Annotated in this window: 61 protein-coding genes and 1 tRNA gene (2 of these 62 only partly in view); 35 read left to right on the forward strand and 27 right to left on the reverse strand. The window is 39.3% G+C overall.

Annotation, left to right across the window (positions count from 1 at the left end; all coding sequences use genetic code 11):
- Positions 1-3907, reverse strand: the 5' portion of a protein-coding gene (locus tag ACX0HA_RS07640; RefSeq protein WP_458844672.1) for an Ig-like domain-containing protein. 743 nt of this gene lie to the left of the window's left edge; the window shows 3907 of its 4650 coding nt (coding positions 1-3907); it begins with the start codon at positions 3905-3907; the stop codon falls past the left edge of the window.
- 142 nt (positions 3908-4049) lie between these two features.
- On the opposite strand from ACX0HA_RS07640, the gene ACX0HA_RS07645 reads away from it, so the two are divergent.
- Positions 4050-5012 (forward strand): helix-turn-helix transcriptional regulator, encoded by a 963-nt coding sequence (locus ACX0HA_RS07645; protein WP_458844673.1) that lies wholly within the window; start codon positions 4050-4052, stop codon positions 5010-5012.
- A gap of 46 nt (positions 5013-5058) precedes the next feature.
- On the opposite strand, the gene ACX0HA_RS07650 is transcribed toward ACX0HA_RS07645, so the two are convergent.
- A complete protein-coding gene (locus ACX0HA_RS07650; RefSeq protein WP_458844674.1) occupies positions 5059-6693 on the reverse strand; it encodes an ABC-F family ATP-binding cassette domain-containing protein in 1635 nt (544 codons plus the stop codon).
- Positions 6694-6810: 117 nt separating this feature from the next.
- Here ACX0HA_RS07650 and ACX0HA_RS07655 point away from each other — a divergent pair, with 117 nt between their 5' ends.
- The 3 genes from ACX0HA_RS07655 to ACX0HA_RS07665 all read left to right on the forward strand — a co-directional run bounded on the left by ACX0HA_RS07655 (position 6811) and on the right by ACX0HA_RS07665 (position 7824).
- The gene (locus tag ACX0HA_RS07655) at positions 6811-7041 is read left to right on the forward strand and encodes a hypothetical protein (protein ID WP_458844675.1); all 231 of its coding nucleotides are present in this window, start codon (positions 6811-6813) and stop codon (positions 7039-7041) included.
- Positions 7034-7237, forward strand: a complete 204-nt coding sequence (locus ACX0HA_RS07660) for a hypothetical protein (RefSeq protein WP_458844676.1) — start codon at positions 7034-7036, stop codon at positions 7235-7237. The genes ACX0HA_RS07655 and ACX0HA_RS07660 overlap by 8 nt, the downstream gene beginning before the upstream one ends.
- Positions 7238-7635: 398 nt before the next feature.
- The gene (locus ACX0HA_RS07665; RefSeq protein ID WP_458844677.1) at positions 7636-7824 is read left to right on the forward strand and encodes a hypothetical protein; all 189 of its coding nucleotides are present in this window, start codon (positions 7636-7638) and stop codon (positions 7822-7824) included.
- Here the strand turns inward: ACX0HA_RS07665 and ACX0HA_RS07670 are convergent.
- The 9 genes from ACX0HA_RS07670 to ACX0HA_RS07710 all read right to left on the reverse strand — a co-directional run bounded on the left by ACX0HA_RS07670 (position 7819) and on the right by ACX0HA_RS07710 (position 15526).
- Positions 7819-8343: a GNAT family N-acetyltransferase gene (locus ACX0HA_RS07670; RefSeq protein ID WP_458844678.1), complete on the reverse strand. Its 525-nt coding sequence runs from the start codon at positions 8341-8343 to the stop codon at positions 7819-7821. The genes ACX0HA_RS07665 and ACX0HA_RS07670 overlap by 6 nt on opposite strands.
- A 50-nt stretch (positions 8344-8393) precedes the next feature.
- Positions 8394-9026 carry a hypothetical protein gene (locus ACX0HA_RS07675; protein WP_458844679.1) on the reverse strand — a complete coding sequence of 211 codons (633 nt, stop codon included), beginning with the start codon at positions 9024-9026 and terminating at the stop codon, positions 8394-8396.
- A 9-nt stretch (positions 9027-9035) separates the two neighbouring features.
- Positions 9036-9254 (reverse strand): putative signal transducing protein, encoded by a 219-nt coding sequence (locus tag ACX0HA_RS07680; RefSeq protein WP_458844680.1) that lies wholly within the window; start codon positions 9252-9254, stop codon positions 9036-9038.
- A 6-nt stretch (positions 9255-9260) separates the two neighbouring features.
- Positions 9261-9935: a DEAD/DEAH box helicase gene (locus ACX0HA_RS07685; protein ID WP_458844681.1), complete on the reverse strand. Its 675-nt coding sequence runs from the start codon at positions 9933-9935 to the stop codon at positions 9261-9263.
- Between the two features lie 177 nt (positions 9936-10112).
- Complete coding sequence (locus ACX0HA_RS07690) at positions 10113-11276, reverse strand: sigma-54-dependent transcriptional regulator (RefSeq protein ID WP_458844682.1); 1164 nt, start codon at positions 11274-11276, stop codon at positions 10113-10115.
- Positions 11277-11405: 129 nt separating this feature from the next.
- A complete protein-coding gene (locus ACX0HA_RS07695; RefSeq protein WP_458844738.1) occupies positions 11406-12704 on the reverse strand; it encodes an ABC transporter permease in 1299 nt (432 codons plus the stop codon).
- Complete coding sequence (locus ACX0HA_RS07700; RefSeq protein ID WP_458844683.1) at positions 12701-13627, reverse strand: ABC transporter ATP-binding protein; 927 nt, start codon at positions 13625-13627, stop codon at positions 12701-12703. The genes ACX0HA_RS07695 and ACX0HA_RS07700 overlap by 4 nt, the downstream gene beginning before the upstream one ends.
- Before the next feature lie 172 nt (positions 13628-13799).
- Positions 13800-14915, reverse strand: coding sequence for a molecular chaperone DnaJ (dnaJ, locus tag ACX0HA_RS07705; protein ID WP_458844684.1), 1116 nt, complete (start codon positions 14913-14915; stop codon positions 13800-13802).
- 26 nt (positions 14916-14941) lie between these two features.
- Positions 14942-15526 carry a nucleotide exchange factor GrpE gene (locus ACX0HA_RS07710; RefSeq protein ID WP_458844685.1) on the reverse strand — a complete coding sequence of 195 codons (585 nt, stop codon included), beginning with the start codon at positions 15524-15526 and terminating at the stop codon, positions 14942-14944.
- Between the two features lie 122 nt (positions 15527-15648).
- Here ACX0HA_RS07710 and ACX0HA_RS07715 point away from each other — a divergent pair, with 122 nt between their 5' ends.
- Entirely contained in the window at positions 15649-16329 is a 681-nt protein-coding gene (locus tag ACX0HA_RS07715; RefSeq protein WP_458844686.1) for a YceI family protein, read from the forward strand.
- 69 nt (positions 16330-16398) lie between these two features.
- Here the strand turns inward: ACX0HA_RS07715 and ACX0HA_RS07720 are convergent, their stop codons facing one another.
- Positions 16399-17304 (reverse strand): TIGR01777 family oxidoreductase, encoded by a 906-nt coding sequence (locus ACX0HA_RS07720; protein WP_458844687.1) that lies wholly within the window; start codon positions 17302-17304, stop codon positions 16399-16401.
- Between the two features lie 75 nt (positions 17305-17379).
- Complete coding sequence (locus ACX0HA_RS07725; protein WP_458844688.1) at positions 17380-17832, reverse strand: DUF4442 domain-containing protein; 453 nt, start codon at positions 17830-17832, stop codon at positions 17380-17382.
- Between the two features lie 145 nt (positions 17833-17977).
- Here ACX0HA_RS07725 and ACX0HA_RS07730 point away from each other — a divergent pair, with 145 nt between their 5' ends.
- The 8 genes from ACX0HA_RS07730 to ACX0HA_RS07765 all read left to right on the forward strand — a co-directional run bounded on the left by ACX0HA_RS07730 (position 17978) and on the right by ACX0HA_RS07765 (position 24067).
- Entirely contained in the window at positions 17978-18430 is a 453-nt protein-coding gene (locus tag ACX0HA_RS07730) for a DUF4870 domain-containing protein (RefSeq protein ID WP_458844689.1), read from the forward strand.
- Positions 18430-18819 (forward strand): hypothetical protein, encoded by a 390-nt coding sequence (locus ACX0HA_RS07735; RefSeq protein ID WP_458844690.1) that lies wholly within the window; start codon positions 18430-18432, stop codon positions 18817-18819. Before ACX0HA_RS07730 ends, ACX0HA_RS07735 begins: the two co-directional genes overlap by 1 nt.
- Positions 18820-18936: 117 nt before the next feature.
- Positions 18937-19701 carry a GIN domain-containing protein gene (locus tag ACX0HA_RS07740; protein ID WP_458844691.1) on the forward strand — a complete coding sequence of 255 codons (765 nt, stop codon included), beginning with the start codon at positions 18937-18939 and terminating at the stop codon, positions 19699-19701.
- 61 nt (positions 19702-19762) lie between these two features.
- A complete protein-coding gene (locus ACX0HA_RS07745) occupies positions 19763-20095 on the forward strand; it encodes a PadR family transcriptional regulator (protein WP_458844692.1) in 333 nt (110 codons plus the stop codon).
- 2 nt (positions 20096-20097) lie between these two features.
- Positions 20098-21864: a PspC domain-containing protein gene (locus ACX0HA_RS07750; protein ID WP_458844693.1), complete on the forward strand. Its 1767-nt coding sequence runs from the start codon at positions 20098-20100 to the stop codon at positions 21862-21864.
- A gap of 17 nt (positions 21865-21881) precedes the next feature.
- Positions 21882-22610: a head GIN domain-containing protein gene (locus tag ACX0HA_RS07755; RefSeq protein WP_458844694.1), complete on the forward strand. Its 729-nt coding sequence runs from the start codon at positions 21882-21884 to the stop codon at positions 22608-22610.
- A 50-nt stretch (positions 22611-22660) separates the two neighbouring features.
- Positions 22661-23146, forward strand: coding sequence for a nuclear transport factor 2 family protein (locus tag ACX0HA_RS07760; RefSeq protein WP_458844695.1), 486 nt, complete (start codon positions 22661-22663; stop codon positions 23144-23146).
- Positions 23147-23230: 84 nt separating this feature from the next.
- The gene (locus ACX0HA_RS07765; RefSeq protein WP_458844696.1) at positions 23231-24067 is read left to right on the forward strand and encodes a GIN domain-containing protein; all 837 of its coding nucleotides are present in this window, start codon (positions 23231-23233) and stop codon (positions 24065-24067) included.
- Positions 24068-24135: 68 nt separating this feature from the next.
- Here ACX0HA_RS07765 and ACX0HA_RS07770 read toward each other — a convergent pair whose 3' ends face one another.
- Both ACX0HA_RS07770 and ACX0HA_RS07775 read right to left on the reverse strand, forming a co-directional pair.
- Entirely contained in the window at positions 24136-24954 is an 819-nt protein-coding gene (locus ACX0HA_RS07770) for an alpha/beta fold hydrolase (RefSeq protein WP_458844697.1), read from the reverse strand.
- Between the two features lie 388 nt (positions 24955-25342).
- Positions 25343-25417, reverse strand: a tRNA-Pro gene (locus ACX0HA_RS07775).
- 166 nt (positions 25418-25583) lie between these two features.
- On the opposite strand from ACX0HA_RS07775, the gene trxB reads away from it, so the two are divergent.
- The 5 genes from trxB to ACX0HA_RS07800 all read left to right on the forward strand — a co-directional run bounded on the left by trxB (position 25584) and on the right by ACX0HA_RS07800 (position 29575).
- Positions 25584-26549 carry a thioredoxin-disulfide reductase gene (trxB, locus tag ACX0HA_RS07780; protein WP_458844698.1) on the forward strand — a complete coding sequence of 322 codons (966 nt, stop codon included), beginning with the start codon at positions 25584-25586 and terminating at the stop codon, positions 26547-26549.
- A gap of 84 nt (positions 26550-26633) precedes the next feature.
- The gene (locus tag ACX0HA_RS07785) at positions 26634-27389 is read left to right on the forward strand and encodes a helix-turn-helix domain-containing protein (protein ID WP_458844699.1); all 756 of its coding nucleotides are present in this window, start codon (positions 26634-26636) and stop codon (positions 27387-27389) included.
- Between the two features lie 30 nt (positions 27390-27419).
- Complete coding sequence (locus tag ACX0HA_RS07790; protein ID WP_458844700.1) at positions 27420-28580, forward strand: FAD-dependent oxidoreductase; 1161 nt, start codon at positions 27420-27422, stop codon at positions 28578-28580.
- A 62-nt stretch (positions 28581-28642) separates the two neighbouring features.
- Complete coding sequence (locus ACX0HA_RS07795; protein WP_458844701.1) at positions 28643-29158, forward strand: VOC family protein; 516 nt, start codon at positions 28643-28645, stop codon at positions 29156-29158.
- A 45-nt stretch (positions 29159-29203) separates the two neighbouring features.
- A complete protein-coding gene (locus tag ACX0HA_RS07800) occupies positions 29204-29575 on the forward strand; it encodes an iron chaperone (RefSeq protein WP_458844702.1) in 372 nt (123 codons plus the stop codon).
- 289 nt (positions 29576-29864) lie between these two features.
- Here ACX0HA_RS07800 and ribH read toward each other — a convergent pair whose 3' ends face one another.
- Together ribH and ACX0HA_RS07810 are read right to left on the reverse strand one after the other, a co-directional pair.
- Positions 29865-30356, reverse strand: coding sequence for a 6,7-dimethyl-8-ribityllumazine synthase (gene ribH, locus ACX0HA_RS07805; protein ID WP_458844703.1), 492 nt, complete (start codon positions 30354-30356; stop codon positions 29865-29867).
- 2 nt (positions 30357-30358) lie between these two features.
- A complete protein-coding gene (locus ACX0HA_RS07810; RefSeq protein ID WP_458844704.1) occupies positions 30359-31135 on the reverse strand; it encodes a tetratricopeptide repeat protein in 777 nt (258 codons plus the stop codon).
- A 145-nt stretch (positions 31136-31280) separates the two neighbouring features.
- Between ACX0HA_RS07810 and recF the strand changes: the two genes are divergently transcribed.
- The 6 genes from recF (at position 31281) to ACX0HA_RS07840 (ending at position 36907) form a co-directional block, all read left to right on the forward strand.
- The gene (gene recF / locus ACX0HA_RS07815) at positions 31281-32378 is read left to right on the forward strand and encodes a DNA replication/repair protein RecF (protein ID WP_458844705.1); all 1098 of its coding nucleotides are present in this window, start codon (positions 31281-31283) and stop codon (positions 32376-32378) included.
- A 36-nt stretch (positions 32379-32414) separates the two neighbouring features.
- The gene (locus ACX0HA_RS07820) at positions 32415-33080 is read left to right on the forward strand and encodes a DUF2461 domain-containing protein (RefSeq protein WP_458844706.1); all 666 of its coding nucleotides are present in this window, start codon (positions 32415-32417) and stop codon (positions 33078-33080) included.
- Positions 33081-33127: 47 nt separating this feature from the next.
- Positions 33128-34141: a UDP-N-acetylmuramate dehydrogenase gene (murB, locus tag ACX0HA_RS07825; protein WP_458844707.1), complete on the forward strand. Its 1014-nt coding sequence runs from the start codon at positions 33128-33130 to the stop codon at positions 34139-34141.
- A 70-nt stretch (positions 34142-34211) separates the two neighbouring features.
- Complete coding sequence (locus ACX0HA_RS07830) at positions 34212-35318, forward strand: glycosyltransferase (protein ID WP_458844708.1); 1107 nt, start codon at positions 34212-34214, stop codon at positions 35316-35318.
- Positions 35309-35875 carry an RNA polymerase sigma factor gene (locus ACX0HA_RS07835; RefSeq protein ID WP_458844709.1) on the forward strand — a complete coding sequence of 189 codons (567 nt, stop codon included), beginning with the start codon at positions 35309-35311 and terminating at the stop codon, positions 35873-35875. Before ACX0HA_RS07830 ends, ACX0HA_RS07835 begins: the two co-directional genes overlap by 10 nt.
- A gap of 201 nt (positions 35876-36076) precedes the next feature.
- Positions 36077-36907 carry an energy transducer TonB gene (locus ACX0HA_RS07840; RefSeq protein ID WP_458844710.1) on the forward strand — a complete coding sequence of 277 codons (831 nt, stop codon included), beginning with the start codon at positions 36077-36079 and terminating at the stop codon, positions 36905-36907.
- A gap of 29 nt (positions 36908-36936) precedes the next feature.
- Here the strand turns inward: ACX0HA_RS07840 and ACX0HA_RS07845 are convergent, their stop codons facing one another.
- A complete protein-coding gene (locus ACX0HA_RS07845) occupies positions 36937-37416 on the reverse strand; it encodes a protease complex subunit PrcB family protein (protein ID WP_458844711.1) in 480 nt (159 codons plus the stop codon).
- 144 nt (positions 37417-37560) lie between these two features.
- On the opposite strand from ACX0HA_RS07845, the gene lipA reads away from it, so the two are divergent.
- Together lipA and gap are read left to right on the forward strand one after the other, a co-directional pair.
- Positions 37561-38451, forward strand: a complete 891-nt coding sequence (gene lipA / locus ACX0HA_RS07850; RefSeq protein WP_458844712.1) for a lipoyl synthase — start codon at positions 37561-37563, stop codon at positions 38449-38451.
- A 40-nt stretch (positions 38452-38491) separates the two neighbouring features.
- Entirely contained in the window at positions 38492-39493 is a 1002-nt protein-coding gene (gene gap / locus ACX0HA_RS07855; protein WP_458844713.1) for a type I glyceraldehyde-3-phosphate dehydrogenase, read from the forward strand.
- Positions 39494-39520: 27 nt separating this feature from the next.
- Here the strand turns inward: gap and ACX0HA_RS07860 are convergent, their stop codons facing one another.
- The 5 genes from ACX0HA_RS07860 to ACX0HA_RS07880 all read right to left on the reverse strand — a co-directional run bounded on the left by ACX0HA_RS07860 (position 39521) and on the right by ACX0HA_RS07880 (position 42377).
- Complete coding sequence (locus tag ACX0HA_RS07860; protein WP_458844714.1) at positions 39521-39823, reverse strand: type II toxin-antitoxin system RelE/ParE family toxin; 303 nt, start codon at positions 39821-39823, stop codon at positions 39521-39523.
- Positions 39811-39993, reverse strand: a complete 183-nt coding sequence (locus ACX0HA_RS07865) for a hypothetical protein (protein ID WP_458844715.1) — start codon at positions 39991-39993, stop codon at positions 39811-39813. Before ACX0HA_RS07865 ends, ACX0HA_RS07860 begins: the two co-directional genes overlap by 13 nt.
- A gap of 32 nt (positions 39994-40025) precedes the next feature.
- Positions 40026-40838 carry a purine-nucleoside phosphorylase gene (locus ACX0HA_RS07870; RefSeq protein ID WP_458844716.1) on the reverse strand — a complete coding sequence of 271 codons (813 nt, stop codon included), beginning with the start codon at positions 40836-40838 and terminating at the stop codon, positions 40026-40028.
- Complete coding sequence (lpxK, locus tag ACX0HA_RS07875; protein WP_458844717.1) at positions 40810-41835, reverse strand: tetraacyldisaccharide 4'-kinase; 1026 nt, start codon at positions 41833-41835, stop codon at positions 40810-40812. Before lpxK ends, ACX0HA_RS07870 begins: the two co-directional genes overlap by 29 nt.
- A gap of 122 nt (positions 41836-41957) precedes the next feature.
- On the reverse strand, positions 41958-42377 hold the full coding sequence (locus ACX0HA_RS07880; RefSeq protein ID WP_458844718.1) for a lipocalin family protein: 420 nt from the start codon (positions 42375-42377) through the stop codon (positions 41958-41960).
- Positions 42378-42616: 239 nt separating this feature from the next.
- On the opposite strand from ACX0HA_RS07880, the gene ACX0HA_RS07885 reads away from it, so the two are divergent.
- The 6 genes from ACX0HA_RS07885 (at position 42617) to ACX0HA_RS07910 (ending at position 50178) form a co-directional block, all read left to right on the forward strand.
- Complete coding sequence (locus ACX0HA_RS07885; protein ID WP_458844719.1) at positions 42617-43711, forward strand: Nif3-like dinuclear metal center hexameric protein; 1095 nt, start codon at positions 42617-42619, stop codon at positions 43709-43711.
- Positions 43712-43713: 2 nt separating this feature from the next.
- Positions 43714-44493, forward strand: a complete 780-nt coding sequence (locus ACX0HA_RS07890; RefSeq protein WP_458844720.1) for a zinc ribbon domain-containing protein — start codon at positions 43714-43716, stop codon at positions 44491-44493.
- 49 nt (positions 44494-44542) lie between these two features.
- Positions 44543-45391, forward strand: coding sequence for an alpha/beta fold hydrolase (locus ACX0HA_RS07895; RefSeq protein WP_458844721.1), 849 nt, complete (start codon positions 44543-44545; stop codon positions 45389-45391).
- A 25-nt stretch (positions 45392-45416) separates the two neighbouring features.
- A complete protein-coding gene (gene rluF / locus ACX0HA_RS07900) occupies positions 45417-46280 on the forward strand; it encodes a 23S rRNA pseudouridine(2604) synthase RluF (protein WP_458844722.1) in 864 nt (287 codons plus the stop codon).
- A 347-nt stretch (positions 46281-46627) separates the two neighbouring features.
- Positions 46628-49201, forward strand: a complete 2574-nt coding sequence (locus ACX0HA_RS07905) for a fibronectin type III domain-containing protein (protein ID WP_458844723.1) — start codon at positions 46628-46630, stop codon at positions 49199-49201.
- A gap of 137 nt (positions 49202-49338) precedes the next feature.
- Positions 49339-50178, forward strand: coding sequence for an SDR family oxidoreductase (locus ACX0HA_RS07910; protein WP_458844724.1), 840 nt, complete (start codon positions 49339-49341; stop codon positions 50176-50178).
- A gap of 45 nt (positions 50179-50223) precedes the next feature.
- On the opposite strand, the gene ACX0HA_RS07915 is transcribed toward ACX0HA_RS07910, so the two are convergent.
- The 4 genes from ACX0HA_RS07915 to ACX0HA_RS07930 all read right to left on the reverse strand — a co-directional run bounded on the left by ACX0HA_RS07915 (position 50224) and on the right by ACX0HA_RS07930 (position 54741).
- Positions 50224-51108, reverse strand: a complete 885-nt coding sequence (locus ACX0HA_RS07915; RefSeq protein ID WP_458844725.1) for a bifunctional 5,10-methylenetetrahydrofolate dehydrogenase/5,10-methenyltetrahydrofolate cyclohydrolase — start codon at positions 51106-51108, stop codon at positions 50224-50226.
- 93 nt (positions 51109-51201) lie between these two features.
- Positions 51202-52542, reverse strand: a complete 1341-nt coding sequence (gene ffh / locus ACX0HA_RS07920; RefSeq protein WP_458844726.1) for a signal recognition particle protein — start codon at positions 52540-52542, stop codon at positions 51202-51204.
- A gap of 196 nt (positions 52543-52738) precedes the next feature.
- Positions 52739-54076 carry a LamG domain-containing protein gene (locus ACX0HA_RS07925; protein WP_458844727.1) on the reverse strand — a complete coding sequence of 446 codons (1338 nt, stop codon included), beginning with the start codon at positions 54074-54076 and terminating at the stop codon, positions 52739-52741.
- Positions 54077-54282: 206 nt separating this feature from the next.
- Entirely contained in the window at positions 54283-54741 is a 459-nt protein-coding gene (locus ACX0HA_RS07930; protein WP_458844728.1) for a hypothetical protein, read from the reverse strand.
- Between the two features lie 269 nt (positions 54742-55010).
- Here ACX0HA_RS07930 and ACX0HA_RS07935 point away from each other — a divergent pair, with 269 nt between their 5' ends.
- The 3 genes in view from ACX0HA_RS07935 to ACX0HA_RS07945 are tightly spaced (at most 43 nt apart) and all read left to right on the forward strand, a layout consistent with a single transcriptional unit that may run on beyond the window.
- The gene (locus tag ACX0HA_RS07935; RefSeq protein WP_458844729.1) at positions 55011-55532 is read left to right on the forward strand and encodes an RNA polymerase sigma factor; all 522 of its coding nucleotides are present in this window, start codon (positions 55011-55013) and stop codon (positions 55530-55532) included.
- Between the two features lie 43 nt (positions 55533-55575).
- Complete coding sequence (locus ACX0HA_RS07940; RefSeq protein ID WP_458844730.1) at positions 55576-56469, forward strand: FecR family protein; 894 nt, start codon at positions 55576-55578, stop codon at positions 56467-56469.
- Between the two features lie 23 nt (positions 56470-56492).
- Positions 56493-56572: the 5' portion of a TonB-dependent receptor plug domain-containing protein gene (locus tag ACX0HA_RS07945; protein ID WP_458844731.1), read on the forward strand. 2419 nt of this gene lie beyond the right edge of the window; only the first 80 of its 2499 coding nucleotides appear in the window; its start codon is at positions 56493-56495; its stop codon lies beyond the right edge, outside the window.

The following is a 56572-nucleotide window of genomic DNA, read 5'->3' on the forward strand; positions in this document are numbered from 1 at the left end:
TAATAGCATCTGCACCTTCAGCTACTGATACAGTTAATGCTGTTACAGCTACATACTGATTAGAAATGATAACTTCTATTTCATCATAAAGCGTTGTATCATCTACAGCTGTTGCTCTAACTGTCACTGTACCATTTGCAAGAGCGGTTACAAGTCCATTAGCGTTAATACCTGCCAATTCACTTCCGTTTACTATACTCCATACTACATCTGCATTTGTAGCATCTACAGGTGAAATTTCAGCTACAAGCTGAAGTGTACCTTCATTAGTTGAAATAACAGCATCTGCACCTTCAGCTACTGAAATTGCCAGACCTGTTACAGCCACATACTGGTTAGAGATTGTTATTTCTATTTCGTCAAACAGGGTCACATCTTCTTCAGATGTCGCCCTTACGGTTATTGTTCCATTTGCCGAAGCTGTCACAAGTCCTGTTGCAGAAACAGTTGCAAGCTGGCTGCCTTCTGTTATGCTCCATGTAACATTAGTATTATTGGCATATACCGGAGTTATAGTAGCTATCAACTGAAGCTCACCTCCGCTTGTTATTATTTCAGCCGGAGCATTATCCTGAACTGTAACATCAAGGCTTTCTACCGGAGCGATCTGGTTAGTTATGGTAATAGTAATAAAACCATAAATTGAAGGGTTAGATGCCAATGTTGCCTTTACTGTAATTGTACCATTACCATTAGCAGATAAAAGTCCGTTAGCATCTATTGTTCCGTATATACTTCCTGATGCAACAGTCCATATAACTGGTGCCTGTACAGGGGTAACATTTGCTACCAGCTGAAGCGTACCATCGTTTACAGTAATTTCTGCCGGAACATTATTTTGTGTCGTTGCAGTTACCGTTGGCGCCACAGTCTGCTCAGTAATAGTAATGGTATAATCTTCTATTTCTCCGAACGAATTATAACCACATGCTCCTGAACCTTCCCAGCCACCAACAGCTTTAAAGCGCATTTTTGTTTGCCCTAATACTGCATTTGCAGGTACTGTAGCTGTAAACTGTACGAAGTTATCTGATTCCTGCCCTTGTGAAAGAAATACCCTTTCGCTATCCTGGAATATAAAATCATGATTCCAGTCTATCCATGCAGAAAGATAGGGTGCATAGGCCGCTTCAGAGGTGAATACAAAGTTAAACGTAACCGTAGTGTTTCTTGCAGCCCCTAAAATAGTAGATGAATAATCACTGTATCCGTTAAGCCCATTGCTACCTAAGCAGCCTGAACTTGCATTGTTGATATTAGGAGAACCTCCTGTTGTATAGAAATTACTTATCGATGCAGGCTGGCATCCGTTTATAAAATAAACTTCGCAGTAACCAGACACCTGCCCGCTGATTGTAAGCTGGAAATCGCCAAAAACTGATGAATCAGAAATTAAGGTTGCCCTTACAGTTACCGTACCGTTAGCTACCGCTGTTACCACGCCATACATGCCAACGTTTGCATAACCTGTACCACCCGGTACAATAGACCATGTAATATCGTTGTCAGCAACATACAGGTCGTTTTGATATGCATTCAGATCTAATGTACCTGAATTAGTATTGATTGTTGCCGATGCATCACCACCGGTAGTTTTTACTACCAATCCCTGTACAGCCACTGAAGGCGCTGCCGTCGTTACCGACAAGATAGCAAGTCGTATTTCATTACCATATTCGGCAGACTGATCTCCGCTGAATGAGAAGCTTATACCAGTAATAGTCTTAGACTGATTAGCTGTATTCAAATTAATAACATTTTCATATAATCTTGGATTTTCAGCGTCACCTTCAAGATTATTATTAGTCCTGTTTACACGTCCTATCCCTTTAGCTACATAACCAGCTCCACTATACCAGTCTTTTGCCTGTAAAGTAACAACCTGTGTAGTTGCATCACTAAAGTTTACCGTTGCTGTAAATGGCAGGTTTGTAGATCCTCCGCCCGCAGCTGAAGATAACACATATATCTTACCTACATTTTGAGCTTGGAAAGATAATGTTCCGGAATTTACTGTATTGATTGAGCCTGTTACATAAGATGGAGTAAGATACAGAGCATTAGCACCTGTATAGTTGGCCAGTTTATATGTTACACCCGCTGTATTTGCGCTGTTGATAATACCATCAGCAGGAAGTCCTCGTGTTGGAGCATTGTTGCCTACTACAGCTTTGAAATCTAAAGATACTAATGCTCTTGAGTTTACCTCATCTAGACCAATATCTGATGATGATGATGCATTACCTATACCATTGGCAATAATATCACGGTTAAAGCCATTGCTGATAGTTACCGGCCCGTAAGTAACCGGAGCTACCGGAGTTTCGCATATACTGATACCTAAAATCGCTGTTGTAGTTGCAGCATTTGACGAAGTTACTTTAGTAAAAGCAACAGATACAATCCCTTTATTAAAGTTAGCACTGTTAAGTTCAAATTCTTTTTGGAATAAATATGTCTGAGTAAGTCCGCTAAAGCTGTTTACCGGAGCCCAGCCAGCTGTAGTTATTACAGAAACCCTGCCCAGTGGACCGGCAGCTTTAATTGTAGAAGATGGTGCAGCATCCGACCACCAGTCGGCCGCCTGCTGAGCAGCAAATACCTGCGATGAACCATCTGCAAAATTAACTGTAACATCTACATTGTTTGCTCCTTCTGCACTTACCCATGCTACATACACTTTTTGAGCTTTTTTCTGTTGGCTAAACGTAAGTGTACCTGTATTGGTTAAGCTATTTCTCAATACAAGTGCATTGTTGCCAGTATAGCCTGCCAACTGGAAGATTAATCCTGAAGTAGCAGTACTATTAATGGTACCATTGTTAGGCAAACCTGCCCCATAGGCTGCTGCACTTGCTCCTGACGAATGTGGATTTGCAGGTACAAAATCCTTAGCATAGTATGCATTTGCCCCATCTATAGGCTGAGTTGCTTTTGCATTAGCATTACCGCCTGTGCCTTCCGCAATAATATCGGCATTAAATCCGGTTAGTGCCACTGTCGAAAACGAGCATGCCGCAGGAGTAGTCTGGTTTGAAACCGTGATCTGGATCGTGTTTGATATTGCGCTATTGGAAGCAGACGTTGCAGTAACAGTTACTGTACCATTTCCGGTAGCAGTAACAAGCCCGTTAGCACTTACTGTTGCAAATGCGCTGCCCTGAGTAATACTCCATGTTACACCCTGATTAGCATTTGCCGGTGTTACGGCAGCCGTAAGCTGTAGTGTACCATTTGCAGCTGTAATAGTTGCCGGTACGTTATTTTGTGTAGCCACAGTAAGTCCTGATACAGTAACTGCGCCTGTAACATTAAGCGTATAATCTTCTACCTGCCCAAAAGTAAAGGCTGAGGTACAAGGACTGGGGGATGGAGCCTGATAATTTTTAACTATTCTCATCCTTGTTTGCCCTGTTAATGCTTCCTGCGGAATAGTTATATCATATATCATCGATTTTTCGTCTAATCCGGTACTATTCACAAGGGCTGTAGTGTACTGGTATTTTTCATTATTAGATAGTGAGTTAGAAAAAACACCATCCTGGTTCCAGTCAATATATATAGTTATATAATTAGTACTATCACCATCAGTGTTACCTTTCACAACCAAAGTGTAAGTGCTGCCTTTTTCAACATTCATTGAAATAGTGCTAAAATCCTCATATTTTGGCACATTTAAAGATACCTCGGCAGATGATGGGTTGTTAATAGCATTAGGTCCTGTACCAAACTGTACCAATGATATTGGCTCTGTAGGCTGATTTGCCCCAACCTGCGTGGGCGTGGGCTGGCAATAGGTCTGAGCATGAAGCAACATGGAAGAGTTAGCAAAAATCATTGCCAACACCATGAGGCTTTTCCTCAGTAAGCCTTTTTTACAGCTTTGCTGTTTGTAAGAAGTGTTCATTAAAATTTGATTTATTGGAATTATTATTTGTATTTAGTCTAAATAGATTTAATTTTGCGTGCAAATATCTCTATTAGTAAGGCTCTGCAATTATTCGTCAGGGATTATAAATTATGAATAAGGGATTATTTAAACCAACACAATGGAAGGCTTCAACACTCCGGAACATTTTGACATAGACCTTTTTAACCAGGAAGGGAACCATATCAAAGAGCAGAACAAACAATTTAAAACTGCCGAAGGAGAAGGTTCGTTTAAAAAATTCATGTTTAAAAACATTCATGTATGCTATGGAGACATACGCCTGAATGAACACAGTTATGTAGCCATAACTTTTCCTGTTCCTGTGGTGGAAATGTATTTTTCGATATTAGGAAATTCGTCGGTTAGTATTGAAAGCGGTACACAATATACTTTTCAGGGTAATGAGCATAATCTCATTTTTTGTCCGGATAAGCAATACCTTGTAGGTTCTCCGGACAGTAAAAAGTTATCTTATACCTTTCATATTGTTTTTACCGAACACTACTTCCTTAGCCTGGTTCACAGGGCATATCCTGTGCTGGATAGTTTCAGTTCTGAAATGCTCCGCCGAAAATTTGTCATGTTGGCAAAAAGCAATATGCTTATAACGCCGGAGATGAACAGTATACTTCAGGAAATGATGAACTGCTCCAGGAGCGGCATGCTAAAATGCCTCTTTATGGAAGCCAAGGTCATAAAATTACTGATGCTTCAGATAGAGCAGTATGAACAGCTTCAAATTCAGAACAGCAGCTGGCTCAAAAGTCATGACATAGAAAAGATACATTCTGTAAAAGCAATTATCGATAATAACATTTCAAAGTCACACAGCCTGATGGAGTTGGCAAGGGAAGCAGGAATAAATGACTTTAAGCTTAAGAAGGGCTTTAAAGAGGTATATGGCACCACGGTATTTGGTTACCTGAAAGACATACGAATGATTGAAGCAAAAAAAATGCTGCTAAAAAACGACATTCCAATTGCCGATATAGCCATGCTGTGCGGATATAAATTCGTTCAGAATTTTACCAACGCCTTTAAAAAAGAATTTGGGATTACCCCTGACAAGTTCAGGTCATAAAAAAAAAGCAGGAGATTTAAATTCCTGCTTTTCTATTTATTGAATGTTATTTCTTCTCTATCTCCCTAAGATTTTCCATTTTCTTAAGTTCAAGGAAACCTTTTATATCTTCAAAATGTTCCTTCACACGTTTATTTCCAAATTCAAACACTTTGGTTACAAGTCCGTCAAGGAAATCCCTGTCGTGCGATACCAGTATAAGTGTACCATCAAATGCCTTAAGTGCATCTTTAATGATATCTTTGGTCTTCATGTCAAGGTGGTTTGTAGGCTCATCGAGAATAAGTACGTTATAAGGCTCCAGCAATAGCTTTATCATCGCCAGACGTGTCTTTTCACCTCCCGAAAGTACTTTAACCTTTTTAGTCGTATCATCGCCGCTGAACATGAATGCTCCCAATAAGTTCTTTATTTGGGTACGGATATCGCCAACAGCAATCTGGTCGATGGTTTCAAAAACAGTCATATTCTCGTCCAGCATTGCTGCCTGGTTCTGTGCAAAGTAACCAACCTGTATGTTATGGCCCAGTTCCATTTTTCCTTCGAAGTCAATCTCTCCCATGATGGCTTTGATCATGGTCGACTTACCTTCTCCGTTCTTTCCTACGAAAGCCAGTTTCTGGCCGCGCTCAATAACCATAGAAGCATCTTTAAACACTACGTGGTCACCATAGGCTTTAGAAAGTTCGTTAACCACCACAGGATATTGCCCCGAACGTGGCGCCGGTGGAAACTTAAGGCGCAGTGCCGATGTATCTACCTCATCAACTTCTACAAGTTCCAGTTTTTCGAGCATTTTTACACGTGATTGCACCTGCAGCGTTTTAGAATATGTTCCTTTAAAACGCTCGATGAATTCGGTATTCTCAGCGATCATCTTCTGCTGCTCATCATACGCTTTCTGCTGGTGGGCACGGCGGTCTTTACGCAGTTCAAGATAATGCGAGTATTTCGCTTTATAATCGTATATCCTACCCATGGTAACCTCGATAGTACGTGTAGTAATGTTGTCTACAAACGCCCTGTCGTGGGATATTACCATAACAGCTTTGGCACTGTTTACAAGGAAATCCTCAAGCCACTGGATACTCTCAATATCCATGTGGTTGGTAGGCTCATCCAGAAGGATAAGATCCGGTTTCTGCAATAGTATTTTAGCAAGCTCGATACGCATCCTCCATCCTCCGCTGAATTCAGATGTTGGCCTTGTGAAATCTTCACGGCTAAAGCCCATACCTACAAGCACTTTTTCTACCTCAGCTTCATAATTCACCTCTTCTATAGAATAGAACTTTTCACTAAGCTCAGATACCCTTTCGATGATCTTATAATATTCGTCCGATTCATAATCCGTACGCACAGTAAGCTGCTCGTTAAGATCGTCTATCTCAGCCTTCATCTTAAAGATGGTTTCAAAGGCTTTAGATGTTTCTTCAAATACAGTAGCATTATCTTCGGTAAGCAGATGTTGCGGAAGGTAAGCAATAACGGTACCTTTAGGTGCCGAAATATTTCCTGAAGAAGGTTTGTTAGCTCCTGCAATAATTTTTAGCAGTGTCGATTTTCCTGCACCGTTTTTACCCATAAGGGCAATTTTGTCGGTTTCATTAATAGAAAAAGAAACATCGCTGAAAAGCGTGGTACCGCCAAACTGTACCGAAAGCGCATCTACTGTGATCATGATTATTTTTTTGAAGCTGCAAAGATAGGATAATCAGGCGATTTCACAAAGATGGTTCGTTTGCTTCGCGTAAAAAGATTGGCTACCTTTGGTACTGTAATTTTTAATTGTTTTTCTATGAAATTATGGATTAAAGCAGGATTGTTCTGGGCACTATGGATGTTTATAATAATGACATTTGCTGCCCCCTATGTAATGGTCTGGATAGGGCTGCAGGATGAATCTGAACCTAAATTTCCTATAGCAAAAATTATTATTAATGCCATTATCTTCACCATTGGTGGGTTTATTTTTGGATACTGGACCTTTGAAAGAAAAAAACGATCAAAAAAACAAATCGATGAATAATATAAAGCCTTGGATAAGATTCGGACTGTTTTGGGGATTGCTTATGGCACTATTCATTAATGTCATATTCCCTCTTTTTGACGGTACCGCTATCGTACCTATGAAATTGCTTGTGAGTGTACCGGTATGGCTGATATTCGGACTGATATTTGGTTATGTATCACGAAAAAAGGAATCTAAAAAACCTAATCAATAAATCTATGACACGGTATATGCGCATAATGATAGGGTGGTTCTTTTTCTGCTTTGTGCTTACCACGTTCATATTGCCATTACTCGGCTGGAGCAAAAACAACATTGACCTGTCGCAGATAATCGTAAACTTTTTTCTTTGGGGAATTCTTTGTTTTTTCGTAATTTACATTGAGAAAAGAAGACGTAATAAACTAAATAAGAAACAATGAAAAAATGGGTTAAAGAAAGTCTGATCTGGACAGCTTGGATGGTAATATTTATGGGTTTTATCTTCCCGTTCTTCAGCGGCGAAGATATCCAGCCAATGAGAATACTAATAAGCATCCCTGTGTTTCTTACTGTTGGTTTAGGAACCGGCTATTTCTTTCGAAGGAAACGAACTGATAAAATCATCAAGCAATGAAAAAATGGGTAAGATCAGGATTGGTTTGGGGAGGCGTGCTATACATTTTAACCATGGTTATATTTCCGCTTTTTGACCATGAACGCTTTACACTCTCAAAAATACTGCTCGGCATTCCGTTATGGATTGTTGTGGGACTGATTATTGGCTATCTTTTAAAAGGGAGAAAAACAGGTAAATCATAAATTAGGATTCTTCATTTCATACCAGGCTTCTTCTACTCCTTCTTCGATAAAAGTTTCAATAAACTTCAGGCCAGCTTTCTCGATAGCCTTGCGTGACGCAATATTATCAACATCAATATACGCATTGATCTTTTCAAGCTTCATTACGTTAAAGCCATACTCAACCCATGCATGCGCAACTTCAGTAGCATAACCTTTACCCCAGTGCTTTTTAAGAAAGCGATATCCCAAATCAATAAATATTCCGCGATCCGGTAAATTGCGTTCTCTTTTCAGTCCTGCCCACCCAAGAAATTCATTCGTTTCTTTAAGAATAACAGCCATCCTTGCCATTCCAAATTCCTTATATTGCCATTGCAGATTTTCAATTAAGGGATAAACTTCATCAATCTGCTTTAGAGGATTATTACCTAAATATAAATGCACAGCAGGATCAGAGTCCATTTCAAACATGGCTTCAGCATCTGAAGGCTGGATTTGGCGAAAAAGTAAACGTTCTGTTTCTAATATAGTTTGCATAGATTGATATTTTGTGCAACACGAATATAAAGAAAAAAGCTACTGATCTCTCAATAGCTTTTAACTTCTCCCCCTTCGGGCAATGATTTTTTAAATATCTGGATGGCATTGTAATCTTCTATACCGAGAATATCTATCAGGTTAAGAAAATGAAGTTTTCCTTCGTTATGGTAATAGACGAGCTGCGGACGAAGTTCCCGTAACTGATATCTATATTGCTGTTGAAAATGACAGGTTATAGTTCTTCCGCTTTTTAGTGTAAGTATTACGGTGTTCTCAACACCATTTGACACGCCATCATTATAGTAACTTTTATCGCTTTGTTTTTTACCTAAGTAGTCATTAAAATGGGTAAAACTTATCTTTTCAAGATTCTCCAGCGAATATTCATCAGTATTAATTGTGATGCTGTCATTATTAAAAACAACACTCCCTTCAATCTTCCCTTGCAAAGGTTTTAGTTTTGATGCATATATTGCTCTCACAATCACACCTCCAAATACAGCAAGACCACAAATCCAGAAACATCCTATACTAAATTTTGAAACCTCACTACTCTCATGTTTAAGAATAAACAATTCAAATGCCATAGGAAGAGACCCCAATCCGGCAAGTGAGTATATAATTCTATCAGGAGTAAAGTAAAACTTTTTAACAGGTATATAAATCTTAAACGAGTTCATCCCGCCAATTTAATTACCCATCTTAAAATCTTCGATAGCCTGAGCGGCTTTCTCTTTATCCCTGTCGTCAATAAAAACTTCTACGGCCTGGCCTAAGGCACCAACACCCGCCATAGTAGACGATTGTATATTATTCTTAACGATAACAGCTACACCTGCTGCTTCAATTCTTGTCTGCAATGCCTGAGCCAAAATCTCACTTCCCGAAAATACTTTTACTAATGCCATACTGTCTTAATTGTTATCGTTTTCTTCAACTTCATCTATTTCGCCTTCATCACCCTCTTCCATTTCTTCTTCGTCAAACTCAAAGAACATCGGCTCGACCATGATCTTGTCGGCCAGTATCTCAACACGGTCGGTAATCACATCGGTAAAGAACAAACGCTGCGTTTTGGCGATACTGTTAGAGATTCGCGTAATCTTTGTATCCATCCTTACCTTAAGCTGGTCTTCGGTATCGTCTACGATAAACATCTTAAGCTGGTTGACATCAAATCCCGCTGTCGAGAACATTTCATTAAGTCGTGTCGTTGTACCTATAAGCACATCAATACCTAACGATATCTGGTTTTTGTCGTAGTCGATATCTCCCTGGTCATATACACCATATACGCGAAGATCAGTATAATTGCCATACTTTTTAAAAAGCTCCATCATTTCAAGGACTTTAGCTTTATCTTTTACAAAGATCAATGCACGTGGCGATTCTTCAAACTCTTTTTCAAGACGCTGAATAACACTGATTACTATAGTTGTTGTTTTCCCAAGGCTTGAATCAGCTAAGAACACACAGTCGGCACCACTTTTAATGGTTCCCCAGGTTTCTTTTTGCAGTTCAGTTGGCTCCGTTAATCCCGCTTCCTGAAGAGCAAGGGATAACTTTTCGTTTATTTTCTTTAAAAACATTTTTTTTGCTATTACACAGAGATTCGCAGAGAAGCACAAAGATTCACAGAGAATTAATCTTTTGTGCGCTCTTAAATTCTGTATTATTGAAAGAGACCACAAAGTAACGAAAAGAAAAAGAAAAAACCTCAGCGAATCTCTGAGGTTTCTTCGTGTATCTCTGTGGTATAACTTTTATTACTTGCTGGCAAAAAGCCTTACATCGCTCTCGCTTATTTCAGCTCCTCCTAATATGATAAGGCGTTCCACAACATTGCGCAACTCACGGATGTTACCCGTCCAGTCATACTCCTGCAAAAGCTTTATGGCATCCGCCGAAAACTTTTTAGTCGCCGACCCCTGCTCTGAAGCGATCTTATCAGCAAAATGGTTTATAAGTGTTGGTATATCATCCCTTCTGTCATTCAATGATGGTACTTTAACCAGTATAACGGCAAGGCGGTGGTATAGATCCTCTCGGAAATGCCCCTCAGCAATTTCTTTCTTAAGGTCTTTGTTAGTAGCGGCAATAACACGGACATCAACTCTGATGTCCTTTTCGGCCCCTACCCTTTGTATCATGTTTTCCTGTAATGCACGAAGCACCTTCGCCTGTGCAGGAAGGCTCATGTCACCTATCTCATCCAGGAAGATAGTTCCCTTATCAGCAGCTTCAAATTTACCCGCGCGGTCTTTTACCGCACTTGTAAATGCTCCTTTTACGTGGCCAAACAACTCACTTTCTATCAGTTCCGATGGGATAGCAGCACAGTTCACTTCGATAAAAGGCGCTGCGGCACGTTCGCTTTTTTCATGAAGCCAGTGTGCTACAAGCTCTTTACCTGTACCGTTTGGTCCGGTGATAAGAACACGCGCATCAGTAGGTGCTACCTTTTCTATTATCTCTTTTATGTGGTTTATAGCTTCACTATCACCTACCATCTCATAATTTTTACTCACTTTCTTTTTCAGCATCTTGTTTTCTACAACAAGTACTTTTCGATCAAGCGCATTACGAACAGTATTCAATAAACGGTTAAGATCCGGCGGTTTTGATATATAATCGAACGCACCAAGACGCATCGTATTAATAGCAGTTTCAATATCGCCGTGTCCCGATATCATTACAAACGGAATCTCCGGTTTGATTTTCTTTACAGCTTCCAACACCTCAACTCCATCCATTTTAGGCATCTTGATATCACAAAGCACGAGATCGTAATCGTCGTTCTTGATTTTTTCAAGGCCGCTTGCGCCATCTTCGGCCTCTTCCACTTTATAAGTATCGCTTTCTTCAGAAAGTATCTTTCCCAATACCCTGCGGATAGCAGCTTCGTCTTCTATTATTAATATTTTGGACATCTTTTGATTGATTATTTTTTATTGATTACCTGCTATTGCAGGCAGTACCTATAAATATATTCCATTATAGATAAACTGCCAACTGATTAACAAATAACTAACTGTAAACTGCGAACTGATGACTGTAAACTAATATTTAAGCCACTTGAATATCTCCTTGTATGTTGGTTTCTTGCCATACATAAGAATACCAATGCGATAAATCTTAGCTGCAAACCATACTACAAGAAAGAATGTTACAAACAGTATCGCAACTGAAAGCACTATCTGCCATGCCGGTACTCCGAAAGGAAGACGCATCATCATAACAATTGGCGATGTAAGCGGTATCATAGAGAATACGGTTGCTACCGTACCGTGAGGGTCATTAATAACGGTAAAGAAGCCTACATATACCCCAAGCATCAATGGAAGGATTATCGGCAACAGGAATTGTTGCGAATCGGTTTCACTATCTACTGCAGCACCAATGGATGCATAGATTGAGCTGTAAAGGAAAAATCCACCAATAAAATAAACAAGGAAGCATGTAGCCATCATTCCTAATGGCAGGTTCCATATCTCATTAAGGTATACCTGCATCTCACTCATAGAGTTTTTACCGGCTTCAACCATTTCAGGAGTTACGGCACCACTGCCTACTTTCATATTGAACACTCCCGCTACCACAAACATCAGGATGGTTCCCAAAATTGCCCAGATTAAGAACTGTAGGATACCGGCCATAGAAGTACCGATAATTTTACCCATCATTAGTTTGAAAGGCTTAACCGAAGAGATGATGATCTCAATGATACGGTTGGTTTTTTCTTCGATAACACTTCGCATAACCATGTTCCCGTAAATGATGATAAACATCATGATCAGGTAACCAAAAGCAAAACCAATACCTATTTTGATCTCATTTAGCCATTTCAGGCTTTCTTCCCCTGAAAATTTGCTCAGGTGAATTTCAGACGCTGTTTTTGCTTTATCAATTTCCTTATAATCTATAGCCTTCTGTTCAAGATTGTACCTAAACAGTTTGTCGTTAACAACATCTTCAATGTTCTCTACAAAATCCATTGATGGACTTTCGTCAGATATATATTCTACCTTCTTTACCAGATCAGTAGGATTAGCAACCTTAGGCACATAAATCAATCCCTCGTAGCTTGCCGCAGCTTTTTCTTTGGCAACCTCCAAAGGCATCTGTGACAGGTTTACATATTCAATTTTCTTTGTATCTTTAAAATCGGGCTCAAGCATTCCCGACTCATCGTGAATGGCAACCTTCATTACCTCTTCATCATTTACACTGGCAAGATAACCTACAAGCATGGCCATAGCTGTAAACAATAACGGACTTAAAAAAGTCATCACGATGAAAGATTTATTGCGCACCTTGGCAGTAAATTCTCTTTTTATAATTAAGGATAGGCTCATTATCGTTTGCTTACGGTTTGAATAAATATATCGTTCACACTTGGTATTTTTTCTACAAAATAAGTGACATCACCTTTTTGCACAAGATCGCTCAGCAGCTGGCGCGAAGAAACACCTTCCGGAAGCGTTATCTGAAGTTTTAGTTCATCGTCAAGCGTTTTGAAGCTTGCCGGTGCAACCTGGTATTTCTGTCCAAGCTCACCCGTTATCTGATGGTTGTTTCCCGAAACGATACCCACTTCAAATGTATTGGTACGATATTGCTTCTTCACTTCGTTAAGCTCGCCCTCAATAAGCTTGTTTGATTGATGAATAAGTGCAATATGGTCGCACATTTCTTCTACACTTTCCATCCTGTGGGTAGAGAAAATAATTGTGGTTCCTTTATCGCGAAGCGCCAGTATCTCATCTTTGATAAGATTGGCATTTACAGGATCAAATCCGCTGAAAGGCTCGTCAAATATAAGCAGCTTTGGCTGGTGCAATACCGTTACCACAAACTGGATTTTCTGCGCCATACCTTTAGACAGTTCCTGTATCTTTTTATTCCACCATCCTTTTATTTCCAGCCTGTCAAACCAGTACTCCAGCTGCTCTTTGGCTTCCTTCTTAGAAAGCCCTTTAAGCTGTGCCAGGTACAGGGCCTGCTCTCCTACCTTCATAGATTTATAAAGCCCTCTTTCTTCTGGCATATAGCCAATATTGGCAATATGTGATGGGTTAAGCTTTTCTCCGTCGAGTAAAACCTCACCGCTGTCGGGCATTGTTATCTGGTTAATGATTCGGATCAGGGAAGTCTTTCCCGCTCCGTTAGGGCCTAAAAGGCCATATATGCTGCCTCTCGGCACCTGTAGTGAAACGCTGTTAAGGGCAGTATAGTCGCCATATTGCTTAACAACATTCTTTACTTCAAGAATTGGTTCCATTCAAATTTGATTGAGAATGTAAAAGTAAAGAATAATGGCGATAATTAAGGTTGTTCTACCTGCCTAAATAAAAAAACCCACCCTTATTTGCATAAGGATGGGAAAAATTGCTATGAAAAAGAAAAATTCACTATTTACATAGTGAATTCCAAATATATAAAATTTTCTTAAATTATGAAAACATATCTTTTACTTTTTCAAAAAAAGATTTATCCGACTTTTCAGGGTGCGGAATAAAGTTTTCATCTGTAAGTGATTTCTCAAAAAATTGACGCTGCTCTTTTGTTAAAGTCTTTGGTGTCCATACATTTACATGCACTAATAAGTCTCCACTACCATAAGAGTTGATACTTGGCACCCCTTTACCTTTAAGCCTCAATATTTTGCCGGACTGAATACCTTCTTCTAATTTTATCCTTACTTTTCCGTTTACAGCCTCAATATCTTTCGATGTTCCAAGAGCTGCTTCGGCAAAGCTTATATAAAGATCATAGTGCAGGTTTTCACCTTCACGCTTAAGTGTTTCGTGCTCAACTTCTTCAATCGCTACAATAAGATCTCCGGGAATACTATTGTTGCCCGGAGCGTCGTTACCTTTTCCTGCAACTTTTAGCTGCATACCATCTACAACACCTGCAGGTATTTTAATCGATACAGTTTCGTCTTCCATTATCATACCCTGGGCATCTGCATTATTAGGCTTAGACTCTATGATCTGTCCTGTGCCTCCACAAGTATGACAAGTGGCTGCAGTCTGCATTCTTCCCAGTATGGTATTGGTAATCTTCATTACCTGGCCCGCTCCGTTACAGGTAGGACATGTTTTAAAAGACACTCCTTTAGCCTGTACTTTACGTTTTACTTTTACTTTTTTCTCAACACCATTAGCAACTTCTTCAAGCGTAAGTTTTACTTTGATACGAAGATTGCTTCCTTTCATCCTGCGCTGACCACCGCCACCGCCAAAACCACCAAAGCCGCCGCCAAATGCTCCACCAAAGATATCACCAAACTGGCTGAAGATATCATCCATGTTCATTCCGCCGCCGTTAAAGCCGCCTGTACCGTCAAATGCCGCAGAACCATACTGGTCATAACGTGCCTTTTTGTCTGCATCACTTAATATCTCATAAGCTTCAGCTGCAGCCTTAAATTTTTCTTCGGCTTCTTTATTCCCCGGGTTTTTGTCGGGGTGGTATTCAATAGCTTTTTTACGGTACGCCTTCTTTATCTGGTCAGCACTCGCGCTTCTGTCAATACCTAATATTTCGTAAAAATCTTTTTTCATCTTACTGTAATGCTAACAGGTTTAAATTAGTTACCAATAACAACTTTAGGGAAACGTATAATTTTGTCGCCCAACTTGTATCCTTTTTCAACAACATCAACAATTTTACCTTTAAGGTCGGCAGTTGGCGCAGGAATCTGTGTAATAGCCTCAGCAAAATCTGCATCAAATGCATCACCTGCCTTAAGCTCTACCTGCTCCAATCCTTTAGACACAAGGGTATCTTTAAGCTTGTTATGAATAAGCTCTACACCTTTAAGCAATACCTCATCTTCCGATTTTGAGATCTGTGTCATAGCCCTGTCAAAATCGTCAAGTACAGGAAGCAGTGCCTGAAGCACTTCCTGGTTAGCAGTTTTAAAAAGGTCCATTCTTTCTTTAGATGTCCTCTTTTTATAGTTTTCAAATTCAGCAAACAGACGTAAAAACTTATCTTTTTCTTTAGCAAGATCCTCGCCTAGCTTTTCTTCAACAGATAGCTCTTCGGCAGACGCAACGCCTTCCGGCTGCGCACCCGCTTCATTTTCATTTACTATTCCGTCTTGTGTTAAGTCTTTCTCTACGTTTTCAGAATTCTCCTGGCTCATATTCTTAAATAATTTCTTAAACATTATTTTGTTTTGTTCGCTTTAGCGAATTGCAAAAGTATTGCCAAAAGCTGCAAAATGTCAAATTGTCATTGCTATTTTTCTTATTTTTAAGGATAGTTAAATTAACTCCCAATCTCAAAACCATGAAAAAACAACTTTTTGTGGCAGTATTAGGCATAGTCCTGACCACCTCATGCAGGAAAGAAAGCAAAGCAGATGAAGCTGTAATTACCGAAGCAGAGTTACCCAAACCTGTTGCTCCCGCATCAGAAAAATATAGCGCAGATACTCTTGTTTCCAATATTAACTGGACAGGCACAAAGCCAACCGGCAAACATACAGGAACTATTAAATTAACTAACGGAACCTTATTCGTTAAGAATGGCATGCTGGTAACCGGGAAGTTTACCATCAACATGAAAAGCATTACCGTTACTGATCCGAAAGATGGCAAGAACAAAACCAATCTTGAAAACCATCTTAAAGGACTGGGCGACAAAGCTAATGAGGATCATTTCTTCAACACTAATAAATATCCTACGGGTACTTTTGAGATTACAAACCTGACAACTGCAAACAACAGGACAATGGTAGAGGGAAACCTGACATTAAAAGGCACTACTAAAAACATTACGTTTCCGGCAATTGTTACTGTAAACGATTCTCTTGTCGTTATAAATAGCGAAAGCTTTAAAATAAACAGGATATTATGGAACATCAATTACAACTCAAAAAGTGCAATTGAAAATTTGGGAAATCAATATATAGATGACAATATTGAGTTAAAGGTAAGTGTAACCACCAGGAAAAGTAGCGAGAAGTGAGATTTAGAATTGAGAGATTAAATTCACTTTGAAAAAATATCGCTTGTCAATACTATTATCTAAAATCTATTAGCCTAATTCTTTTAGGAGTGCTTTTTCCAGCGAAAGGTATTTAAACTGATAGCCTTCACTTATAATCTTCCTTGCACTGACATTCTGGCCGTCAAATAACAATGTATGCATTTCGCCGAGGATCAGTTCCATGACAAATTTCGGCATATTAGGCATAAAATAAGGCTTATCCATAGCTTTAGCTGCAAGTCTTATTAGGGTGTCATTAGTTACCGGATGTGGCGCAACAGCATTGTATATGCCTTCAAGCTCGTTATGCAATATATACGCATAAATTCCGGCTAAATCATCAAGATGAATCCATGACTGCATTTGTTCGCCACTGCCAAAAGCAGACCCCAGTCCATACTTAATAGGCCCCGAAAGCTCCTTTAAAGCTCCGCCATGCCCAGAAAGCACCAATCCCGTACGAACTTTTGACACCTTTATTCCAAGAGCCTCAATCCTGTCTGCAGCGGCTTCCCACTGCTGTACAACCTGACTAAGGAAAGAATTATCAAACTGTGTTTCGTCTTCGGAATAGACCTTGTCAAAGCTGCTTGGATATATACCTATTGCAGAAGCCGAAATGAAATGATGAACATTATTAGGTTTGTTTTTTAGCAGATCATGAAGCACGGAAATGGAAAGCAACCTGCTGTTCAGGATTTCTTTCTTATACGTTTCGGTCCAGCGTTTGGATATCGAAGAACCTGCCAGGTTTATTATGGCATCGGCATTTTCAAGACAGCGTTCATCTATTTCTCCCGTTACAGGATTCCAAAAGAATCCTTTGTAATTCGGTTCTTCCTGCACTTTGTCTTTTGATGTGGTAAGGTAATTTATGGATATGCCGTTCTTTAGAAGCAGCGATACCAATTCAGATCCTACAAGTCCGGTAGCGCCTGTTATTAAAACCGTCATATCTGTTTTTTTGGTATTCAAATATAGAGATGCGCAGCCTAATAAATAAGTTTTTAACTTATTTTTAATAAGGGCTTATTTAACCTTAATGCTCCATTCAAATTCCATCTGAGACACCTGATCGCCGGCAGCATCCTTTCCAGTTGATATCATCCAAAAGGTTTGCCCTTCACCGGTAGCAATTGCTTTTTGTATGGCTTCTTGTATAATATGGCCTTCGTTACAGCTAAAAGTAATCCTGCCTCTTGCCTTTTTTGTAAAATTACCTTTGTTGTTAGCTACAAGCATAGATATTTTCTTTCCGCTCTTTTTTATGTGATACATAACCAAAGCTCCTGTAGTAAGCTCTGCCGCCATGGCTTGTACAGCAAAATACATGGAATCAAACGGATTTTGATTGAACCATCGATGCTTTACGGTAACTGTGCAGGACGTTTCACTTATTGCTTTTACTCTTACCCCACTCCAGTATGCCGAAGGAAGTTTAAAAAAAAGGAATGTATTGAGTTTTGAGGGTGTAAATTCCATTATAGCATGATTTTCAGCTAAAATACACATAAATACTTAAATTAAAAATTGTTAAAATTTTGTTAAATTACAGTACTTTGTATTGCACAATACCTTTCAATAGCCATATATTTGCATAGAATATTAATAGACATAAACCTATACTATGGAAACTATAGCAAATAAAAATACAGCTACTATAATACAATTGAGCGCATTAACTCAGTATTTCATTCCGTTGGGCAACTTTATATTCCCAGCTTTACTATGGAGCTTGAAAAAAAACGAGTCTGAATTTGTAGACTATAACGGTAAGCAGGCAATCAATTTTCAATTAAGCCTGTTCTTATATTCATTTGTTTTGGCAATTGTTGCCATCGTAATTTTCGTTTGCACATTTTTCAGCAACATGAATCTTATCATAGATACCGACGGAGAATGGATAATGGAACAATTCACCCTTGGCAACATCACAATCCTTATGATTATCGCAGTTGTTGCCATTTGCATGGTTGTACTATTAAAGACAGCCGAACTGTTCCTGATTATTTATGCAGCGGTAAAAAACAATAACGGAGAGCGTTATAAATTTCCACTAACAATAAATTTTATCAGATAATGAAAACTATACTAGCAATAGTAACAGTGATATTGTTTGTGTCTTGCAATTCAAACGACAGCAATATTAAATACAGCTACTCCTATAATAGTGAGGGAGAAATAAAAAGGGAAATGGTTTTAAAAAATGCCCTGAACGATATTGAGATACAAATGGAGGGCAATGCTACCTTTAATACTGAAGGTACAACAATAACAACACTTACTCCCGGCGGATCTATAAATTACAGGAATAAAAAAACAGAAGTCAGGGTAACACCTGCTAAAAATGGAGTAACCGTGCTCATAGAAGAAAATGGAAACATCCTCTCAAACACAAGTGATACAGGAAAAGAAATAATAACAGAAGTAATCAGAAACGTAAAAAAACTACAGCAAAAACAGAAATAATCAGGAGTTCAATCATCAAAAATAAAATCAATCAACCTGTCTGCAATAAGCAGGCCTGCCCTTAATCACGGCAGTAATCAGAGTTCAATCATCAATCAAATCAAAAACGAATCAGTTATGAAACAATTTGCAATCACAGCGCTTTTAGTCCTAACAGGAATGGGCGCACAGGCACAAACAAGTGAAACTAGAAAAAGCCAAAGCTTTAACGCACTTGAAGTAAAAAATGGTATTGAGGTAGTCTTTACACAAAGTAAGGACACTTCATTAAAAGTAGAGTCTGACAGTAAGGCTAACTTAGAGAACATTGTAACCGAATTCACTAAAGGAACCCTTAAGATATATCTTAGAGAGTCTGCTAATGGTGAGGCTATGCATGGAACGGCCAAAGTGTATGTATCTGCTGAAGATGTAGATAGCTTTAAAGCAGCTACAGGAGCATCGATAAAAGCAAGCGGCAAGCTCTCGGCAGATGAGATTACTGTAAAACTCGCTTCAGGAGCTACTTTTACAGGAGAAGCCAACTGCAGTAAAAAGCTTACCGTAAAGGCAGAATCAGGGTCAATGTTCAGGGGAATGATAAACACGGCCGAATTTGACGGTAAAGCCCTGGGAGGAACTATAAAAATTACAGGAAGCGCAGAGACAACAAATGTGATATGCAATAATGGTTCGCTGATCGCCGGCAAGTTTTTCTGTCAGGAGGCATATGTAAAAACTATAAATGCCTCGACAGCTTTTGTAAATGCAGTAAAATCGATAAGTGCCGATGCTGACAACTCATCATCAATTACCTATTATGGTGCACCGTCTACAGTGAATTTAGGCACAAACGTATATGCTATAAAAAGAGATAACCTTAAATTAGCCTTAAATAACTAGGCTTTAAGGAGAACGCGGCACATGCCCAAAAAAGAAAGTGAATTAAAAAACATGAAAGCTAATGAATATTGAGAACACTAAGGCCCAGATGCGTAAGGGCGTTCTGGAATTCTGTATCCTGTGCGTGCTGAAAGAAAAAGATGCATACACGTCGGAAATCCTTGACACGCTAAAAAACGCTAAGCTGCTTGTGGTAGAGGGAACCGTTTATCCGCTGCTTACAAGGTTAAAAAACGATGGACTGCTCAGTTACCGCTGGGAAGAGTCAACATCAGGCCCACCGCGTAAATATTACGGCCTGACCGATGAAGGAAAAGAATTTTTAAAAGAACTTAATATTACCTGGACGGAGTTATCCGACGCAGTAAACATAATAACCAGTCAAAAAGCATAGCCATGAACAAAACAGTTAGTATAAATTTAGGAGGGCTCTATTTTCACATAGATGAAGATGCCTACCAAAAGTTAAACCGCTACTTTGACGCTATCAGGCGCTCTCTTTCACCTGACGGTAAAGACGAGATCATGAGCGACATTGAAGGAAGGATTGCCGAACTGCTTTCTGAAAAGCTTAAAAGCGACAAGCAGGTTGTAAGCAATACCGAAGTAGATGAGATCATGGCTGTAATGGGCCAACCCGAAGACTACAGGATAGATGAAGAAACTACAGGAGACAAAAGCAATTACACTGCGCCTGACTTTAACTATGCTCCAAAAACCAAAAAGTTTTACAGGGATGGTGATAAAAGCATAATAAGTGGTGTATGTGCTGGACTTGCCCACTATATGAGAATTGACCCTTTATGGATAAGGATCATTTTTATTCTCTCTTTATTTATCTCGTTTGGTTCAAGCGTATTTATTTATATCTTATTATGGATACTGATCCCAAAGGCCATAACCACTACAGAAAAGCTGGAGATGACTGGCGAGCCCATCAATATCTCTAATATCGAGAAAAAGGTAAAGGAAGAAATTGATACCATTGCCGGGAAGCTTCAAAATGTTGACTACGATAAACTTGGAAGCAATGCGAAAAGCGGAGCAGAAAAATTAGGCAGCGGTATTGGTGCTGTATTTTCAGCTTTGTTTCAAGGCTTTGCAAAAGTAATAGGCGCCCTGATAGCGGTTACAGCAGCGATAATGCTTGGTGTGATGGTTGTATTTTATTTTTCGTTGTTATTCACTTCATCATTTAAAAATTCGATGTGGCATCCATGGGTGAGCGGATTCAACTATACTGATACGCCAATATGGCTGATGGGTACAGCAGCATTTTTTACTGTAGCGATTCCATTGTTCATGATATTCCTTCTTGGATTAAAAATATTAGTAGACAACCTGAAACCAATTGGAAACATTACAAAATTCACGCTTTTGGCAATATGGGTAATATCTTTTGTAAGCATACTTTACATGGGGATCAGTCAGGGGAGAGAAATAAACGACGAAGGCAAAACGGTTTCTAAATATGATATTAACCTGGTCCAGGATGAAGTGCTTCATATCAAATTTGCATACAACGATTATTTCTCAAAATCGGTTTATCAGGGACATGACTTCCGTTTCACTCAGGATTCTATAGGTAATGACGTTATCTATACAAATGATATCGATTTTACTATCCTGAAAACTGATGGCAGCAAACCATTTATACAGATAGAAAAAATAGCGAACGGCAGGACATCGTCGGAAGCACGTAAAAGAGCCGAAAAAATTAAATATAATTTCAAATTTGAAGGAAATACTTTAACTTTAGACAATTATCTGTTAACAGACCTTGCTAACAAATATCGCAATCAGAAGGTGGAGATCTATTTATACCTGCCTGAAGGAACTGTTTTTCAATGTGACGACAGCGTAAAAGAATACGATAATTCAGATAATAGTTTCTTCGACATGCAGTGGGACGATGCCAATGAGCAGCAATACATGATGCAATCTGACAAGGTAGAATGTCTTACCTGCCCTCATGATGAGGAATACGAAGATGTAATGTATGACCAAAATGGAGAAGTGATCCCTGCTCCACCGGGACCTCCCGAAGAAGCAAATTTACATTTCAATGGTAAAGGTAAAGGCGAGATACATATATCTGATAAGGATGTAGATATTAAAGTAAACGTTGACACTCTGAATATCAGGACAAAAACAAGAAGATAATTTAAAAATACATTCTCATGGTAAAAATTATTGTTCATATTGCCAAAGCTATGGTTGCCATAGTACTGTCATTATTATGCCTTTCATGCGGTTTCGATTTTAAATCCTTAGACGGAGACGGAAATGCAACCTCCCAAAAACGCCAGATTACAGAAACATTTAATTCAGTTTCGGCAGAAAGGGCACTCGAAGTAATAATTCAGCAAGGACCGGAGCAATCAGTTACTGTTGAAGCCGACCAAAACCTCCAGGAACATATTAAGACAGAAGTTAAAGGTGGTGAGTTGATCATTACAGCAGACACGAACATTAGTAGCGGTAAAAAGACAATTATTGTAACCATGCCTGACATCAGGTCCCTTTCTACCGAAAGCAGTGCATCAATAAAAAGCGAAGGTTCTATCAAAGGGGAATCGGTAAAACTTTCTTCAAGCAGCGGAAGCAGCATTGAAGTTAGTATTGATGCGAAACATGTAGATTGCGAAACCAGTAGTGGTGCCCATATAAAAATAGACGGACTTGCCGAAAAACTTGAAGCAAGTTCATCGAGTGGCGGCAACATCAATGCAAAAGCGCTTAAAGCACAGACTGTAACAGCAGATGCCTCGAGTGGTGGCAACACTACTGTAAATCCGATCAAAAAACTTTCGGCAGATGCCTCTAGCGGAGGACATGTTTATTTCACATCTACTCCTGAAGAGCTTAAGAAAAATGCCAGCTCAGGCGGTATAGTTTCACAACTCTAATAACACTTAATGCCTCCCAGGTCGGGAGGCTTTTTTAATCCATATTCTTTATGAAAACAATACTCCGGATAGCAACCCTGTTTGTTGCCATGGCTACCCATGCCCAAAATGAAATTTATCCCGAAAACACAGCGGTTCTTACTGAAAAAATAATTGCACTCGATGCCGAAGCTTTTGATGCTTACAACACCTGTGATCTCGAAAAAGTAAAAACGTTTTTCACAAATGATCTGGAGTTCTACCATGATAAAGGAGGATACAGCAAAGGCCTGGACAAATTTTCAGAGACTATGAAAAACAATATCTGCAATGATCAGCATCGTAAAATAATACGTAAACCTGTCATAAAAACCTTTAAGGTATATCCGCTGGATGGTTATGGTGCGATACTTATTGGCGAGCACGATTTTTATAGCGCAGAGAATGGTAAAGAGACAAAGACAGGAACAGCTAAATTCACTCATGTATGGCTGCTGAAAGACGGATACTGGAAAATGGCCCGCGTACTGAGCTACGACCACAAGGCAGCACAATAATTTTAGCTTACACAACATAAAACACCGGCAGCACACCGGTGTTTTTTATATATTTGCGCTAACCAATAAAAAATGAAACTACAAATGAAAAAAGTTCTCTTACTCCTGTTTGCGCTTATTTTCACCACATTTACTTTTGCACAGAAAAAAGAAAAGCTAAAAGGCTCAAAAATTGTAACTGTTACTCAAAAAGAAATTGCAAGTTTTGAAAACCTTGAAGTTGAAGATAACATCGAAATATTTTTATCTAAAGGATCAACCCAAAGCCTGGAGATAGAAGCTGATGACAACCTTCATGAAATCATAAAAGCCGACCTTAACGGCACTACCCTTCGCCTTTATACCGATAAAGAAGTTACTGGAGCAAAAAAATTCAGTATACGTGTAACCTATACCGAGAACCTGAAGACCATCACGGCCAAAAATGAGGTAACCATAAATGCTCTTGCCGATCTTCAGCTCGAGAATATTACCCTAAAAAATCTTGACTTTTCGAAATCGTATCTTAATGTCAAATCGGCTAACTTCACGCTGATCATGAATGACAAAGCTACTGCCGAATTAAACTTCCAGGGCGATAATATTACTGTAGAACTAAGCAAAAGTTCGCAATTGAAAGCATTGATCGCAGCAGGACAAATGGCAAAAATAGACCTGTACCAAAAAACAGCTGCTGTTATTGAGGGTGATGCAGCACAAGGCAAAATTCGTGTAGACAACAATGCATCGTTCACAGGAAAAAAATTCGCTGTAAAAAATCTGGAACTAACCGCCGAAAGTTACACACACTGCAATATAAATGCATTGGAAAACATCACTATTGCTGCATCAGGAAAAGCGGAGATAGAGCTTTTTGGTAAACCAAAAGTACAGGTAACCAACTTTGCCGACAGCGCAGTATTGTATAAGAAAGAGATGTAATATGCTGTTACTATAAAATCGAAAAGCCGAACAAATGTTCGGCTTTTTATATTCACTCAATTTTAATTTTATGACTTGATAAAAGCCAAAATATCTTTGTTTATGGTTTCAGCTTCTGTGGTTGGCATACCGTGAGGAAAACCCGGGTAAGTTATTAGTTTTGAATTTTTAAGCAAAGCTGCCGATTTTGGCGCCTGATGTGCAGGCACAATCTGGTCATCTTCGCCATGAAGTACGAGCACAGGAATATCCAGACTTTTCAGGTCGTCTCTAAAATCAGTTTCCGAAAAGGCTTTTATCCCTTCATAATGAGCCAGAACAGACCCCATCATTCCCTGACGCCACCAGTTATGTTTGATACCTTCGTCAATTTTAGCGCCTTCACGGTTCCATCCATAAAATGGTATCGGGAAATCGTAGAAGTAAGATGATCTGGTAAATCCGGTTCCTTTACGTATCTCATCAAAAATTGATAATGGTATACCTTCAGGATTGGATTCGCTCTGTAGCATTATCGGTGGAACTGCACTGATTATAACAGCTTTTGCAACACGGCCTTTTCCATACTTGGCAGCATAACGAATCACTTCTCCCCCACCTGTTGAGTGCCCAACGTGTATAGCATCTTTTAAGTCAAGGGCAGCTGTCAGTTCAGCAACATCTGCGGCATAAGTCTCCATATTATTGCCTTCAGAGCTTTGGCCTGAACGGCCATGTCCTCTGCGGTCGTGCGCGATAACCCTGTATCCCTGCTTAAGGAAAAACATCATTTGTGCATCCCAGTCATCACCTGATAATGGCCACCCATGATGAAAAACAATCGGTTGCCCAGTTCCCCAGTCTTTGTAATAAAATTCAGTTCCGTCTTTAAGTTTGATTGTACTCATGTCTTGTGATTTATTAGATTACTATTTTTTGGATTGTTACACCTATAAAGGTACCAAACAATTTTAAAACCAAACCCACAATACACTTAAAATCAAATATTTAATACTTAATTAATGTTTTAAAATTTACGATATATGGTTGCTACCCTTACAAACCACTTTATATCGTTAAAAACATGAATGCTATATATAAATGAAAAAGCACAACATTTCCGTTCTGCTTTTGTCGGGGTGGCAGGATTATTTCATGATCCTGTAGATGGAATTGATAAAACTAAATCCTTCTACGGTTTTTAAAACCGCAGTAATTTTTGTTTTAGAGAAACTTCATGCAAGCTTAGTTTCGATAAAAAAAAATCCCTCCTGCAAAGCAAGAGGGATTTTGTTGTCGGGGTGGCAGGATTCGAACCTGCGACCTCCTGGTCCCAAACCAGGCGCGATGACCGGGCTACGCTACACCCCGAATTCAAAGTGGATTACTCCATTTGAGCGGTGCAAATATACTACTAAAATCGATATCTCAAAACGATAAGCGAATTTTATTTTTCAATAGCTAAAACTGATAACTTTCCGTAGTTATATTTTCAATTAAAACATACATTTGCATACCAAATTAAGACCACGAAATTATGTCTGAGACAATAGAAAAAATCAAGTGCCTTATCATAGGATCAGGCCCTGCAGGTTATACAGCAGCGATTTATGCTGCAAGAGCTGATATGAAACCGGTAGTTTATACAGGCATGGAGCCAGGCGGACAGCTTACCACAACAACTGAGGTTGATAACTTCCCGGGATATCCAGAAGGTATTGACGGGCCTACGATGATGGTTCAGCTACAACAACAGGCAGAACGTTTCGGTACGCAGGTACGAATCGGAATGGCTACTGCTGTAGAATTCAGTAATGAAGCCGGAGGATGGCATAAAGTTATCATTGACGGAAATAAAGAAGTACACGCTCAAACCGTAATCATCTCTACAGGAGCTACTGCAAAATACCTTGGACTTCCAAGTGAACAACGCCTAAGAGGTGGTGGTGTATCTGCATGTGCTGTATGTGATGGATTCTTTTATCGCAACCAGGATGTAGCAATCGTAGGTGCAGGAGATACTGCTGCTGAAGAGGCTACTTACCTTGCCAACATCTGTAAAAGTGTAACAATGCTTGTTCGTAAAGATGCAATGAGAGCATCTAAAGCAATGCAGCACCGTGTTGAAAACACAGCAAATATTACTGTACTTTATAACAGTGAAGTTGATGAAGTTATAGGCGACCAGGTAGTTGATGGCCTTAGGATCGTAAATAACGTAACCGGAGATAAACATGAGATCGCTATTACTGGTTTATTTATCGCTATTGGCCACAAACCAAACACCGATATCTTTAAAGGCCAGCTCGACATGGATGAGACGGGTTACCTTATTACCGAAGGAAAATCAACTAAAACTAACATTCCGGGAGTATTTGCTTCGGGAGACGTTCAGGATAAAGATTACCGTCAGGCAATTACCGCTGCAGGTTCAGGCTGTATGGCTGCTCTTGACGCAGAACGGTACCTTACATCGGTAGAAAGCCATCACGAAGTAGTTTAATAAATAAGCATACTATATATCGAAAAGCCGGACAAAATAGTTCGGCTTTTTTATTTAGCTTTATATAAGAGATAAACACCATCAATGAGCCAAAACTTCAACTACAAATTTGTTCCGCCTGAAGAATCAATAAGTGATTTTGTAGAAAGCATTGGTATGTTTGAAAATCCATCTGATAAGCCAAAAGAAGTCGTGATCATGCCAGATGGAAGGATTGACCTGTTCTTTTCCAAATCGGCTTCTGAGCCCTTTCATGTTACGCTTATGGGGCTAGAAACGTATCCTGAAGCCCTCCCTATTGTACCAGGAACACTCACATTTGTCATCAGTTTTAAGCCTTTAGCCGTTGAATACATTTTAAAAACACCTATTGCTGGTTTTCTGAACAGCGCAACTCAACTTCCTGATAATTTTTGGGGTTTTGAGACTAATGACTTTAAGGATTTTGATGCCTTTCACAAAAAAGCCACCCAAACCGTTCAAAAATTAGCGCCAAAAGAAATTGACGAGAGGAAACGTAAACTCTTCAAACTTATTTATTCTTCAAACGGAGAAATGACCGTAAAAGACCTTTCAGAAAAAGTTGGCTGGAGCAGCAGACAAATTAACAGATACTTTACACAACAGTTTGGCTTATCATTAAAAGCTTTCTGTAATATACTTCGATTCAGGATATCATTAGAGCATATCGCCAACGGGCAGCTTTTCCCTGAACTCAACTTTACCGACCAAAATCACTTTATCAAAGAGATTAAAAAATTCTCAGGTGCAGTCCCTAAAGAATTATCTAAAAACAAAGACGACCGATTTATACTATTATCTGTACTGAAGCAGCAATAATTTTGTCTCATCAATTAAAAAATTAATGGTATGAAATTAAATGCTAAACAAATCGCCATCGTTGGCGGTGGCCCCGGAGGTCTTACACTTGCAAGGCTTATACAGCTTAAAGGAGCTAACGTAAAAGTATATGAAAGAGACATAAATAAACACGCACGTGTTCAGGGCTCCCCTCTTGATCTTCATGATGAATCAGGACTGGCAGCTATCCGTAAGGCCGGCCTAATCGATGAATTTAAAAAGAATTACATGCCCGGTGCGGATAAGACCATCATTACAAATAACCGTGCAGAAATCCTTTTTAAAGACCATGAGGCAAAACCTGAAGAGAATTTTGGGCATGAACATTTTCGCCCTGAAATAGACCGCGGCCCGTTAAGGAATATCCTGTTGGAATCGCTTATACCCGATACAGTGGTATGGGACAGCCATTTTATTTCGATGGAGCCACAAGGCGATGGATGGATACTGCATTTTAAGAACGAGTCATCTTATTATGCCGATATAGTTATTGCTGCCGATGGGGCTAACTCTAAAATCCGCCCCTATATAACAGACATTAAGCCTTTCTACTCCGGAGTAACAATGCTTGAAGGTAATGTTTACAATGCGAAAGAGAGCATACCCGCCATAAGTGCAATGCTTGATGGCGGAAAAGTTATGGCTTTTGGTAATTCTAAATGTATACTGGGTGGTCAGAAAGGAAATGGAGATATTGGATTCTACGCAAGTTTTAAAACAGATCAAAACTGGGCATCAGATAGTGGTTTAGATTATTCAGATAACACTCAACTGCTTCTATGGTTCAGACAAGAATATCCTGAATGGAGCAATGTTTGGAACGAGCTGTTTGAAAATGCGGCAGCCCCTTTTGTCCCCAGACCAATATATTGCATGCCTTTAGATCAGAATTGGAAAGCAAAGCCAAATGTAACGATGCTGGGCGATGCTGCCCATGTTATGCCACCATTTGCAGGAGAAGGCGTAAATATGGCCATGCTTGATGCTTTAGAATTAAGTGAATGCCTGACATCTGATGCGTATGAGAACCTACAGGAAGCTATTAATTCTTATGAGACAGCTATGCGCAAAAGAGCTTCAGCAGTAGCAAAAGAATCACTTGAGAATGGAGAACTTATGCATTCTGAAGATGCATTGAATAAAATGCTTGATTTTTTCAGCGGACACTAATACCTGTTGTCCTGATTTACCCTCTTTATTGTCAGGTTTGCACCGCCAAAAGATGTAATACAATGAGTATCTTTGAAGTACAAACAACAAACAATTTTACTATCATGCAAAAGATCACACCATGCCTTTGGTTCAACGGCCGCGTTGAAGAGGCATTAAACCTGTACACATCGGTATTCAAAAACGGAAAGATAACAACCGTTTCACATTATGGTGAAGGCGCTCCCATGCCTGCAGGATCAATACTGACAGCAGTGTTTGAGATCGAAGGGCAGAAATTCATGATCCTTAACGGTGGACCGCATTTTACACCCAATGAAGCCATCTCTTTTTGTATCGAATGCAAAGATCAGGAAGAGATCGATTACTACTGGAATAGCCTCACGGCTAATGGTGGCAGCGAAAGTATGTGCGGCTGGCTAAAAGACCCTTATGGCATCTCCTGGCAGGTAGTCCCTAAAGATCTTGGCGAATTACTAACCCAGAAAGACCCTCAGAAAAGCCAAAACGTAATGCAGGCCCTTATGCAGATGAAAAAACTGGATATTGCAAAACTTAAAGCTGCTGCGAACGGATAAATAACAAACCCCAAAGTTTTATCCTTTGGGGTTAATTTTATACTTATGAATACGCCAAAAGACATCAACGAATATATAGCAGCCTTTTCACCGGAAGTACAGCAACTATTAGAACAGGTACGCACTGCTATCCAAAAAGCGGCTCCCGATGCCACTGAAGCCATAAGCTACGCCATGCCTACATTTAAGCTTAATGGAAACCTTGTCCACTTTGCCGCTTTCACCAATCATATAGGCTTTTATGCATTGCCATCAGGCAACGAGGCATTCCGAAAAGAACTAAGCACTTACAAAACCGGAAAGGGCTCTATCCAGTTTCCATTTGATAAGCCACTTCCTTTAGACCTGATTACTAAAATCGTGCATTTCAGGATCCGGGAGAATATGCAAAAAGCTGAGCTTAAAAAGAAAAAGTAGCTGATACTCTCCGAAGGAGGGGAATTATACACCCCTTTAAAACAAAAAACCCTTCTCATCCGGGGAGGAAGAGAAGGGGAAGCCATAAAACCACACCTTACTTTAATTAGATGGCTTATTTCTTTTTTGGGGACGAATTTTAATACTGTCAGATGTACTTTTAAATCCGTTTACTTAATAGTATATACGTAAGACTATTTTCTATGGTTTTAAAAAAGTTTATTTTTTTTTCAAAAAAAAGCCCTTTCTTTCGAAAGAGCTTGATATTCAGTAAAATAAATATTTAAATTTATTTTGTCTGTTGTCTTAAATAAGCCATTTTAATAGCTACAATACCCGCTTCGGTACCTTTGTTGCCGTGAATTCCTCCACTCCTGTCTATAGCCTGCTGCATGTTATTATCGGTAAGGACACAAAATACAATCGGTACATCAGTTTGTACGTTAAGGTCTTTAATTCCCTGTGATACAGCTTCACAAACAAAGTCAAAATGCTTTGTTTCTCCCTGTATAACACTGCCTATAGCAATAACAGCATCTACATTTTGGGTTTCCAGCATTCGCTTAGAACCATATATAAGTTCAAAACTTCCCGGAACATCCCATGAAACAATATTCTCTGCAAGCGTGCCATTTTCAAGCAATGCTTCAATAGCACCTTTGTAAAGACCAGCTGTTATAGTTTCGTTCCATTCAGAAACAACAATCCCAAACCGAAAATCTTTCGCGTTTGGGACAGTGTTTTTATCGTATTGTGATAAGTTTTTATTTATTGTAGCCATACTTATTCAGCCATTGCAACATAGGCATCAATAGTAGCGCCTTCTGCAGAAGTGCTGTATTTATCCTGTATTTCTTTAAAGTATTTTAAAGCTTCAGCCTTTTTGTTCAGGGTAAGAGCAGTCTGACCGGCCTTGAAAAGGAAACGTGGTGCTATAAGATCATTAGTTGTAGCTTTAGCAGCTTTATCATAAAACTCAAGTGCATCATCGTTTTGTTTCAGCTGAGCAAAAGCATCACCTGTAGCTCCTTTAGCCATCGCGTCAAGAACTTCATCTTTAGTCGTAAATTTTTCAAGGTGCTCTACAGCTTCTTTATATTTACCCATATTAAGGAATGAAGTACCTGCATAATATTCTGCAAGGTTAGCAGCATCTGTGCCTGAATGGTTCTCTATAATTCCGATGAAACCAAGTTTACCTTCGCCACCGTTAAGTGCAAGTTTAAACAAAGAGTCGCTTGCTGTAGGTGCGTTTACAGCCTGATCAAAATATTGCTGTGCCTGGAACATATCTTCAGCAGCAGTAGCTTCTTTTGGAGATGTAACCCATTTATCAACAGCAAAGTATGCAACCGCAGCAAGAACTACAACACCAATACCAATAAAGATACCTTTTTGGTTTTTAGCTACCCATTCTTCTGTTCTTGAAGCACCGGCATCAAGGGAGTTAAACACCTCAGCAGTTGTGCTTTTTCCGTCAAAAGTTTCTTCTACAGGTTCAACCTCGTTTATTACTTCAGGTTTTGGAGCTTTATAGCCTCTTTTGTTGTACGTTGCCATTTAAGTTATTTTAATGAGTCGCAAAAATAAAATTTTTATTGAATATTAAAATATCTTTTGTCGATAATTTTCGATAATTTGCGGCTTATTAAGAAAACAGCCCTGTTTTACACAAGGTTCTCACAATCAGGATTCCGTTTACCCCATGTATTTAAAGAATTTATCACTCCTCAATTATAAAAATATCGCTGAGGCAAATTATGAGTTTGACCCTAAAATAAATTGCTTTACAGGAAAGAATGGTGTCGGAAAAACTAATGTGCTTGATGCCATTTACCATTTAGCCTACGGCAAAAGCTATTTTAACCCATTGGCGGTACAAAATATAAAACACGGTGAAGATTTTTTTGTAATAGACGGCACATTTGAAAAAAATGGCCGTAACGAGCAAATAGTATGCAGCCTGAAGAAAGGCATGAAAAAAGTGCTGAAACGCAACGGAAAGATTTATGATAAATTCTCTGAACATGTAGGTTTTATACCGCTCGTTATCATTTCGCCTTCTGACAGTGACCTGATAACCGAGGGCAGCGAAACCCGCCGCAAGTTTATAGACAGCGTTATTTCTCAGCTGGACCCGGCGTATCTTCAGGAGCTTATCAATTACCAAAAGGTAGTCGCACAGCGCAATGCCCTTCTAAAATACTTTGCCCTCAATCATACTTTTGACAACGATACCTTATCCATATATAATGAACAGCTGGACATGCTTGGCCATGCCCTTTTTGAAAAACGCAAGCAGTTCCTTGAAGATTTCATTCCCATCTTCAACAAGCACCACCAGTCGATAACCGATTCAGCCGAAGATGTCAGCCTGAGATATGACAGCCACCTGCACGACAAAAGACTTCTTGATCTTTTTGGCGAAAGCCTGCAGCGTGACCGCGTATTACAATATACGAGCGTTGGTATACACAAAGATGACCTGCTATTTGAGATTGACAGTCACCCGATAAAGAAATTCGGTTCGCAGGGCCAACAGAAATCATTCCTGATAGCTCTTAAGCTTGCCCAGTTTGAATTCATCAAGAAACAGAGTGGTGTACTACCAATACTATTGTTTGATGATATTTTCGATAAGCTTGACGAAACCCGTGTTGCCAAGATCGTTCAGATGATAGATGATAAGGTTTTTGGACAGATATTTATATCAGACACCCATCCTGAACGTACAGAAAACATCGTAAAAGCTACACATCAGAGTTATACCTTGTTTAATCTGCAAGGAAAAATATCGGATTAAAATCATACATTTACTACTCGTAAATCAATCAAAATCATGCTATCAAAAGAATCTTTTCAATTCCTTGAAGACTTAAAGAATAACAATCACCGTGACTGGTTCCAGGGTAATCAAAAACGTTATGCCGAATATAAAAAAGATTACAAACAAATCGTCGAGGCTTTTGTTGCCGAAATAAGCAAAGAAGACGAAAGCCTGAGCCATCTTGGATTTAAGGAATGTTCTTTCCGTATTAACAGGGATATTCGATTTTCTAAAGACAAATCGCCTTATAAAACCAACATGGGGATCTGGATGAGTCCGGGTGCCAAGAATGCCAGCCTTGCAGGTTACTATGTGCATATTGAAAAAGGGGCCTCTTTTATTGCTGCCGGTATGCATATGCCCGATGCTGTTCAGCTAAAAAAAATCCGCAGAGAGATTGCGGGCTTCTACGAAGACCTTGAAGAGATTGTTGAAAATCCTGAGTTCACAAAACTATACGGAAAGCTCGATACCGAAAACGCTCTAAAAACAGCTCCGAAGGATTACGAAAAAGACCATCCGGCAATAGAATTTCTGAAACTGAAAAGCTTCACGGCAACAGCTAAACTGTCTGACAAAGACATTGAAAGCAACGATTTTGTAAAAAATACAGCGGAGAAATTACTTACCCTAAAACCGTTCGTTGATTTTATAAACCGCGGCCTTACTACCGAATAAGGTTTTAAAACCTTACTTTTGCACCACAAAACAACCTCATATTTACTATGGAAATCGTTGCTAATTACCCTTTAAAAAACCATAATACTTTTGGCATCAGCGCTTTCGCAAAAGAATTCGTTCAGGTGCATACTCCTGCCGAACTGGCTGAAACGCTAAAAGAGAATCAGGGCAAAAAATTATTCATTCTTGGTGGCGGCAGCAATATGCTGCTTACGCAGGATATTGATGCTTTGGTTATTCATGTAGACCTAAAGGGAAAAGAAATAGTGAATTCTGAAAATGGTTTTGCAGAGGTTAAGGCAATGGCCGGTGAAAACTGGCACGAGTTTGTGCAATACTGCATCAGCAATAACCTTGGCGGATTAGAAAATCTTTCGCTGATCCCAGGAAATGTAGGGACAACACCTATCCAGAACATTGGTGCTTATGGCACTGAGATAAAAGACACTTTTGTTTCGTGTGAAGCCATGAATATTGCTACCCAGGAAGTAAAGACCTTCACTGAAGAAGAATGTGAATTTGCTTACCGCGAAAGCATCTTCAAGGGAGCATTGAAGAATCAGTACGTTATTGTATCGGTAACTTTCAGGCTTACTACAGAAAATCATAAAATAAATACCTCATACGGAGATATCGCCGCCGAACTTACTAAAAACAATGTAGTTATCCCTACCATTAAAGATATAAGCGCAGCAGTAACAGCTATACGCCAAAGTAAATTACCCGACCCAAAAGAATTAGGAAACAGTGGAAGCTTCTTCAAAAACCCTATTATCCCAGCAGAGGATTTTGAAAAAGCATACATCCTCCACCCTACCATGCCTCATTATACAGTATCTGACACTGAAGTCAAAGTCCCTGCAGGATGGCTTATTGAGCAAAGCGGCTTTAAGGGCAAACGTTTTGGCGATGCTGGTGTACATGCCCGCCAGGCTTTGGTATTGGTAAATTATGGCAATGCCACAGGACAGGAAATTCTTGACCTTTCAAAAAAGATACAACAGACTGTATTAGAGAATTTTGGAATAAAAATTGAAGCTGAAGTTAATATTATTTAAGAATTGATTAATTAGAGGTCGACTGTTTTAACTAATTTTGCAGTTGGAAACACAAATGCCGCCCGCCTATATGCTGAACATTATTTTCTATATTTTCGTTGCTGTTGTCGTAGTACAACTCCTTTATTACCTTATAATTTTTGGAAAATTTGCCTTTGCCCAGGCACAGGAAATCACACCAAAAAGAGTTCCGGTTTCGGTAATCGTATGTGCTAAGAATGAAGCTGAAAGAGTTAAGAAACTTGTACCTTTATTAGCAGCACAGGATTATCCCGATTTCGAGATCGTACTTATCGACGACGCATCGAGCGATGATACACTGGATATTTTTGAAGAGTTCGAAAAGCAACACAGCAATATTCGTCTTGTAAAAGTGGCTAATAATGAAGCCTTTTGGGGCAATAAAAAATATGCTTTGACACTGGGCATAAAAGCTGCAAAAAAAGATTATTTACTGTTTACTGATGCTGATTGCTATCCTACTTCTAACGAATGGATTACTGCCATGACATCGCGCTTTACAGCAAACCGCACAATTGTTTTAGGCTATGGTGCTTATGAGAAAGTAAAAAACTCTTTCCTGAACAAGATCATCCGTTTTGACAACATGCTTACAGCCACGCAATACTTTGCATGGGCGAAGATAGGCAAGCCATTCTCGGGCGAAGGACGTAACCTTGCCTATAAAAAAGACGAATTCTTTAAAGTAAACGGATTCATTGAGCACATGAATATCCGTATGGGAGAAGATTCACTGTTCCTGAACCAGTCTGCTACAAAAAGTAACACAACTATCAGTTATACCCCTGAAAGCTTTACGTATACCGAAGCAAGAAAATCATTCGGAGCCTGGAAAAAACAAAAAAGAAGACAGGTATTTACATCTAAATTCTTCAGCACCTTCGATAAATTCCAGCTTAGGTTATTTTTCCTTTCACAGCTATCGTTTTTTATCCTGATGGCTGTATTGTTTTCTTTACAGTACAACTGGATGTTTATGGTTCCGGTAGTTGCGGTACGTTATTTATCAAGCTGGCTAACGATGGGTTACAGTGCTGCCAAATTAAAAGAAAAAGATACTGTTTACTGGTACCCGGTTATTGAAATAATCCTTACCTTCACACAACTGAATGTTTTCTTCACCAATTTGTTTTCAAAACCGGCGCATTGGAAATAACCCAAAAAATAATACAACAACACATCGAAAAAGCAATTAAAGGCGATCAGGTTGCCTTTACTTTCCTGCTTGATCATTTCTGGAATGAGGTTTATGGCTTTATGCTAAAGCGCACCGAAAATGAAGCCGATACTGAAGATATTGTCATAGAAACATTTTCTAAAGCTTTTGACAGGATTTCTACTTATAATCCTGAATATGCCTTTAATACCTGGCTGATAGCTATTGCCAAAAATGTACACATCGACCTCCTGCGTAAAAAACGTTCTTCATTATTCATTGAAATAACAGATGAAGAAGACCAGCAAGCCTATAATGTAGCCGACAGCTCTCCTTCTCCCGAAGATAAGATCATTAAGGAACAGAATCTTTCTAGCCTGTTGGAGTGTATAAAAAAAATGAAGCCGCAATATCAGGAAGTCATACAGCTTCGCTATTTCCAGGAGTTAAGCTATCAGGAGATCGCCGACCAGCTAAATGAGCCTCTTAATAATGTAAAAGTAAAATTATTAAGGGCAAAAAAACTATTAGCCGAGATCATTACCAAAAAAGGCTAACCTTATCTCTTTAACCCTACTCTTTTTATATAGTTTTTTGCAGGTTTATTCGTATTATCCTGCTCTTTCTGCAATAAGTTTTACTTTTAAGGTACATTATTTATTTTATAAATAATTATGCCAATTCTTACAATATCACCACTTACGAAAACGTTTTAGTATGTATACCTAATATTATTAACAACTAAAAATCACACTGCTATGTCAAAAGTTAGCGTTTTCGAACACGGATGGATCGACCTTGTATTTGAAGGCCGCAATCAGGAATACGGAGCTTATCAGTTACGTAAACAAGACCCAAAAACTACCATGCTTGCATTATTTACAGGTATAGGAGTTATGGTACTATTAGTATCAATACCAATGCTTATAAACCGCTTTAATCCAATCGCTCCAATTGCTGATGGTGAGCTTGAATTACCGACGCAAACCGCTATTGAGATCGAGGCTTATAAGCTCCCTGAAACTCCTAAGCCAAAACCGGCAACCGAACAACCTGCAGCAGCAGCTCCTCAGACCAACGTAGCTACAGTTGAATTCAGGCCAATGGAGGCAACATCAGAGCCTGTAGCACCTACTGTTACGTCACAAGATCTTGTAAATGCACTCCCTGCCAGTGTAACTACTGAAGGCAACGGAACAGGACCTACCCTTGGCCCTGTAGGACCGGCTACGTCAGGAACAGGAACTTCACCTTCGGGAACTTCTACAGCACCTGGGGGAATAGAAACCTTTGTAGATGTTGCACCTCAATATCCGGGAGGCCTTTCAGAGTTTTATAAGGAAGTAGCCAGGAAGTTTGATACGTCTGACCTGCAAAATGTTACCACGATTAAACTTTTAGTCTACTTTGTTGTAGAACCGGATGGAACACTAAGCGGTATAAAAGCAGTGCGCGACCCAGGCCAGGGCATGGGTACCGAGGCAGTAAGGGTATTAAAATCGCTTAAAGCAAAATGGAAACCGGGAATTAAAGGCGGGAAAGCTGTAAGAACAGCTTATAATATGCCGATAACCATAAAAGTAAACTAAAAATAAAGCCCCAATATGGGGCTTATTTTTTATTCGAATGTTACAGGTAAAGATGTCTTAGGTATTTTCACGATATGAAAAGGCTGTGTAATCACTGTAGCCGCTGCACCAGGACCACCACTGGATTTTTCAACATCTACAACGATCTGTGTATCTCCTTCAGTTACTGACACCACATCGATTGAAAATCCTCCATAGGATTGTATCTTATCAAAGGTGGCAATTACAGTCCATTGCGAAAAATCAATATTGGTATCCCCAAAATTCAAAGGCAAAGTATTTACCGCGGTCATCTCTGCAAGGAGATTTTGCCAGGCATCATTGTCGTTTATGACAAGATTACTTTCCCCAATATCTTCTGCACCATTCCCGTAAAGATTTTCTTTACCAACCGATGTAAACTCCAAAACAACCGGGTCATTTTTCTGGCTGTTTGTTGTGGCAGCATCGTCACTCTGACAGCTTACCATGGCTGCAAGAAGCAGTCCGCTAAAAATAATTTTTCTCATAACTTAATGTTTTATAGCAATTTATGATACTAAAATACAAAATAAATTAATAAAACAATACTTTTTTTCTTACAATCGTCACATTATGCTATTCCTGCCTTTTTTCGCAAATAAGTAGTATCTTTGCTGTTCAAAGTTTTTTCTATGGAAACTGTTTTAGATACTGTAAGACCTACCGCCTCTAATGGGCTATTGACTCAAAAACCTAAATGGTTAAGGGTAAAATTACCAACGGGCAAAAAATATACTGAACTTCGCGGACTTGTAGACAAATACAAACTGCACACCATCTGTACATCCGGAAGCTGCCCTAACATGGGTGAATGCTGGGGAGAAGGTACCGCTACCTTTATGATACTGGGAAACACCTGTACCCGTTCGTGCGGTTTTTGCGGTGTTAAGACCGGCCGTCCCGAAACAGTAGACTGGGATGAGCCTGAAAAAGTGGCCCGTTCTATCAAACTGATGAATATCAAGCATGCAGTTGTAACAAGTGTGGATCGTGACGACCTTAAAGATGGTGGATCGATCATTTGGGCAGAAACCGTTAAGGCTATCCGCAGGATGAATCCCAACACTACCCTTGAGACGCTTATACCTGACTTTCAGGGTATCGAAAGAAATATTGACCGTATCATTGAAGTTGCGCCGGAAGTTGTTTCCCATAATATGGAAACCGTTAAAAGGCTAACACGAGAGGTACGTATCCAGGCTAAATATGAACGCAGCCTTGAGGTATTGCGTTATCTGAAAGACAACGGCATTAACCGTACAAAATCAGGCATTATGCTTGGCCTTGGTGAAACTGAAGAAGAAGTGATACAAACCATGCACGACCTTCGCAGCGTAAACCTTGATGTACTTACCATTGGCCAGTATCTGCAGCCAAGTAAAAAGCACCTTCCAGTGAAAGAATTCATAACGCCGGAACAGTTCGCAAAATATGAGAAAATTGGGCTTGAGCTTGGTTTCCGTCATGTTGAGAGCGGTGCGCTTGTACGTTCATCATACAAAGCACAAAAACACATTTTATAATAGTTGAGAGTTGTCAATTCAAGATTGACAGTTTTTAGAAATGAATAAAAAAACAAAAATTGCCATTAACGGTTTTGGCCGCATAGGCCGAAACCTCTTCAGGCTTTTAATAGACCACCCTTCGATTGAGGTGGCAGCCATAAACGACATAGCCGATGCCCGCACTATGGCGCATCTGATAAAGTACGACAGTATTCATGGCATACTTCCTTATGAAGTATCACATACTGAAGACAGTCTTATCATCAACGGAAAACCCTATCCTTTTTTACGCAAAAAAAATGCTGCCGACCAAAATTGGGGTGCTTTAGACATTGATATTGTAATTGAGGCTACAGGAAAATTCAAGACCCTCGAAGATGCTAATGTACATATTGAGGCCGGTGCCAAAAAGGTAATCCTTTCCGCTCCTCCCGAAGATGACCGCATTAAAACGATTGTATTAGGGGTAAATGAACACATCCTTGACGGAACGGAGAAAGTAATCTCTAATGCGAGCTGTACCACTAACAATGCCGCCCCAATGATGAAGATCATCAACGACCTTTGCGGCATAGAGCAGGCTTACATTACAACAGTTCACTCTTATACAACCGACCAAAGCCTGCACGATCAGCCTCACAAAGACCTGCGAAGGGCACGTGGCGCTTCACAGTCTATAGTGCCTACAACTACAGGTGCCGCAAAAGCACTTACCAAAGTTTTCCCTGAATTTGCAGGCAAGATAGGTGGCGGTGGTATTCGTGTACCGGTTCCAGATGGCTCACTGACCGATATTACCTGTTATGTAAAACGTGAGGTAAGCATAGAAGAGATAAATGCAGCTTTCAAAAAAGCTTCTGAAAATGAACTGAAAGGAATATTAGCCTACACCGAAGACCCTATAGTTTCTGTAGACATTTTGGGCAATCGCAACTCATGCCTATTTGATTCGTTACTAACGTCTGCTATTGGCAAAATGGTAAAAGTAGTGGGATGGTATGATAACGAGATTGGGTATTCGTCCAGGATAATTGACCTTATCCTTTTTATAGAGAAATAAAAAATGCCACGAACTTTCGTGGCATTTTCATTTAAAATTTCTATTATTTTTTATTAATCTGCTACTATGATGAATAGTTAAAACATCTACATATTCCTTTGAAAATATCCGATAAATTATCCTATAGCTGCCAAATATAATCTCCCGTATATTTTTGTCTTTTAATTCAGGTACAATTCTTCCCGATAAAGGAAACGACTCTAATATTTCAGTCTCCTCAAAAAATCGCTCAACCTGTATCTTTGCATATGTTTCTGAATCTTTTGCTATAAATTCAGCAATATTTTCAATATCATACAAAGCTTGATCAGTCCATCTTACTTCAGCCATTTTTGAAGTCGCTGTTTTGCTTCGTCAGTTGACATTACATTCCCTGAGTCAGATTGTTCAAGACCAATTTCTATTTTTTGCAAAAGCATGATCCTGTCTAATAAATCATCAACTGAAAATTTATTTGGCATATCCTTTATAGCCTCTATAATTTTTTCTTTGGTAAGCATAACTCTAACTTTTTCCAAAAATACAAAATAAACTAATACTTAATAATGAGTTCCTTTATAAGTGCTTTTACTTTAGGTTCGGCCATTCTTGCTGCCTCAAGCACTTCATCATGGCTTAGGGTCTGAATGCCTTCTTCATTACCCATATCGGTAATTACCGAAAGCCCAAAAACCTCCATGTTCATGTGCCTGGCCACTATAACTTCCGGCACGGTAGACATACCAACACAATCGGCTCCCAAAATCTTTACCATTCGGTATTCTGCCATTGTTTCATAAGTTGGCCCCTGTAGGCCAAGATAGATACCATCACGCACATCAATACCCTGTCCAACAGCGATCTCCTTCGCCTTAGCTATCATTTTTCTACTGTAAGCTTCGTGCATATTTAGAAAACGTGGCCCAAAACGTTCATCGTTCGCACCTCTTAATGGATGCTCGGGAAAGAAATTGATATGATCGTAAATAAGTACTATATCGCCCACTTTGTAAAATGGATTAACACCACCTGATGCATTAGACACTATTAGCTTTTCTACGCCCAATGCTTTCATTACCCTTACCGGAAAAGTAACCTGATCCATAGAATAGCCTTCATAATAATGAAAGCGCCCTTTCATAGCAACTACATTATTTTGTCCGATTTTCCCAAACACAAGACTTCCTGAATGCCCTTCAACCGTTGACACCGGAAAATTCGGTATCTCATCGTAATTGAGTGTAAACTGAACCTCTATTTCATCTGTAAAGCTACCAAGCCCTGATCCAAGGATAACCCCATAACGAGGCGTGAATCCGGTTTTATCTGATATATACTTAGCGGTTTCCTGTACTTTGTCCCACATAATCTAAAATTGTTTTATCAAAACTGTCACTTTCTTTCAAAAAACGGCTTTTTATGGGCAGGTAAAATAACCTGTCAGCAGGCAGTTTTCCCTTCAGCCTCATATAGTCTTTTTCGGTAGTGACAATTATATTATTCTTTGAACGTTCGTTTAAATCAATTAATTCTTTTTCGGTAAAGCCATGATGATCCGGAAATGCCAAAACAGCATCACCCGGTTGCTGCAAATAATCAAAAAAAGGCTTTGGCTTTGCAATCCCCGCCACAAGAACCTTTGACTTACTTTTTATTTCACTGACCTCAAAATGAGACACATCCGAATATACTTTGTTATCATATTCTATACAAGTAAAATAAACCTTTTGTGATTTTTTTGGCTTAAGCCTCTTGGCAGTGTCCTGCATTTGATGTTCACTCAAATCAGGAGGGCATTTAGTTACAATAATTGCATCTGCCCTGTTAGCTCCGCTCCTGCTTTCGCGGAGGTTACCTGCAGGCAGCAAAAAGTCATCGGCATAGAGATCTCCGTATGAAGTAAGCAATATATAGAATCCCGCTTTTACCCTACGGTGCTGGTAAGCATCATCAAGAAGGATAATTTCCGGTTTAGGAGACAGACCGAGCAATTGTTCAATACCATTCTTTCTGTCAGCATCTACCGCAACTCTTATCTGTGGGAACTTATAATAAAACTGATAAGGTTCGTCTCCAAGTATATCTGCGTTGCTGTCTTGGTTGCCTAAAACAAAACCTTTTGATTTTCTTTTATAACCACGGCTTAGTGTAGCCACGCTGTATTTATCCGAAAGTAATCTTATCAGATATTCGGTTTGAGGTGTTTTTCCTGTACCACCGGTACTCAGGTTACCAATAGCGATCACAGGCACAGGGAATGTAAAAGACTTAAAAAGCCCTTTAGTGTATAAAAAATTACGAACTGCCGTAACCAACAGATAGATCAATGAAAAAGGGAATAGCAGCCTGCGTAATAATTTCATGAAGTCGAATTGTAAAGCAAAGATAATTTTTTAGGCCAAAAAGAACGCTATGGCAGTATTGAATTTACAATTTCATAAAAAAAGCGCCCCGATTGGGGCGCTTTTATCTTTTTCAGAAAAGATTACTTTCTTGTATAAGTAGATACATATTTAACTGTAACACCACCTTCTGTTTCAGTATCAACTATTCTTAATTCAGTACTAGTTAATTTCTCGATAGTAGCTGTGAAAGTTTCAGTACCTTCAGTTACAGTAATCGTGTTACCATTTCTTGTATACTTTGAAGGCTCATAAACATACTCTTTACATGCACCATCAACTTTGTCATATTCCACATCTTTTACTTCATCAGCTGTAATTTCCATATAATCTTTATCACATCCTTCAGTATGAACGTGATCAATTAGTTGGTCCTTGCCACCAACGGATACACCATCTTTAGCATATATCCATTTTCCTTTAAGTTCACCTCCTGTAGCTGAAGAGCTGTCATCATCACCACAAGATACTGCTGTAAGTCCTAGCAACACTGCTGAGAACATAACTAGTTTAAGTTTTTTCATCGATTGTTTGGTTTTATAAAAATTAGTTGCGCAAACATATTTATTTTATGTTAAAATGCAAAATTTTAATAAGAATATTTTTAAAAATAATCTATTCTTTACATTATAGTTAAATTATAAATAAAAACTGCCTTACGACAGTTCTAAAAATTAAAGCAATAACAAAGATTTAATATTATGTTACAGAAACACTATTTTTGTATACTAAACATGCTGTCATGATTATAAAAGAGATACTTACCATACTTGAAGATATGGCTCCGCTGGCTTATGCTGAAGATTTTGATAATGTAGGCCTTCTCACAGGTGATGCACAGATAAGTGCTACGGGAATATTGGTATGCCACGATGCATTAGAAAGCGTTATTGATGAAGCTATTGCAAAAAACTGCAATCTTATTGTCTGTTTTCATCCTATCCTCTTTTCAGGGCTTAAAAAAATTACAGGAAAAAACTATGTAGAGCGTGCGATCATAAAAGCTATTAAAAATGACATCGCTATATATGCAGTACATACAGCGCTGGACAATCATAGCCAGGGTGTAAACAAAATATTCTGTGATGCATTGGGTCTTATCAATACCAAAATACTTATTCCTAAGGAGAATTATATACGTAAGCTTGTTACCTACACTATTCCTGAAAATCACACCAAACTGCGTAATGCATTATTTGATGCAGGAGCAGGCAGCATTGGTAACTATGAGAATTGCAGCTTTAACTCTCAGGGACTTGGAACTTATCAGGGAAACGAGAACAGTAATCCCGAAATTGGCAACAGGGGTGAGTTCATGGAAAACACAGAGATAAAAATTGAAGTTACTTTTGAAAAGCATCTGGAAGCAAAAATCCTGAAAGCTCTTTTCAGCAACCATATATATGAAGAAGTAGCTTACGAAATATACAGCCTGAACAATACCCATCAAAATATTGGCTTAGGCATGATAGGAGAACTGGAACAGCCTTTGGAAGAAAAAGTTTTCCTGATTTCAGTAAAAGAAAAAATGAAGGCTGAAGGCATAAGGCATAGCCATTTTACAGGCAGGCCTGTGAAAAAAGTAGCGGTATTGGGAGGCTCAGGCAGTTTTGCTATCAGGAATGCAATTTCCGCCGGGGCAGAAGTATTTTTGACCGCCGACCTGAAATATCATCAGTTTTATGAAGCTGAGGGCAAGCTGTTACTGGCTGACATAGGCCATTTTGAAAGCGAACGCTATACAAAAAACTATATAGTTGATTATCTTACGAAAAAAATGCCTAATTTTGCAATCATTTTATCGGAAGAAAATACAAATCCAGTTAAGTACTTATAAATATGGCGAATATCAAGGAACTAAGTGTTGAAGACAAATTAAGGGCACTTTATGATTTACAGTTAATTGATTCAAGAATTGATGAAATCAGGAACGTGAGAGGAGAGCTTCCGCTTGAAGTGGAGGATCTTGAAGACGAAGTAGCCGGGTTAAGCACAAGACTTGAGAAATTAAAGACTGACCTTGAGTCTATCGAAGAGCAGATAAAAGATAAAAAAACTGCTATCGAAGACCATAAAGCGGCCATCAAAAAATATACTGAACAGCAAAAAAATGTTCGCAATAACCGAGAATTCAACTCTTTAACTAAAGAAGTCGAGTTCCAGGAACTTGAAATACAGCTTGCTGAAAAGCACATCAAGGAGATGAAAGCTTCTATCGAACACAAAAAAGAGACTATCAATCAGTCTGGCGAAAGGCTTGAAGCTAAATCTACTCACCTGAGCCACAAAAAATCTGAGCTTGATGCTATTATGTCAGAAACTCAGAAAGAAGAATCTTTCCTTTCAGAAAAATCAGCTGAATACCAGGGAATGATCGAAGAAAGGCTTCTGGCAGCTTACACCAGAATCAGGACAAGCGTGAGAAATGGCCTTGCAGTAGTTTCTATCGAAAGAGGCGCATCGGCAGGTTCATTCTTTACAATTCCTCCTCAAACACAAATGGAGATTGCTGCCCGTAAAAAGATCATCACTGATGAGCACAGCGGAAGAATTTTAGTAGACAGCGTTCTTGCTGAAGAAGAAAGAGAAAAAATGGAACAATTGTTCTCAAAAATATAATCTGAAATCCCCCGCCATGGCGGGGGATTTTTTTTGCTATGGTCAGTCAATGCAAAAATTACTTACATACATTATTTCAAAAGGGCTTGGACTGTATATTAATATACTGAGTTTTATATATCCAAAAAAAGCCAGCTGGCTTGCCTACAAATTCTTTAGCCATCCTCGCGATGGCAGACTCGTAAAAGAAGCTCTTCCGGACATCCTGAAAGAAGCCGATGCAGAAATGGTTACCCATAATGACTTCCTTTTTCAAACCTACACCTGGAAAGGGAATGATAAAAGGATATTGCTTATGCACGGTTGGGAAAGCAATGCTTCGCGATGGGAACAACTGATAGGCTATCTTAAAAAATCAGGCAGTACCATTATTGCCATTGATGCCCCCGCCCATGGACTTTCGTCCGGCACCGAATTCAGTATGCCGCGCTATGCTGAATTTGTAGATGTAGTTGTCAGAAACCTGAAACCTGATTATCTGATAGGCCATTCTCTTGGCGGCGCTACAGCTTTGTATTTCCAGTCACATTATACAAACGAATACATAAAAAAACTAGTTGTATTAGGAGCCCCTTGCGAACTGAACACCTTATTAAAGAATTATGCAGGAATGCTCAGCCTTAACAGCAATGTCTTCAAGTTACTTGAAAAACACTTTTTTGAGCATTACAAAATCAAGACCCACGAATTCTCAGGCAGTGTATTTGCATCTAAAATAAAAATAAAAGGCCTTATTGCCCATGATGTCGATGATACGGTAGTATCATTTAAAGAAGGACAGAAAATAGCAGCTGCCTGGCCGGATGCAAAATTCATCACTACAAAAGGCCTGGGACACAGCATGCACGGTGATGCCCTCTACGATTCGGTTTACGATTTCCTTTTTAAGGCAGAGTAAGCTATAATTATCTTAATTTTGCATTATGGAAGAATTGAAACGCCTTAATAAATTTATATCTGAAACCGGTTATTGCTCACGCAGGGAAGCCGACAAACTCATCGAAGAAGGACGCGTAACCATAAACGGTATTGTTCCTGAAATGGGAACTAAGGTTACTCCAGATGACGAAGTGCGCATTGACGGAAAACTTATTAAAGAGAAAACCACCAAAAATATTTATCTGGCATTCAATAAACCCGTAGGCATTGAATGTACTACCAATACTGATGTGAAAGACAATATTGTAGATTACATCAATTATCCTAAACGCATCTTTCCAATCGGCAGGCTTGACAAGGCCAGTGAGGGGCTTATATTCATGACCGACGATGGGGATATTGTAAACAAAATACTCCGTGCAAGAAATAACCACGAGAAAGAATATATTGTAACGGTAAACAAACCCATTACCGACAGGTTCATACAACGTATGGGTAACGGAGTACCTATTTTAGATACTGTAACCCGTAAGTGTAAGGTTGAGCAGATCAGCAAATACATATTCCGCATTGTGCTTACGCAAGGGCTTAACCGACAGATTCGCCGTATGACCGAGTACCTTGGTTATGATGTTACCGCTCTGAAACGTATACGTATCATTAATATTTCTCTCGATGTACCTGTAGGCCGCTATAGGGAACTGACCCCGGCCGAAATAAAAGAGCTAAATACACTTATTGAGCCATCGAGCAAAACCGAAGAAGCCAGTTTTGCCAAAGAAGAACCTACACAAAGAGTGTCTGCAGCCCGCAGGCCGTTAAATCCTAACAGGCCCCAAACACGTAACAATGGTACAGGCAAACCATTAAATAGTAATAGGAGGCCAAACCAAAGGCGAAAAGATTAAAGTTAATCTATAAAGCTTAAAATTTCACAATTTACAGCTCCAGTGAAAACGTATTCGTAGATTGTGAAATTTATTGAAAATAATATAACATTTTTACAACTATAAAGCCATATTACGATTTTTTCAAGTCATTAGTAGTCAATATTACCATAAGTTTATTTTACTGAATGTACAAATAAGTATAATGAAATGCTATTATAGTACAGCTATCTGTGATTAAAATTGTTTTTTATAATAAAAATCTTATAAATATAACATTAAAATAAATTTTGTTATAAACAAATAGTACTGATTATCATTTAGTTAAGTTTTTAAATTAGCAAAGTTCAAAAATTAACTAAATAACTATGAAAAAAATTACCTTATTATTCGGGTTACTCTTTGCCGCGCAAATGGGAGCCCAAAACTGCACTCCGCTTACGTATTACACGGAAGATTTTGAAGCAGTTACAACACCGGCACTACCGGCATGTTCAACAGTCACGGGAACCAACACCTGGACAACAACAAACAATCCTGGCAACGGATTTGAAAGCAAAACCCTAAGATATACCGGCAATGCTCAGGCAGCTAATGCATGGTTTTTTACTAAAGGAATTGCAATGACAGCCGGTACATGGTATAAAATATCATACCGATACGGGAACAACGGTGCATCTACCGAAGATCTTGTTGTTACTCTTGGAACAACAGGAACCAGTAGCGACAACCCATTCCAAACACATAACGGAATAACTGGCGGCACACCTACAACGATGAACATTAATTTATTCCCTGCACAAAGTACTGCGACCTATTATTTTGGTTTTCATGCAATGAGTGCAGCAAACCAGGGAAATATTTATGTAGATGATATTATTGTTGAGCCGGTAACCTGTAATAATCCGGAAAATATTAAAGTAACAAACCTTACAACTACGGGAGCCACATTTACATGGAATGCTACAGCTAATAATAATACCGATATGTTTACGGTGTATCATTATTCGTATATGACTTCCAATACCCCTCCTACAGATCCTAACGATATTGATTACACAACTACGACTACGGCAGCTCCCACAGATCTTTTACCGGGAACTACCTACTACCTGTTTGTAAGGACACAGTGCCAGCCTGTAATTGGTGGCTGGAGCGAACCGGTAATATTTACAACTCCAATGTGTGAATCGACAACAGTTCCCTATACTCAAAACTTTGAGTCTGCAACAGTTCCGGCTTTACCTGGTTGTACAACCGCAAACCAATGGGTAACGGCTAACAATCCTGGTAACGGATTTGAAAACAACACTCTAAAGTATGCGGCAAATGCTGATCCGGCTAATGCATGGTTCTTTACACAGGGGATAAACCTGCCTCAGGGTTACTATAAAATATCTTATAAATATGGGAACAACAGCGCCACATCAACTGAAAAACTAAAAGTCGTAATGGCTACCAGCCCAAATGCTGCATCAACGACAAGTACTTTTGGCGATTTTACAGAAATTATTGGAGGAACGCCATCAACCTTCAACACTGCAAATCCACTAACTATAACTCCGGAGACTGCGGGAGTATATTACTTTGGATTTAATGCTTATAGCGACGCATCACAAGGTAATCTGTATGTAGATGATATTATAATAGAACCGTGGACATGCAGCGAACCAGCTAATATTACAGCAACTAACGTAACTACTACAAGCGCAACCATCAGTTGGGAAGCTCAGGGCAATCCTGCTGTAGGTTATCTTTATTCTTACAATACAACTAATGAAGCCCCAACAGATCAAAACTTCGTTCCTGTATTAACTACAGAACTGACAGAACTTGAGCCTGGTACAACTTACTATTTCTTTATCAAAGGAATCTGTGGGCCTGTAATGGGTGAATGGTCACAAAGCTTCAGCTTTACCACTCCTACATGTGCACCTACAACTGTTCCTTATATTCTTGACTTTGAATCGGCTGCTACACCGGCAGTTCCTGAATGCACAATTGCCCATGAACCGATATCAGGTAACCAATGGGTAACGGCTAACAATCCGGGAAGTGGATTTACGAGCAAAACTTTAGTATACACTGGTACAAACGACGCAGCAAATTCATGGTTCTTTACTCAGGGAGTTGAACTAACTACAGGTACTCTTTATAAAATATCCTATAAGTATGGTAATAATGGTTCATCTACAGAGAACCTTAAAACCACTATCAATACAAACCCGAACCCGAATTACCAGATAGGAAGCAATCTTGGTACACATGAAGGCATTACAGGTGGGACACAGGAAGAATTTAATGTTGAATATGTTAATCTGCCAACAGGTGTTTACTACTTCGGATTTAACGCTTACAGCGATGCAGGCCAGAGTGCTATCTACGTAGATGACTTTAAGATTGAAGTAATTGATTGTGGCGAGCCAACTAATGGTGCTGCTACAAATGTAACAACCACTACAGCAACCATATCATGGGAAGCAGCAGCATCAGGTAATGCAACACCTAGTGTTTACCATTTTACTTACGGAACTACTGATACCCTTCCTGAAGAAGGCCAGCCAGAGCCCGGAACATCTAAAGAACTTACAGAACTTACACCAGGCACACAATACTATGCTTTTGTAAGAGTGCAATGCGGACCATCATTTAGCGGATGGCTGACAATTCCGTTTACTACAGAAGGGACTGTAGGCCTTGGCGAAAATGCTTTCAAAAACATTACAGCCTATCCTAACCCAGTAAAAGACGTACTTAATCTTGATGCTACTGCAACTATTGAAAAAGTTGAAGTTTACAGCATTACAGGCCAACTTGTACACTCACAGGCCATAAACAGCCAGAATGCATCCGTGAGCCTTCAAAATCTTGCTTCTGGTGCATATCTTGTAAACGTTACTGGCGAAAGCGGCTCTAAACGAATCAGGATCATCAAAGAATAATTAAAAGTTCAAATAGTTTTCAAACCACCCTCCGGGGTGGTTTTTTTATGTTTGATTTATACAAATATGCGTTTGAAATGGCAAAGCCATCTCTTAGCCATTTACCCGAAATTTGTATATAATTAAAAACTAAAATCATGGATACACAGAAACAAAAAATATGGTTTGTAACCGGAGCTTCTAAAGGCTTTGGACTGATACTTGTAAAACAGCTTTTGGCGTTAGGCCAAAAAGTAGCCGCTACATCACGCACTACCGATGAGCTTATAAAAGCTGTGGGAGATATTACAGACAACTTCCTTCCATTACAGGTGGATCTTGCGAGCGACACATCGGTAAAAGAAGCCATCACTAAAACTGAAGCCACTTTCGGAGGGCTGGATGTACTGATAAACAATGCAGGATATGGCATCGGCGGAAGCCTCGAAGAAGTTGAAGATGCTGCTGTGCGTGCCGCATTTGACATTAATGTCTTTGGGGTATTCAATACAATTCGCCATACATTACCCATAATGAGAAAGCAACAATCGGGACATATCATTAATATTGCCTCTATCGCGGGCGTTGCCCCGGGGTCAGGATGGTCGGCCTACTCAGCAACAAAAGCGGCAGTTATTGGTCTGTCAGAAGGCCTTGCACAGGATGTAGAACCCTTTGGAATTACTGTAACGGCAGTAGCTCCAGGAGCTTTCAGGACAAGCTTCCTGTCTAAGGAAACGCTATCTGTACCTAGAGAAATTACGGGCGAGTACACCTTTATTAATGAGATGCTGCATAAGTATCAGAATATGGATGGCTTACAAGCCGGTGACCCTGAAAAAGGAGCTGCTATCATGATACAGACTGCCTTTGAAGAAAACCCTCCGTTGCATTTATTATTAGGAAGTGATGCTTACCGCAGGGCAACAAGCAAGTTTGAAAAACAAATGGCAGCATTTGAAAATCTGAAAGAACTCACTACATCTACAGAGTATTAAAAGCAAAGGGAGCCAATTGGCTCCCTTATATTTCTGTACGATATATTATTTGTTATCTTTTCTAAGCTCTCTTGCAAGAAGCGTGTTCTTAAGAAGCATGGCAATTGTCATTGGCCCAACACCACCGGGAACCGGTGTGATGAACGATGCTTTTTTGCTTACGTTCTCAAAGTCAACATCACCTGTAATAACATAACCTTTAGGATGCGATTCATCAGCAACACGCGTAATACCCACGTCTACGATTACTACATCATCTTTAACCATTTCGGCTTTAAGGTAATTGGGTACACCAAGGGCAGTAATAATGATATCTGCCTGTGTAGTTATCTGTGCAATGTTTTTTGTGTGGCTGTGCGTTAATGTAACTGTTGAGTTACCAGGAAAACCTTTACGTCCCATAAGGATACTCATCGGGCGGCCAACGATGTGGCTACGGCCAATAACTACTGTGTGCTTACCTGCAGTCTCTACATTATAACGTTCCAACAGCTCTAATATACCAAAAGGTGTAGCAGGAATGAATGTTGTCATGTCCAGTGCCATTTTACCAAAGTTCTCAGGGTGGAAACCATCAACGTCTTTGCTTGGGTCGATTGCCATAAGAACCTTTTGATCATCGATCTGTTTTGGCAACGGAAGCTGTACGATAAAACCATCGATATTATCATCCTGGTTAAGCTCCTCGATTTTTTTCAACAGCTCAAGCTCAGATATCGTGCTTGGCAATTTTATAAGTGTAGACTCAAAGCCTACAAATTCACAGGCTTTTACTTTGCTGCCTACATAAGTAAGGCTCGCACCGTCATTACCTACTATTACAGCGGCAAGGTGAGGCACCTTTTCGCCTTTCTTCTTCATTTTGGTTACAACTTCGGCGATCTCATTCTTGATATCTTCCGAAACCTTTTTTCCGTCCAGTAATTGCATTGTTCGTGTTTTATTTTGAAAATAGATGTTCAATAGAAACTGCCAGGCAGTTGTATAATAAAAAAAGACGCGTTTCACCGCGTCTCAGTATTTTTAAGGCTTCATTCCTTTCATTCCGCCCATCATCCTCATCAGGTTTTTGCCGGCACCTCCCTGCATCATCTTCATCATTTTGCTCATTTGGTCAAACTGCTTCAGCAACTGGTTTACCTGTTGTATAGACGTACCCGATCCTTTCGCGATCCTGGTTTTCCTTTTTACATCGATAGTGGCAGGCCTGCTTCGTTCTGCAGGTGTCATAGAATAAATTATAGCTTCAATGTGTTTGAATGCATCATCTTCGATCTCTACATCTTTAAGCGCTTTTCCTGCTCCGGGTATCATACCTACAAGGTCTTTCATGTTACCCATTTTCTTAACCTGCTGTATCTGCGAAAGGAAATCATCAAAACCGAATTCGTTCTTAGCGATCTTCTTTTGTAGCTTTCTTGCTTCTTCTTCGTCATACTGCTCCTGTGCCCTTTCAACAAGCGACACAACGTCACCCATACCAAGGATACGCTCGGCCATACGATTTGGATAGAAGATATCGATAGCCTCCATTTTTTCACCTGTACCGATGAACTTAATTGGCTTGTCTACTACCGATTTAATTGAGATTGCCGCACCACCACGTGTATCACCATCAAGTTTAGTAAGGATAACACCATCAAAGTCCAATCTGTCGTTGAATGCTTTGGCAGTATTTACAGCATCCTGGCCTGTCATGGCATCTACGACAAATAATGTTTCGTGAGGTTCTATAGCTTTATGAACGTTTGCAATCTCGTTCATCATTTCTTCATCAATGGCAAGACGGCCCGCAGTATCGACGATAACTACGTTGAATCCGTTTGCTTTGGCATGTTTGATTGCGTTCTGCGCAATCTCAACAGCATTTTTGTTTCCTTCTTCAGAGTAAACCTCTACGCCTATCTGCTCACCTACAACATGAAGCTGGTTGATCGCAGCCGGACGGTAAATATCACACGCAACCAATAAAGGTTTTTTGTTCTTTTTGGTTTTAAGGAAATTAGCAAGCTTTCCTGAGAAAGTTGTTTTACCTGAACCCTGAAGACCTGACATTAATATTACAGTAGGATTGCCTGAAAGGTTAATCCCTGACGCATCTCCCCCCATTAGTTCTGTAAGCTCATCTTTCACGAGCTTAACCATCAGCTGCCCCGGCTGTAATGTAGTAAGTACATTTTCGCCAATCGCTTTTTCTTTTACTTTGGTAGTAAAATCTTTAGCTATCTTAAAGTTAACGTCGGCATCAAGTAATGCCCTGCGCACCTCTTTAAGGGTGTCAGCAACGTTTACCTCGGTTATTTTTCCGTGGCCTTTAAGTATATGAAAGGCTTTGTCTAATTTCTCGCTTAAATTATCGAACATAAAATCAGGGTTTCTTTTTATAGAGGTGCAAATTTAAGAATTTGATTTTTAAGATACAGGGTTTACGCTAATAAAAAGGCTATTGGGAATGGCTTTTTAAACAGTTAATTTACGAAAAGGTATAAAAAACGAAAAACCGGCTTGGGAAGGGGCCGGTTTTTCTCGGAAAAAAACTTGAATATTTAAAAAAACACAACTATTCTAAACATGTATTGCAATCGCCATCAAGCTCATAGAGAACCTGAACATCTGCAGGCGAAAGCACTTTTTTATAGACTCGCAGATCATCCAGAAAACCTGTAAAACCGCTACCTATAAAATAATCCATAGCCTCGTTGCCTATCGCGGCTCCGGAAGCATTCTGACTGTTTCTCAGCTGACCATCACGGTACAGCCTGACATTGTTATCTGCATCTACAGTTACTACCAGATGATGCCATTTATTTGTATCAACAGGTAGTGCTGCATCAACTTTCCAGTCTAAATCTACTAGGCCGATATAATTTCCTGCCGAAAACAAAGGTGCATTAAGCTCTTTTATCATAAGCTGGAAACCCTCTCCATCGGTACTACCTTTAGAGAAAAGCTTTTCAACATCGCCTCCATTGGTATTCTGCATCCTGAACCAAAGGCTTACACTGTATGCCTGCCCCTGAACAATTGCATTATCACTATTTTGAGGCACTTGTAAAAACTGAGATCCATTAAATACAACTGCACAATTCTGGTTACCTTCCCTATCAGCTGTAAAAGTGATGTCAGTCGGCACTATGATCGCATTACCTTTCAGATCCTTCACTATCCCATTAGAGAATGTCATGTAAAGAGACAAATCATCTACGAGAATACCCGGATTCGTGCATCCGCCCTGTTCACATCCCTGCAACGCATTATTAATCGCCGCAAGAAGCTCAACATTATTGTTTACTGTAACCCCTGCACCATCATTTACATTTAGCGAAACCGGATATCCTATCGAATAATACTCATTAGGCCCCAGATTTTGCAGCATTGTATACAGCTCTTTATTAGTATTCAGAACGTTTGTGTTCTGAATCTGGAAACCGCTATTGTAATTGTAAAACGTGATCGGAAACATTAACGAAACGCAATCGCCTCCTATAGTATCAGCCGGCACAACACAGGATGCTATCATTGCATCAAACTCACCCTGGTTATTTACAACTGTTTCATTATAATTCTGATCTTCAACCGTAACAGGAAAAACAAAAGATAAAGTATCCTCGTCATCCTGACTTTGGTTAAAAATTGCCGCAACGTCTTCATATTGAGAAGCTGTAACAATTGTAATCCTGTTTTTGTTGGCGATAACTTCAACGGGAAGCTTAACTTTAAAACAACTTGTGCTGTCTATTACATTATCTTCTGCAGTATCATTTACCGACATTGATTTTAAAACAGCGGTTAATGACGAGCTACTATCCAATGCTTCAGTCTTTTCATCAAAAGACTCATTCTGGCACGAAATTGCCAGGAATGCAAACATCAAAACAGCAAACAGGTTTTTAATCATTTTTATCTGATATTGAATATAACAGTCAAATTTAAAAAAACCCTACCTGCTTTTAAAATTTTTCAAAAATAAAAACCATTCACCGCAGCGAATGGCTTTCATCATTTTAAATTCTTTTTCATTTATCGTTACAAACAGTACTGGTTAGGTTTGCATTTATTCTTTGAATAAAACAGCCGGACCAGGAAATACCCTTCTTTAAAAAATTAATTTTTCTGGAAGGTAAGATAATCAGTCCCTCCGTCACCTCCGCTTACATCAATAAGTTTAATCTCTGTACCTGTTCTTGCCATAACATCCCAGTCGTCGCTAAGATCTGTAAATTCCGCAGGCGCAGTAAAATTGATCTCAACATCGATATCGCTGTCAAAGCCATCATCGTCATTGCTGTCATCATCATAGACCGCCCAGGTACCGGTATAAGTATCCGAACCTTTTGTCGCTGTCAGTATATTATTTTCATAAAATGTAAAATTGAAACCCTCAAAATTATCTGTCTCAACATTACCCTCTTCGGTGAAATTCGTAATTCTCCATGTACCTGATTTCAGGTTATTCGCAACAGCCGTGGCATTACCGTTCACGCCTGATTTATTGTCATCGTCTGAACATGCAGTCAGACCGGCAAGAATTAAGCATGCTGCTAATAAATTGATTCTTTTCATAGTTTCGTGTTTTAGTCTTTTATGCAAAATTAGACTGAAAAATACTCCCATACAGCAACTTTATAACTCTTTTAAGTTTTGCTACGCTACAGAAAAAAGATTTTTACAATCAGTCTTTATAGCAAAATGAGCATAGTACATCCGTGATTTAGAATTCGTCATCAAGTAATTAGTATTCGCTTAAGAAAAATATTCAAATAAACTTTTTTCAAGCTTTACTAAGCTACATTCATTTTTTTTATAATTTACACCCACTTTTACAAGCCAAAATGAAAAACAATTCACTGAAAGGCATTTGTGAAGAAATTGTCTTTGCCAATTTTTTCAAGAGCCATGCAAAATCACTTCGCAATTACCTGCTGTATAAATACGGGAACGAAGAACAGGCAGAAGATGTTGCCCAGGAGGCTTTTATTAAGCTTTGGGAAAATTGCGCCAATGTGCCGCTGGAAAAGGCTAAGTCTTTTCTATACACTGTAGCTAATAACACCACCCTTAACCAGATCGCACATCAAAAGGTAGTACTTGAATATTCTAAAAAGAGTCCTCCTAAAGGAACCGACAATCAAAGTCCTGAGTTCCTGATGGAAGAAGAGCAGTTTAAGATAAAGCTTCAGAATGCCATTTCGAATCTTACCGAAGCACAGCGCACCGCATTTCTTCTTCACCGCATTGACGGCAAGAAATATCATGAAATAGCAGAGATATTAGGCATTAGTGTAAAGGCTGTCGAAAAGCGACTTCACGGGGCTTTGACAGAATTAAGAAAAGAAATTGAAAGTTTCAGGTAGGGAATTTTAAGAAACAACTGTTATAGTAAAAAAGGGATTAGAAATGAAAGATGATACAATGTTAGCGAAGTGGCTTAACAATGAGCTGGACGAGAAGGAACTTAAAGCCTTCATGGCCACCCCTGAGTATGCTACTTATAACAAAATAAAAGAATATTCGGCGCAGCTAACTGTGCCTGAAGGTGATATGGATGCGCTATATGCACGCATTGAAGCAAACAAGAACAGACCTGTAAAAGTAAGAACTTTAAGCCCGTGGATCGGAAGAGTAGCAGCAATGCTTATACTTGCATTAGGCGCTACTTACTTTGCCTATACTACAAAAACAACTACGGAATTAGCCGAAGCAGGACAAAGAACAGAATTCCTGCTACCTGACAACTCTGCGGTTACGCTAAACTCGGGTTCTGAAGTCGATTATAAAGCCTGGAATTGGAAAAATAATCGTAAATTGCAGCTGGATGGCGAAGCCTACTTTAAAGTAGCTAAAGGCCAAACGTTTGACGTAGTGACAACTATGGGTAAAGTTACCGTAGTAGGTACACAGTTCAATGTAAAAGCAAGGGATAACCGTTTTGATGTAACCTGTTTTGAAGGTAAAGTAAAAGTAACCAGTAAAGGCAATACCATACTGCTTACACCGGGAATGAGCGTAGCTTTTGATAATGGCAAACAGGTAGATGTACTATCTGAAGAGAATACACAACCTGGATGGCTTACTTATGAAGTGAACTATCAAAAAGAAAAGCTGAGCCGTATCATTAATGAAATGGAACGCCAGTACCGTATAGATATTGACCTTACTGATAAACGAAACGAGACCTATTCAGGTTCTATACCGATGAATAATCTTAGTGATGCCCTTGAAATTATTGAAACTGCATACCATTTAAAATCACAAAAAGCAGGCAATAAAATCATACTCTCTATTGAATAATGCTAAGACTCAGGCATCTTTTGATGTTTTTACCGCTCTTACTCATCGTCCCCAAGGTTTTTGGTCAGGACGAAAATAAGAGTGTAGAACTCAAAAAGCTGCT

The organism is Flavobacterium hauense (genome assembly GCF_054457175.1).

Excerpts from the sequence above, each read along its gene's own strand:
- ACX0HA_RS07845 (WP_458844711.1), bottom strand. The coding sequence starts at position 37,416 with ATGAGAAAAATTATTTTTAGCGGACTGCTTCTTGCAGCCATGGTAAGC.
- ACX0HA_RS07860 (WP_458844714.1), bottom strand. The coding sequence starts at position 39,823 with ATGGCTGAAGTAAGATGGACTGATCAAGCTTTGTATGATATTGAAAAT.
- ACX0HA_RS07790 (WP_458844700.1), top strand. The coding sequence starts at position 27,420 with ATGAAATTAAATGCTAAACAAATCGCCATCGTTGGCGGTGGCCCCGGA.
- ACX0HA_RS07910 (WP_458844724.1), top strand. The coding sequence starts at position 49,339 with ATGGATACACAGAAACAAAAAATATGGTTTGTAACCGGAGCTTCTAAA.
- dnaJ (WP_458844684.1), bottom strand. The coding sequence starts at position 14,915 with ATGAAAAAAGATTTTTACGAAATATTAGGTATTGACAGAAGCGCGAGT.
- gap (WP_458844713.1), top strand. The coding sequence starts at position 38,492 with ATGAATAAAAAAACAAAAATTGCCATTAACGGTTTTGGCCGCATAGGC.
- lipA (WP_458844712.1), top strand. The coding sequence starts at position 37,561 with ATGGAAACTGTTTTAGATACTGTAAGACCTACCGCCTCTAATGGGCTA.
- recF (WP_458844705.1), top strand. The coding sequence starts at position 31,281 with ATGTATTTAAAGAATTTATCACTCCTCAATTATAAAAATATCGCTGAG.
- ACX0HA_RS07800 (WP_458844702.1), top strand. The coding sequence starts at position 29,204 with ATGAATACGCCAAAAGACATCAACGAATATATAGCAGCCTTTTCACCG.
- ACX0HA_RS07685 (WP_458844681.1), bottom strand. The coding sequence starts at position 9,935 with ATGTTTTTAAAGAAAATAAACGAAAAGTTATCCCTTGCTCTTCAGGAA.
- ACX0HA_RS07935 (WP_458844729.1), top strand. The coding sequence starts at position 55,011 with ATGAAAAACAATTCACTGAAAGGCATTTGTGAAGAAATTGTCTTTGCC.
- ACX0HA_RS07870 (WP_458844716.1), bottom strand. The coding sequence starts at position 40,838 with ATGTGGGACAAAGTACAGGAAACCGCTAAGTATATATCAGATAAAACC.
- ACX0HA_RS07710 (WP_458844685.1), bottom strand. The coding sequence starts at position 15,526 with ATGTTTAAGAAATTATTTAAGAATATGAGCCAGGAGAATTCTGAAAAC.
- ACX0HA_RS07745 (WP_458844692.1), top strand. The coding sequence starts at position 19,763 with ATGAATATTGAGAACACTAAGGCCCAGATGCGTAAGGGCGTTCTGGAA.
- ACX0HA_RS07660 (WP_458844676.1), top strand. The coding sequence starts at position 7,034 with ATGAATAATATAAAGCCTTGGATAAGATTCGGACTGTTTTGGGGATTG.
- ACX0HA_RS07940 (WP_458844730.1), top strand. The coding sequence starts at position 55,576 with ATGAAAGATGATACAATGTTAGCGAAGTGGCTTAACAATGAGCTGGAC.
- ACX0HA_RS07890 (WP_458844720.1), top strand. The coding sequence starts at position 43,714 with ATGGCGAATATCAAGGAACTAAGTGTTGAAGACAAATTAAGGGCACTT.
- ACX0HA_RS07750 (WP_458844693.1), top strand. The coding sequence starts at position 20,098 with ATGAACAAAACAGTTAGTATAAATTTAGGAGGGCTCTATTTTCACATA.
- ACX0HA_RS07895 (WP_458844721.1), top strand. The coding sequence starts at position 44,543 with ATGCAAAAATTACTTACATACATTATTTCAAAAGGGCTTGGACTGTAT.
- ACX0HA_RS07650 (WP_458844674.1), bottom strand. The coding sequence starts at position 6,693 with ATGATCACAGTAGATGCGCTTTCGGTACAGTTTGGCGGTACCACGCTT.
- ACX0HA_RS07760 (WP_458844695.1), top strand. The coding sequence starts at position 22,661 with ATGAAAACAATACTCCGGATAGCAACCCTGTTTGTTGCCATGGCTACC.
- ACX0HA_RS07915 (WP_458844725.1), bottom strand. The coding sequence starts at position 51,108 with ATGCAATTACTGGACGGAAAAAAGGTTTCGGAAGATATCAAGAATGAG.
- ACX0HA_RS07880 (WP_458844718.1), bottom strand. The coding sequence starts at position 42,377 with ATGTTCTCAGCAGTGTTGCTAGGACTTACAGCAGTATCTTGTGGTGAT.
- ACX0HA_RS07795 (WP_458844701.1), top strand. The coding sequence starts at position 28,643 with ATGAGTATCTTTGAAGTACAAACAACAAACAATTTTACTATCATGCAA.
- ACX0HA_RS07670 (WP_458844678.1), bottom strand. The coding sequence starts at position 8,343 with ATGCAAACTATATTAGAAACAGAACGTTTACTTTTTCGCCAAATCCAG.
- ACX0HA_RS07765 (WP_458844696.1), top strand. The coding sequence starts at position 23,231 with ATGAAAAAAGTTCTCTTACTCCTGTTTGCGCTTATTTTCACCACATTT.
- ACX0HA_RS07720 (WP_458844687.1), bottom strand. The coding sequence starts at position 17,304 with ATGACGGTTTTAATAACAGGCGCTACCGGACTTGTAGGATCTGAATTG.
- lpxK (WP_458844717.1), bottom strand. The coding sequence starts at position 41,835 with ATGAAATTATTACGCAGGCTGCTATTCCCTTTTTCATTGATCTATCTG.
- ACX0HA_RS07715 (WP_458844686.1), top strand. The coding sequence starts at position 15,649 with ATGAAAAAACAACTTTTTGTGGCAGTATTAGGCATAGTCCTGACCACC.
- ffh (WP_458844726.1), bottom strand. The coding sequence starts at position 52,542 with ATGTTCGATAATTTAAGCGAGAAATTAGACAAAGCCTTTCATATACTT.
- ACX0HA_RS07690 (WP_458844682.1), bottom strand. The coding sequence starts at position 11,276 with ATGTCCAAAATATTAATAATAGAAGACGAAGCTGCTATCCGCAGGGTA.
- ACX0HA_RS07840 (WP_458844710.1), top strand. The coding sequence starts at position 36,077 with ATGTCAAAAGTTAGCGTTTTCGAACACGGATGGATCGACCTTGTATTT.
- ACX0HA_RS07730 (WP_458844689.1), top strand. The coding sequence starts at position 17,978 with ATGGAAACTATAGCAAATAAAAATACAGCTACTATAATACAATTGAGC.
- ACX0HA_RS07925 (WP_458844727.1), bottom strand. The coding sequence starts at position 54,076 with ATGATTAAAAACCTGTTTGCTGTTTTGATGTTTGCATTCCTGGCAATT.
- ACX0HA_RS07665 (WP_458844677.1), top strand. The coding sequence starts at position 7,636 with ATGAAAAAATGGGTAAGATCAGGATTGGTTTGGGGAGGCGTGCTATAC.
- ACX0HA_RS07680 (WP_458844680.1), bottom strand. The coding sequence starts at position 9,254 with ATGGCATTAGTAAAAGTATTTTCGGGAAGTGAGATTTTGGCTCAGGCA.
- rluF (WP_458844722.1), top strand. The coding sequence starts at position 45,417 with ATGGAAGAATTGAAACGCCTTAATAAATTTATATCTGAAACCGGTTAT.
- ACX0HA_RS07885 (WP_458844719.1), top strand. The coding sequence starts at position 42,617 with ATGATTATAAAAGAGATACTTACCATACTTGAAGATATGGCTCCGCTG.
- ACX0HA_RS07830 (WP_458844708.1), top strand. The coding sequence starts at position 34,212 with ATGCTGAACATTATTTTCTATATTTTCGTTGCTGTTGTCGTAGTACAA.
- murB (WP_458844707.1), top strand. The coding sequence starts at position 33,128 with ATGGAAATCGTTGCTAATTACCCTTTAAAAAACCATAATACTTTTGGC.
- ACX0HA_RS07740 (WP_458844691.1), top strand. The coding sequence starts at position 18,937 with ATGAAACAATTTGCAATCACAGCGCTTTTAGTCCTAACAGGAATGGGC.
- ACX0HA_RS07735 (WP_458844690.1), top strand. The coding sequence starts at position 18,430 with ATGAAAACTATACTAGCAATAGTAACAGTGATATTGTTTGTGTCTTGC.
- ACX0HA_RS07755 (WP_458844694.1), top strand. The coding sequence starts at position 21,882 with ATGGTAAAAATTATTGTTCATATTGCCAAAGCTATGGTTGCCATAGTA.
- ACX0HA_RS07675 (WP_458844679.1), bottom strand. The coding sequence starts at position 9,026 with ATGAACTCGTTTAAGATTTATATACCTGTTAAAAAGTTTTACTTTACT.
- ACX0HA_RS07725 (WP_458844688.1), bottom strand. The coding sequence starts at position 17,832 with ATGGAATTTACACCCTCAAAACTCAATACATTCCTTTTTTTTAAACTT.
- ACX0HA_RS07770 (WP_458844697.1), bottom strand. The coding sequence starts at position 24,954 with ATGAGTACAATCAAACTTAAAGACGGAACTGAATTTTATTACAAAGAC.
- ACX0HA_RS07820 (WP_458844706.1), top strand. The coding sequence starts at position 32,415 with ATGCTATCAAAAGAATCTTTTCAATTCCTTGAAGACTTAAAGAATAAC.
- ACX0HA_RS07785 (WP_458844699.1), top strand. The coding sequence starts at position 26,634 with ATGAGCCAAAACTTCAACTACAAATTTGTTCCGCCTGAAGAATCAATA.
- ACX0HA_RS07905 (WP_458844723.1), top strand. The coding sequence starts at position 46,628 with ATGAAAAAAATTACCTTATTATTCGGGTTACTCTTTGCCGCGCAAATG.
- ACX0HA_RS07865 (WP_458844715.1), bottom strand. The coding sequence starts at position 39,993 with ATGCTTACCAAAGAAAAAATTATAGAGGCTATAAAGGATATGCCAAAT.
- ribH (WP_458844703.1), bottom strand. The coding sequence starts at position 30,356 with ATGGCTACAATAAATAAAAACTTATCACAATACGATAAAAACACTGTC.
- trxB (WP_458844698.1), top strand. The coding sequence starts at position 25,584 with ATGTCTGAGACAATAGAAAAAATCAAGTGCCTTATCATAGGATCAGGC.
- ACX0HA_RS07645 (WP_458844673.1), top strand. The coding sequence starts at position 4,050 with ATGGAAGGCTTCAACACTCCGGAACATTTTGACATAGACCTTTTTAAC.
- ACX0HA_RS07655 (WP_458844675.1), top strand. The coding sequence starts at position 6,811 with ATGAAATTATGGATTAAAGCAGGATTGTTCTGGGCACTATGGATGTTT.
- ACX0HA_RS07810 (WP_458844704.1), bottom strand. The coding sequence starts at position 31,135 with ATGGCAACGTACAACAAAAGAGGCTATAAAGCTCCAAAACCTGAAGTA.
- ACX0HA_RS07930 (WP_458844728.1), bottom strand. The coding sequence starts at position 54,741 with ATGAAAAGAATCAATTTATTAGCAGCATGCTTAATTCTTGCCGGTCTG.
- ACX0HA_RS07700 (WP_458844683.1), bottom strand. The coding sequence starts at position 13,627 with ATGGAACCAATTCTTGAAGTAAAGAATGTTGTTAAGCAATATGGCGAC.